Consider the following 57,671-nt stretch of genomic DNA (forward strand, 5'->3'; position numbering starts at 1 on the left):
TTCACACCTGAGAAACAATTTGTAGGTACGCCTACTCCAGTAACAGTAAAACGTGTTGATAAAAATGGTACAGAAGTAACGGCGACTTATACACCTAGCTTTACCAAAGTCACTCCAACCAGCACAAACGCTGAGTCAACAGGTCTTCAAGGACAGCCACAAAGTGGTAAGCCAACCTTCACCCCAGGTGATCAGGCTGTTCCAATTGATTTGGATGCACCAATGACCTTTGAAAACGGACAAGCTACGAAGACAGTCCAAGGAGTAGGGGAATACAAGATCAATTCTGATGGAACTATTACCTTTACTCCTGAGAAGCAATTTGTAGGCACACCAGATCCAGTAACGGTGAAACGTGTTGATAAGAATGGTACAGAAGTAACGGCGACTTATAAACCTACGGTAACTAAGGTAACACCGACAGGAACAGGAAACAAAACATCAGGCCTTCAAGGTCAGGTCCAAACAGGTAAAGTAAGCTTCACTCCAGGACATGCCTCTGTTCCATTCCCAGCAGGTTCGACTCCATTGTTCGACAATGGTACTACTGTTAAAGAAGTACCAAATGTTGGTAAATTTGAAGTGGATGCCGATGGCAATGTAACCTTCACACCAAACAAACAGTTCAAAGGCGAAACACCAGAACTTGAATTAACTCGCGTGGATGCCAACGGTACACCAGTTACAGTTAAGTACCAAGCAGTCGTTAGAGAAGTCGTTCCAACAGGAATAGATACATCGACAACAGGTAAGCAAGGTCAAGTCCAAACAGGAACTCCAACCTTTACAGAGGGCCATTCAGCAGTACCAATGGATAATGATACTCCAGCTACTTTTGATGATGGTACAAGAAGAAAAGTAGTTCCCCAAGTAGGAACCTTTGAAGTGGCATCAGACGGCACAGTGACCTTCACCCCTGAGAAACAGTTTGTAGGTACACCTGATGCAGTCACAGTCAAACGCTACGATAAAAATGGAACCCCAGTTACAGCGAAGTACACAGTGAAGGTTGAGAAAGTTACTCCAACCAGCACAAACGCTGAGTCAACAGGTCTTCAAGGACAGCCACAAAGTGGTAAGCCAAACTTCACCCCAGGCGATCAGGCTGTTCCAATTGATTTGGATACACCAATGACCTTTGAAAATGGACAAGCTACGAAGACAGTCCAAGGAGTAGGTGAATACAAGATCAATTCTGATGGAACTATTACCTTTACTCCTGAGAAACAGTTTGTAGGCACACCAGATCCAGTAACGGTGAAACGTGTTGATAAGAACGGTACAGAAGTAACAGCGACTTATAAACCTACGGTAACCAAGGTAACACCGACAGGAACAGATGCAACTTCTACAAATATTAAAGGTAAAGTTCAAACAGCTAAACCGATTTTTGAGGCTGGTAATCCACTTGTTCCGATTGATAGTTCTGTAAGACCGGTATTTGAAGACGGTACAACGGAAAAAACCATCCCAGGTGAAGGAACATATACTTTATCTGAAGATGGTACGGTAACCTTTACTCCGGATGCTAATTTTGTTGGTCAAGCTACAAGTGTAACTGTTGTTCGTAAAGATACTAATGGAACATCTGTTTCTGCAACATATACACCAACTGTTGTTGATACTTCAATTAGCCACGATCAATCATCAAGCGGTCGCAAAGGTGAAGCGCAAAATGGCAAACCAACCTTTGAAGGTTCAATTGATGAAACAGTTCCGCCGACTTTTGAAGATGGTACAACGACTAAAACTGTCCCTGGTCAAGGTACTTACACTATTGCACCTGATGGAACTGTCACTTTTACACCAGATACTAACTTTGTTGGTACTGCTACAGGTGTCATTATTAAACGTTTAGATATTTACGGCAATGAAGTTAAAGCGACTTATACACCGACTGTTCTTGGCGAAACAACGACAGAAAATGTTATCTCACAAGGAACAAGAGGTGAGCAACAAAGTGGTAAGCCAGTGTTTAATGGTGATGTAGACACTTCAGTGATTCCAACATTTGATGATGGCACAACAGAAAAAATTGTGGACGGAGAAGGGAAATATACAATTGCGATAGATGGCACCGTGACCTTTACTCCAGAAGCTCATTTTGTTGGAGAAGCTAGTGGCGTAACTGTAATCCGTAAAGATCGTAACGGCAATACCATTTCTGCGACTTATAAACCGAAAGTTGTAGATAGACTTGCGCCGGTTGTTCCTGTTGTTCCAGTTGATCCAGCAACACCAAGCAAGCCTAAAAAACCGACAAAACCACTTGATTATAATGAATCAATCAAGCCAACAATTTCGGATAAGACCAGAGAACATAAAGAGGAAATTTCATTTATCAATCCAAAAGATAAAAACGCAAAACTTCCAAATACAGGAAGCAAAAATAATGATTTACTAGGAGGACAACTCCTTGCAACCCTTGGAAGCTTACTTCTTTTATCTTTAGTTAAGAAAGATAAAAAAGAAGAATAGAAAATTTCTTTCTACAAAAAGAGTGTGTATACACTCTTTTTGTGTTTCACAAACTTTAGTCTCTTGTATCCATGTAAAATAGATGATATAATTTACTGCAGTATTATAGATAGAAAGAGAGTATGTATGAAAAAGAAATACTATATTTTGATAACCATGTTTCTAGTAATCATAGTAGGATTTGTATACAGTATATCTAAAAATGAAACACACCTGAATAGTGAAAAATATACTCAATCTACTATTCCGACTTTATTTTTTCATGGTTATGGTTCAAGTGCTAGGGCAGAAAAGCATATGACTGAAGCAGCTCGAAAAGCAGGAGTAACAAAAACAATTATTCAAGCCACAGTTAATAGGAATGGGCAGGTAGATTTGATTGGAAAAATTCCTAAAAATACTATAAATCCAATTATAAAAGTGCAATATGAAGACAATCGTAATCCAGACTATCAGCAAGATGCAGAATATGCTAAAAAGGTAGTAACAAAACTCCAGCAAATGTATGGTTTTCAAAAAATGAATATGGTAGGCCACTCTATGGGGAATATGTCAATTCTGTTTTATTTATTAGAGTATGGAAAAGATGAGACACTTCCTCAAATTCAGAAGCAAGTTCATATCGCAAATCATGTAAATGGGATTGAAGGAATGGATATGCCTGATGGGATGACAATAATGAATCTTGAAACCGGTCAACCAAATAAAATGAGCCAATCATATACAAAATTACTAGGCTTGCGTGAAATATTTCCACAAAATCAAGTAGATGTTTTAAATATATATGGAGATTACAAAAATCAGTCAGACGGCAGTGTTCTAAATAGCTCTTCCAAGACCTTGAAGTATTTATTGTTTGAAAATGCCAAATCATACCAAGAAAAGCAATTTACAGGAAAACTTGCTAAACATAGCTTGTTACACGAAAATCCTGAAGTTGATAAAGCATTGATAAATTTTCTTTGGGCAAAATAAAAAAGCAAAAAATCTGATCTACATCCTTTATAAGAAAAGCTTTGGCTTTATGTACTATTTTTATATGGCTGTTCTCTGAAGAATTTTATGGTAAAACTTAATGCAAGAAAGCAATATTGACGGTGGTTATAATTTAAACTACTTGTTCATATTGTTTAATAGATTTGCAGATACAAGCGTTTAAAAGGGCATTGAGTAATCTTATATTCAACCAGAATACGTTTTGGTGTATTTGCTAGATGATAGTCAAAAATCACAAACTTTAGATCTACTAGGTTTATCATTAAATATCGATACTAAGTCTATCAAAACAATGGCAACAGGCATTTTAAAAAAAGCTTATTTGGTAATTAAATCTTTCGATATTTTTATTGATAGCTTGATGTATAAAGTTGAATAGAGTATTTTTAGATTTATTTGCCTATAACTAAAAAACTCAGAAATTACTAATTTCTGAGTTTTTTTAAATTAAATCATTTTATTCCCACTCTATTGTTCGCTCAATAAATAAGGTTTGATATAAGCTAGAATATCGCTTTTTTGTTTATTAAGTTGACATGAAATTGTTAGAATTGATTTGTGTTGTTTGCAAATTGTTTGCAGACTTGCAAAAGAATGTGTAGAAAAAACACAATATTTTTTGTATAATAGTATCAGTAATTATTATAGGTGGTGATATAGTGAGATTAGCTGTTAGACTTGCAATAGAAACAAGAGATAGCATTGATGCTCTCAAAGAAGAAATTAAAGCAACTGGAGAATTTGACAATCTTCGTCTTACCAATGGTTTTGTCGTTAATCAAGCATACTTAGATTCTAAAAAAATTACTGCTGAACAAAACTGGGACAAAGTCTTAAAATTTGGCTCTCAAGTTGAAGAACGAAGTGCACCAAAAACTCGAACTGATTTGCAAGTAAATCAAACCACTATTGATGGTATTGCTGAATTGAAGAAGATTTTACCTCAATATACAGAAACAAGTTATGTAACTACTTCATTTGTTATTAGAATGATAGTGAGGGGTTCTCTTTTGGTACGCCGTGGAAAAATTTAGGCTTTTAGCCTATTTTTTTATTTTAAATTTATGTGTTGACAAAACACGACACTTTATTTTATAATAGCGACGTGAAGTAATCACGACACTTTAGAATAAACAAAGGAGGACTAACAATGATTAGACCAATTTTAAATGCAGAAGAAACAGTAGGTGGAGCAAAAATCCTTGTCAGCCAAAAACCCTATTTTCTTTATATAGATGAAAATGGAAAACGTAGAAAAACAGAAACAGTTGCTGGTTACTCGTATGAGTGCGTAGCTATTGAAAAACAGTTTGAACGCTTTAATGTAAAGATTGAGCACTCTAAACCTCTTTTCCAAGATTCAAAAGCCATTCCTCAGAATTGTTTAGTTGAATTTTTGAAACTAACAGGTAGTGTTTATGTTGCAGGAGATAATTACAAATATGTGGCTTGTTCTTTCAAAGCAGAAGGGATTGAGGTGGTAGATGATGAAAAATAGAAATTATAAAATGGTAAGTGCATTTACTAAGCCTCCTATTATTTTAAGGAAAAGAATTTTACAAATTATGACTTTTGGGCTGATTTTCGTTTTAATTGGGCAGTTTATAATGAAATCGGATTTTCTCATTATGACCTTGTTCTTGGCTACAATAGTTTTTCTATGCGTGGGATATGTCTTTTATAAATACAAAGCTAGTCTGGACTATAAAATCAAGCAATTTCTTGTTCATAATAGTCTATATAGTAGCGATATATCGGCAGAAGTTGGATATTTAGTTACTGATGAGCAAATTCTTATTCGCTTCAAAAAAAATGCTGACATATTCACTAATAAATCTAGTCAATTTGCAAATCACTTTCAAGCTATACTAGATTTACCTTTGCAGGACATTGTAAATAATAATACTTATTGTGAGTATATATTTGACCGTTTTCCTAATAATAGGTTAGATTTTTCTTCACGAGAAGTCCTAAATAACACTATTAAGTTAACAGAAAAAATTTCATGGGAGTTCTCCAAACCTTGTCATACTTTAATATGTGGTTCGACTAGTTCTGGCAAGACCTACCTTGTAAGTATGTTAATACTTGATTATTTAAGGATAAAAGGTAAAGGTGGAGGCTGTGATATATATGTATGTGACCCAAAATCGGCAGATTTAGCTATCATTTGTCGAAGAATTGACTTGAAGAAATATGGAAAGGTACAAAATCTTGCTGTATCAGATAATGAAATAGCACGACTACTAAGAGAAGTTAATGATGAAATGGAACGTAGGTATTCTGAATGGTTTAGTGATGACGAGCACTCTTTTGGCAAAACTTGGACAGATATTGACAATGCTAAACCTTTAGTGGTTATAATTGATGAATTTTCGGCTGTCCTATCTGTTGCTAATCCTAAAGTAGCTAAAGAAATAACTAGTTACTTTAATAACTTACTTCTAAAAGGGCGAATGGTGGGGATAGAGATAGTATTGATTATGCAACGACCAGATATATCTTCTAATTCAAATAATGGCTTAACTGGTCACCAAAGAGATCAGTTTAGTATTCGTATCGGTATGGCTGATATGACAAGTGACGGGAGAAGGATGCTTTTTGGAAATACTGATGCTGAATTTCAGAGTGTGAAAGAAATAGGTGCTGGGTATATCATGATTGATTCTAAACATAAAAAACCAGTCTATTTTGAAGCTCCTTTATTACCACAAAATAGTATGGATTATTTGAATGTTTTGGATAAGGCTATACTAGAAAATATGTCCTAATGGCACTCTAAAAAGTTGTTGATGAGCAAATGTCTTAAGCATTTGAGCGGAGCGACCATCAATAACTTTTTAGGGTCTTCAAAAATCGGAACGATTTTTGATAATTGGCTTGTTTTTAATTAAACAATAAGAGAATTTTGAAAAATCAAAAGCGAGGTTTCTAAATGAATGATAGCAAGGATTTTTCAATTCGACCTGATGATTTTGTTACTGTTACCTTTATGAATGATATTTACGAGGTACAGTATTTACAAAAATCCAATAGAGTAAATAATATCTTGAAAATTGATTCTGATCGATATGTTATAAAATCTACAGGAGAAATTAAATATTATGAACACGCTGAAACAAGAAATCAAAATGAAAACTCAATAAAGCAGACAATGAAAAAGATAAGGTATCTAATAAATGCAAATTTTTCAGGACATAAAAATGAACTTTGGGCAACTTTAACATTCAGAGATACCAAGACTTTTTCAAAAGAGTTTAGATCTTGCTATAAAATTGGGTTTGATTCAGAAAAATATTGCTAAACAGGTTGGGAATGTAAAAAAAATAAGAAAGAAAGTAGATTTTTGGACTAAAGAAGAAGCAGAAAAAGTATTTTCGACATTTGATTTGAATGATTATTATGATAGATTTGCTTTTACTCTTATCTATACTCTATTTATGACTGGTTTACGAATTGGGGAGGCACAAGCTCTAAATTGGGCAGATATAAATTTCAAAGAAAAGACTTTGAATATAAGTAAAAATATGTACTATAAGACTTCAAAAGAGTTTTATATTACCGAGCCTAAAACATTAGCTAGTAATAGACAGATTGCACTTGATGATACAACTACAAAATATTTGATGGAATGGCAGTCAATCCAAAAAAATAATATTGTCACAGATTTTGTTTTTTCATATAACGGGTTGCCGACTAATAAGAGTGCAACTAGTCATATTATAACCCGGCATTCAAAACTAGCAGGAGTACATAGGATTAAGACACACGCTTTGAGGCATTCTCATGCAAGTCTTTTAATTTCATTAGGAGAGAACGCTCTTGTGATTCGTGATAGATTGGGGCATGAAGATATAAAGACAACACTAGGAACTTATGGACACTTATATCCGAATATGAATAGAGAGGTAGCAAATAAATTGAATAATGTTCTAAATTTAGAAAAAACGGTTGTAAAAAGACGACATATAAAAAATCAATACACTAAAGATTTATAGAATTCACATTTTATGTTACAATAGGTAAGTTAAATACAAAAGGAGGAACTATGGAAAAAAAGAAATTACTGCTTATTCTATCTATAGTAAAGAAGCAAAACGAAAAAATAAAATTAACCCATTAGACGAATTTTATCCTAAACTACCAAAAGAAAAATACGATGTAATATATGCAGATCCGCCATGGGATTACGGAGGAAAAATGCAGTATGATAAAACTACAATTAAGGCTGAAAATGTAGGGTTTGAAAAAAATATATTTATCAGTGCGGCAAATTTTAAATATCCAACTGTTAAATTAAAACAATTAATGGAACTAGATGTTAAGTCAATTGCTGCTGACGATTGTATTTTGTTTATGTGGACTACTGGTCCACAAATGGCTAATTCCATAAAATTGGGAGAAGCCTGGGGATTTGAATATAAGACAGTGGCATTCGTTTGGGACAAACAAATCCACAATCCTGGACGGTATACCTTATCACAAACAGAATTTGTTCTTGCGTTTAAAAGAGGAAAGTTCCCAACCCCAAGAGGAGCAAGAAATGTACGACAGTTGGTTTCACTCAAAAGGGGGAAACATAGTGAAAAACCTGAAGAAATTATCGATGGAATTACAAGAATGTTTCCAGAACAAAAGAAGATAGAGTTATTCGCTAGAAAAAACTTTATAGGTTGGGATAACTGGGGGTTAGAAATTCCTGAATCAAAAATTGAAATTCTATCACAACATGAAATAGATAAGAAATAAAGCAGTTGTTTTGCAACTGCTTTATTCTTATAGTAGATATGGTAATAAATTATTTTCGAAAAAATCTAGTAAAGAAGCGACATTATCTGTATCTCTCCACATAAAGTAATTTTTAGTATACTCTTGAAACCAGAATGCAATTTCTCTATTTCTCTTAGGGTCACGTGTTATATCCCCAATGTATACAATCCAAAAAGGTAAAATTTCTTCAGATAAATTACTTAACTGGCGTATGGCTCTAGATAAACCTGGTGTAAAATATTTAGTGCTCCGTTCATGTGCGTTTCCTCTACCAGCGGAGCTTTTCGTTCCTTCAATCCATCCATCTTGTCTTTTAATTTCTCCAAATAAAATTTTTCCATTTTCTAAATTTCTAATGGCAAAATCCATACTGATTCCCCAAGAATATCTTGGCTTTCCATTACGTTTAATTTCTGTAACATCAATATTATAAATTTCTTCCAAAACTTCTTGAGGTAATCCATATTTAGAATAAATGTCTCCAAATTCTTTTGGATGTCTATCTACAAGAAATTTATTTGGATAAACTTCATCTAATGCTGATTGAAGAGCTAAATGAAATTTAGATTCTGCATCTAATGCTGCAGCACCACTTACAGTCTGCCAGTTGGCTCTTTTTCTTAATTCGTTTGTAGCCATTTAATTCTCCCTTTGTTTGCAAATTGTTTGCGATTATTCTTATAAAGGCTCTGAAACACTAATTTCAAAGCTTTTTTATTATAACATTTGTTATTCCCACTCAACAGTTGCAGGTGGTTTGCTAGTAATATCATAGACAATGCGATTAACATGATCAACTTCATTAACAATACGGACAGAGATTTTTTGTAAGACTTCCCAAGGAATTTTGGCAAAGTCAGCTGTCATACCATCAATGGAAGTAATAGCACGTATCGCGATTGTATAATCATAAGTTCGGCCATCTCCCATAACTCCGACCGAGCGAACGCCAGTGTTGACGGTAAAATATTGCCATATATCTCGATCAAGCCCTGCTTTAGCAATCTCCTCACGAAGGATGGCATCTGATTCACGGACTGTTTCTAATTTTTCCTCTGTGATTTCGCCCATGACACGGATTGCAAGTCCTGGACCAGGAAATGGTTGTCGCCATACAATATGATCTGGCATGCCAAGCTCAGTACCTAAAGCACGAACTTCATCTTTATAGAGAGTATTGAGTGGCTCAATTAGCTCAAATTGCATATCCTCGGGTAGACCACCGACATTGTGGTGAGATTTAATTGTTTGAGCTGTATCAGTTCCGGACTCGATAACATCAGTATAAAGTGTTCCTTGTGCTAGGAATTTTACATCTTTAAGCTTACTTGCTTCATCGTCAAAGACATAAACAAACTCATTCCCAATAATTTTACGTTTTTGCTCGGGATCTGATACTCCAGCAAGTTTATCAAGAAAACGCTTGGCTGCATCAGCCTTGACGATATTGAGACCAAACTTGCCACCTAGCATATCCATTACCTGATCAGCTTCGCCCTTACGTAAAAGCCCGTGGTCAACAAAAATACAAATCAATTGATCGCCAATCGCTTTTTGTAAAAGAACTCCAACAACAGAAGAATCCACACCTCCAGATAAGCCTAGAAGAACTCGCTTGTCTCCAACTGTTTCGCGGATTTTCTTGATTTGCATGTCAATAAAGTTGTCCATTGACCAATCGCCTTTTGCACCACAAATATTTAGAGCAAAATTGCGTAAAATTTCATATCCAAACTCGGAATGACGTACTTCAGGATGGAATTGGATACCATAAATTCTTTTTTCTGAATGTTCAATCGCAGCAAAAGGACAGTCAGCAGAAGTGCCGGTGCGGATAAAGTCTGCAGGGATTTCAGTTACTGCATCTCCATGACTCATCAAAACAAGCTGTTTCTCAGGTGTACCCTCAAAAAGAGGAGATGAAGTGCGATTCAATGTTGATTGGCCATACTCACGGTTTCCTGTATCACCAGCTGGTACAACTTTTCCTCCCAGTTTATGGGTCAACAACTGCATACCATAGCAAATTCCCAAAATAGGAATACCTAGCTCAAAAATATCAGGATCAATATCAAAAGAACCTTCTTCATAAACAGAATTTGGGCCACCTGATAGAATAATTCCGACAGGATTTATCTCACGAACTTCTGAGGCAGTGATTTTGTTGCTTTTTAATTCTGAATAAACACCAATCTCACGAATTCGACGAGAGATAAGCTGATTATACTGGCTACCGTAATCTAATACGATAATTTTTTCAACATCTTGCAATTCAGATTTAGTCATCTTGTCCCTTCCCAAAAAGAATATATTTTTACTTATTTTAACATAAATAAATGGCTTTTTCCATCGCTATGAAGTAAATGTTGACTTTTATTTAGATTGATAATACAATTATGTTAAAAAGGAAATCAAAAAGGAGATAACTATGCTCCCCGCTTATTTACAAATCCATGATCAATTAAAAAAGAAATTGATGATGAAGTTTGGCGAATCGGTCAGCGATTACCCAGCGAACGTGATTTAGCTGAATTGTTTAAAGTTAGTCGTATGACACTTCGACAAGCTATTACTCTTCTGGTAGAAGAAGGAGTATTGGAGAGACGCGTTGGAAGTGGTACATTTGTGGCAAGTACACGTGTTCAAGAGAAGATGCGCGGTACTACCAGTTTTACCGAGATTATGAAATCTCAAGGGAAAACACCATCCAGTCAGCTTATTTCTTACCGCAGGACTCTTCCAAGTAAGCAAGAAGTGGAAAAATTAGGAATTGATAAGACGGAAAATATTATCCGAATGGAACGGGTTCGCTATGCTGATAAGTTACCGGTAGTCTACGAAGTTGCCTCTATTCCAGAGAAATTCATCAAGAATTTTAATAAAGAAGAAGTGACTAGCCATTTCTTCCAAACTTTGCAAGAACATGGTTATAAAATCGGAAAATCACAACAGACAATTTACGCTCGATTAGCTAAAGAAAAAATTGCACATTATCTCGAAATCCCTCGTGGACATGCGATTTTGGGCCTAACGCAGATTTCCTATTTTGAAGATGGTACAGCTTTCGAATATGTAAAAAGCCAGTATGTTGGAGAGCGTTTTGAATTTTATCTTGAAAATAATTAATTACATAATTTATTTTATGCAAAAACACCCTTATTATTGTGGTGTTTTTATATACATTAAAAATAAAACAGGAGACGATTAAGCATCATTTCAAGATAATCTATATGATTTTTTGTTGGCTAAAGTAGAGTTTAGTAAGCTTTTTTGGTATAATAATGTCTATGGAAATCGAAAAAACGAATCGAATGAATGCTCTATTTGAGTTTTATGCTGCGCTTCTGACAGACAAGCAAATGAATTATATTGAGCTTTACTATGCGGATGATTATAGTCTAGCTGAAATTGCTGAAGAGTTTGGTGTCAGTCGTCAGGCTGTGTACGATAATATTAAACGAACAGAGAAAATTTTAGAAGATTATGAAATGAAGCTCCATATGTATTCGGACTATGTTGTAAGAAGTCAAATCCTTGAAGAGATTGCTAAGACTTATTCTAACGATGCTTTCCTTCAAGAAAAAATTTCTGTCTTATCTAGTATTGATAATAGAGACTAAAAGATTCTGACACTCGAAACTGATGGAAAATACCGTTTCCAGCTAAGATTTAAGAAAATAGGAGAAAAGTTATATGGCATTTGAAAGCTTAACAGAACGTTTGCAAAACGTCTTTAAAAATCTGCGTAAAAAAGGAAAAATTTCAGAGAGTGATGTTCAGGAAGCAACCAAAGAGATCCGCCTAGCCCTCTTAGAAGCTGATGTTGCTTTGCCAGTAGTCAAAGACTTTATCAAGAAAGTTCGTGAGCGGGCTGTCGGTCATGAGGTTATCGACACCCTCAATCCAGCGCAACAGATTATCAAGATTGTTGATGAAGAGCTGACAACTATCCTGGGCTCTGATACTGCTGAGATTATCAAGTCACCAAAGATTCCGACTATTATCATGATGGTTGGTTTGCAAGGGGCTGGTAAGACCACCTTTGCTGGGAAGCTTGCTCATAAGCTCAAGAAAGAAGAAAATGCTCGTCCGCTCATGATTGCGGCGGATATTTACCGTCCTGCAGCCATTGATCAGCTGAAAACACTTGGACAGCAAATTGATGTTCCTGTCTTTGCTTTAGGTACAGAAGTCCCAGCTGTTGAGATTGTCCGTCAAGGTCTGGGGCAGGCAAAAGCCAACCACAATGATTATGTCTTGATTGATACAGCTGGGCGTCTTCAGATTGACGAAAAGCTTATGCAGGAGCTGTCTGATGTCAAAGCGTTGGCTAACCCGAATGAAATCCTCTTGGTTGTCGATGCCATGATCGGTCAGGAAGCAGCTAACGTCGCTCGCGAATTTAACAGCCAACTGGAAATGACTGGGGTTATCCTGACCAAGATTGATGGCGATACCCGTGGTGGTGCAGCCTTATCTGTCCGTCAGATTACTGGTAAGCCTATTAAATTTACTGGTACCGGGGAAAAAATCACTGACATCGAAACCTTCCACCCAGACCGCATGTCCAGTCGGATTCTGGGTATGGGGGACATGCTGACTCTGATTGAAAAAGCCTCTCAGGAATACGATGAGAAAAAATCGCTTGAAATGGCTGAAAAGATGCGGGAAAACACCTTTGATTTCAATGATTTCATCGATCAATTAGACCAAGTGCAAGGCATGGGACCAATGGAAGATTTGATCAAAATGCTACCTGGTATGGCTAGCAATCCTGCTCTTAAAAACTTTAAAGTTGATGAAAGAGAAATTGCCCGCAAGCGAGCCATTGTTTCTTCGATGACACCTGAAGAACGTGAAAATCCTGATTTATTGACGCCGAGTCGTCGTCGTCGAATTGCTAATGGTTCAGGGAATAGCTTTGTAGATGTGAATAAATTTATCAAAGATTTTAATCAATCAAAACAATTGATGCAGGGTGTTTTGTCAGGTGATATGAGCAAGATGATGAAGCAAATGGGACTCAATCCAAACAATATGCCTAAAAACATGCCAGGAGGCGGTGCAATGCCAGATATGTCGGCCCTTCAAGATATGATGGGTCAAGGTGGCATGCCGGATATGTCAGCCTTGGGAGGAGCTGGTATGCCTGATATGAGCCAAATGTTTGGCGGTGGCCTCAAAGGTAGAATTGGAGAATTTGCTATGAAGCAATCCATGAAGCGCATGGCAAATAAAATGAAAAAAGCTAAGAAAAAACGGAAATAAGAGGAAAATAACAGACTAAGGGAATTTCTTTTCATTATTTGAACTCTCTTAGTCTTTTACTTTTCATTTACTAATTTAGAGGTAATTGCTTTTGTTACATAAATTTATTTCTGTAAAGAATAGAAAGATAATAAAACTTTGAAAATGAAAGACATTCTTCATAGGTATTACGGTGAACTTGATCTGATAAAAGAAAAATGGAATGAAGACTATGAAAGCATTTTGATTAAGCCAAAGAATAATGATCAAGCATATAAAAGATGCCGTTTGGCAAAGAGAACCCCAAAAAAAGAAGGCTACTTTACAGTCTTTTGGAAAAAAGACCAAGATAACAAGAATATCCCTTATAGTGATGAGGACTTGGGCGACGAACTGATTATTGTCGTGATAGATAGCTGTCATTGCGGTTTATTTATCATTCCCCAAGAGGTGGCTATCAGTAAAAAGATTCTCTCTACAAAGGATTCTCAAGGAAAGATGGCCATGCGATTTTATCCGCCCTGGTGTACAAATTTAAATAAAACAGCTCAGACAACACAAAAATGGCAACTGGATTATTTTCAAAAAATCAAATTAGAAGAATAAGTTTTCGCTAAAACAAGACAGAGTTTAGTTTCTCAATTCTGTCTTGTTTTTATATTATCTGTTTGTAGTAAAGTCAGATAATATAGATCCCTCTATTATCTTTCCGAAAAACTATAATTTTCTTGAAAAATATATCTAGATATGCTATACTACTCTTATAGAAAAAACGGAGAATTGTAATGAGACGTGAACTGTTATTAGAAAGAATTGATAAGCTCAAGGCTACTATGCCCTGGTACATTCTGGAATATTACCAGTCTAAGCTGGCGGTGCCTTATAGTTTTACAACCTTATATGAATATCTCAAAGAATATGATCGCTTTTTTAACTGGGTGCTCGAATCTGGTATCACAGATGCTTCGCATATTGCTGAGATTTCTCTCTCGGTCTTGGAAAACATGACCAAGAAAGACATGGAGGCCTTCATTCTGTATCTACGAGAGCGTCCGCTTCTCAATGCTAATACGACCCAAAACGGTGTTTCGCAGACAACCATTAACCGAACACTTTCAGCTTTGTCCAGCCTCTACAAATATTTAACAGAGGAAGTGGAAAACGAGCAGGGTGAGCCCTACTTCTATCGAAATGTGATGAAAAAGGTTGCTACTAAGAAGAAAAAGGAAACTCTGGCTGCTCGCGCAGAGAATATCAAGCAGAAGCTCTTTTTAGGGGACGAGACGGAAGAATTTCTCCAATATATCGATACAGAGTATCCTAAGAAACTCTCTAACCGCGCTCTGTCATCTTTTAACAAAAACAAAGAACGTGATCTGGCCATCATTGCTTTACTGCTAGCTTCTGGTGTTCGTCTGTCTGAAGCTGTAAATCTGGATCTGAAAGACATCAACCTCAAAATGATGGTTATTGAAGTGACTAGAAAAGGCGGGAAAAGAGACTCTGTCAATGTTGCTGCTTTTGCAAAGCCCTATTTAGAAGAATATCTTAGCATTCGAAGTAAGAGATATAAGGCCGAAAAGACGGATACGGCCTTCTTTTTGACGGAATACCGTGGCACTCCTAATCGAATCGATGCTTCCAGTGTCGAAAAAATGGTAGCCAAGTATTCTGAGGACTTCAAGGTGCGAGTGACGCCTCATAAGCTTCGCCACACACTTGCTACACGTTTATATGATGCAACCAAATCTCAAGTTCTCGTCAGTCATCAGCTAGGGCATGCTAGCACTCAGGTAACGGACCTCTACACCCATATTATCAATGATGAGCAAAAGAACGCCTTGGACAAACTATGATGTAACATAATTTTAAATATGTAACAAAAGAGTGAAACATCTAAAATAGATTCTCGCTCTTTCTTTTATAAAAACTCAATCCAATAATTACGATGGGGTTCAACAATCAGCGGTTTGCCCCAGAAGTGCTTGAGATGTTCTAGATTTGTTGCTGTAACTGGTCGATTTTTGGTGTTGTACTTTTCAGCGCTTTCTCTAGTTATGAAGCAATTTAGTTAATTGCTTCATAAAAACTTTTTTATGCATCTCTGTTCAGCACATGATTGAAATATCATTCTGTTTACATGAAAAACCAAACTCTTCGAGAGCTTGGTTTTCTTATATCATATTTTAACCAACGATAGCTTCAGCAATCTCTTCTCTGCTGATTCCAGCAAAGTAGCGACCAATTTCAATCGTTTCAAGAGCTTTAAGGACATCTTCTCGCTCGTATTTAACACCGCGCAGCACATCTTCTACTGCTGCTACGTCTTCAATTCCAAAGAAGTCCCCATAGATTTTAATATCTTGAATCTTAGATTCAACAACATTGGCAAAGATTTCTACCTTACCACTGGTAAACTTGGTGCCACGACGCACGTTGTATTCAGGTGATTTACCGTAGTTCCAGTCCCAAGTTCCAAACTTGCTATCTCTGATTTGCTTGATTTCTTCCAGTTCTTTCTCAGAGAAGACATATTCTGTCATCTCTGGATATTCTTTCTTCATGTAGTCCAGAAGCAGGTCGCGGAATTCTTCGACAGTAATCTTTTTTGGCAATTCATTGACAATATTTGTCACGCGTGCACGAACGGATTTAACTCCTTTTGATTCAAATTTGTCTTTAGAGACTTTAAGTGCATTTGCTAAGACAGACAAATCAACATCAAAGAGCAGGCAACCGTGGTGCATGATACGGCCGTTGATATAGGCCTGCGCATTACCACAGAACTTCTTACCGTCAATCTCCAGGTCATTGCGTCCAGTAAATTCAGCTTTTACTCCAAGCTCTGCCAAGGTATTGATAACTGGCGTAGAGAAGCTCTTGAAGTCAAAGGCGCGGTCTTCGTTTTCCTTTGAAATAATGGTGTAGTTGAGGTTATTTAGATCGTGATAAACAGCTCCTCCACCACTGATACGACGGACAACCTCAATGCCATGTTCACGAACGTAATCACGGTTAATTTCTTCGATGGTATTTTGGTGACGCCCCACGATGATAGAAGGTTTGTTTATCCAGAGCAGAAAAATTTCATCCTCGTCCAAAAGGTGCTTGAAAGCATATTCTTCTAGAGCAATATTAAAAGCTGTATCATTTGAATAGTTAACAATATATTTCATAATCTTTCTCTTTATAAGACAGAGACTGGAACAATGATTTATGTCCAGTCTAATCTCTTTTTAATTATTTTTTCTTAGGTGAGTGAACTGCCAATCCCAGTACGTCCGCAAATGCTTCGTACATGACTTCTGAGAAGGTTGGGTGACCATGGATAGTCTTGAGCATTTCTTCGACAGTGATTTCCATTTCGATGATGGTTGATGCTTCGTTGATCAATTCTGCAGCTGCAGGACCGATGATGTGAACACCAAGCACTTCACCGTACTTCTTGTCAGCAATGACTTTAACGAAGCCTTGAGCTGCATCAGAAGCGATAGCACGGCCGTTAGCAGCGAAGTTAAACTTACCAATCGCTACATCATATTTCTCACGAGCTTGCTCTTCTGTCAAACCAACTGCTGCCACTTCTGGCAGAGTGTAGATAGCCGCAGGTGTCAGGTTGAGCTTAGCAACGTGATGATTTCCTTTCAGAGCATTTTCAGCTGCGACTTCACCCATACGGAAGGCAGCGTGAGCCAGCATCTTAGTACCATTGATATCACCTGGTGCATAAATACCTGGAACAGAAGTTTCCATATACTCATTGACTTTGATACGACCACGATCCAATTCAAACTCGACCTCACCAATACCTTCTAAGTCTGGTACACGTCCGATAGAAAGCAAAGCCTTATCTGCAAGAATATCTTCTTTTCCTTCAACCTTGATACGGAGTTTGCCGTTTTCTTCGATGATTTCTTCCAACTTGGTTTCAGTAAGGATAGTCATTCCCTTGCGCTCCAAGATGAGGCGAAGGTTTTTAGAAACTTCCGCATCCATAGCTGGGACAATACGGTCCATCATTTCGATAACAGTGACTTTTGAGCCAAATGTCATGAAGGCTTGTCCAAGCTCAATACCGACAACACCACCACCGATAATTACCAGATTTTCAGGCACTTCGTTCATTTCTAAAATATCATCACTGGTCATCACAAGAGATGATTCCATACCTGGAACATTGATCTTGCTAACTTTAGAACCACCAGCAAGGATGATTTTCTTGGTTTCAAGCAATTCTGAACCATTTACCAAAACATTCTTATCTTTAGTAATGGTACCAATTCCCTTATGAACATCTACGCCATAGCTACGAAGAAGTCCAGCAACACCGCCAACAAGCGTATTTACAACCTTGTTTTTGGTTTCAAGGACCTTATCCATGTCTACTGAGAAGCTTGGATTTTCGATAATGATACCGCGGTTAGCAGCGTGACCAAGGTTTTCAATGATTTCTGCATTGTGCAGGTATGTCTTAGTAGGGATACAACCACGATTCAAGCAGGTTCCACCTAGCTCAGACTTCTCAACCAAGGCAATCTTACCGCCTAACTGAGCGGCTTTGATGGCTGAGACATAGCCAGCAGGTCCACCACCAATGACTACGATGTCATATGCATCGTCGCTCTTATCATCGTCGTTTGAAGCACTAGCTGCAGGTGCTGGGCTAGCTTCTGGTGCTGCTGCTCCAGCTGTTGGGATATTTTCGCCTTCTTCTCCCAAGTAACCGATGACTTCCGTTACTGGAACAGTTTCCCCGTCGCCTTTGAGAATAGCAATCAGGTAGCCGTCTTCTTCAGCTTCCAATTCCATGCTGACCTTATCGGTCATGATTTCTAGAAGGACTTCACCTTCTTTAACAAATTCGCCGACTTTTTTATTCCATTGGACAATTTGCCCTTCGGTCATATCTACGCCGGCTTTTGGCATAATTACTTCTAAAGCCATTTTTCTTTCCTTTTCTAATTTAATTCTTCACTTGCTGAGTTCTTCTTTGCTTTTAGAATAACAAAGAAAATCTATACCAACATTGAAATCGGATCTTCAATCAGAGCCTTCAAATCCTTCATAAACTTAGCTCCAGCCATTCCGTCAACTACACGGTGGTCAATGGTCAAGCCAAGGCTCATAATTGGACGAATAACGATTTCACCATTAACGACTACAGGTTTCTCAACTGTTGAGCTCACACCCAAAATAGCAGAGTTTGGTTGATTGATGATTGGTCCAAAAGACTGCACACCAAACATTCCCAAGTTACTAATCGTGAAGGTTGAATTTTGAAGCTCGCTCGGAGCTAACTTACCATCTAATGTACGTCCGATAACGTCCTTAAAGGCTACTACAAGCTCTGATAAGCTCATCTTCTCAGCATTGTAGACAACGGGAGTCATTAGGCCATTGTCCATACCTACCGCCATAGATAAGTTAACATAGTTGTGAGTGATAATAGTTTTACCTTCGTCTGTCAGAGTCGAATTAATGTAAGGATGCTTCATCAATGTCTTCACAACAGCAAGTGAAAGCAAATCTGTAACAGTAACTTTTTTACCAGTTGATTCCATGATTGGATCAAGTACCTTTTTGCGTAAAGCTAGCATTTCTGTCATATCAACATCGTAGTTGAGTGTGAAAGTCGGTGCTGTTAGGTAAGATTCTACCATCCGCTGAGCGATAACTTTGCGCATTGGTGTCATTGGAATACGCTCAATTTCACCATAAGGAGTGACATTATCAGGCACTTCTTCGACTTTTTCGATATGAGCAGGAGATTTGATAGTTTCGCTTTCGATATTTTCAGGAAGGAAAGCCAAAACGTCCTTCTTCATGATCTTACCATGATGACCAGTTCCTTGAATTTCCTGCCAAGCAATATTGTATTCTTGGGCAATTCGTTTTGCCAGTGGTGAAATCCGCACCACATTAGTATCTTTATAAGTTTCCACGTCTTCTTTGTGGACACGACCGTTTGCACCTGAGCCAGAAACATCATAGAGATTAATCCCTAAATCATCCGCTAACTTTCTAGCTGCAGGAGTCGCTCTTAGCTTATCATCAGCCATGACCTCTCCAATTCTATACTAAGATATTAAGGACGAAGAGGGCAATGAAAAAATAGGAGATTGACGATGTGTTCGATGAACACAAGGAAATCTATATTTTTTCACAGTCCTCCGTCCGAATTCAATTACAATGATATTAAATGGACAAAGTAAATTACTTAAAATTAAATTTCTTCGCCCTCTTTGAACGAGATTGTTGCATAAAATAAATTATGTAAAAATATATTTAAGAAAGTATTATCTATTAGATTTAATCTTATTCTTTATGATATGTTTTTCGAATAGCATCTTTTATGCTTTCCACAGTTGGAATCATTACATTTTCTAAGTTTTGTGCATAAGGCATTGGCACATCTTCTCCAGCGCAACGGCGGATTGGCGCATCTAGATAGTCAAATGCTTCAGATTCAGAAATAATTGCTGAAATTTCACCAATAAAACCACTAGTTTTATGAGCATCGTTGACTAAGACTACCTTACCAGTCTTCTTAACGGAGTTGATGATGATGTCTTTATCAAGTGGCACCAATGTACGTGGGTCAACCACTTCTACAGAAATTCCTTCTTCTGCCAATTCGTCGGCTGCCTGCAAGACACGGCGCAACATTTTGCCGTAGGTAACAACTGTTACATCAGTACCTTCTTTTTTGATTTCACCAACTCCAAGTGGAATAACATACTCAGGATCAAGTGGAACTTCGCCTTTTTGGTTAAATTCTGACTTGTATTCTAGGATAATGACTGGGTTGTTATCTCGAATAGAGGCTTTGAGAAGTCCCTTCATGTCAGCTGGAGTTCCCGGTGCCACAACCTTAAGACCTGGAATGTGGGTAAACCATGACTCCAAAGACTGTGAGTGCTGAGCTGCAGAGCCAACTCCGTTACCAGCTGCACAGCGAACAGCCATTGGCACTTGACCTTTTCCGCCAAACATATAGCGCGTTTTAGCGGCTTGGTTAACGATGGCATCCATGGCGATTACAGAAAAGTCCATGAAAGTCATGTCTACGATTGGACGCAACCCTGTCATAGCTGCACCAGCAGCTGCTCCAGAAATGGCTGCTTCTGAAATAGGGCAGTCACGTACACGCTCAGGACCAAACTCTTCCAGCATACCAACAGATGTTCCGAAATCTCCACCAAAGACTCCGACATCCTCTCCCATCAAGAGTACATTTTCATCGCGACGCATTTCCTCAGACATAGCGAGGATAATGGTATCACGAAATGACATAGTTTTAGTTTCCATTTTATATTCTTCTCCTCTCTTTAGTCTGCGTAAATATCTTCAAAGGCGGATTCAAGTGGCGGGAATGGACTTTCTTCCGCAAATTTCACAGATGCTTCTACTGCTTCCTTGACTCCATCTTGAATTGCTTCTAACTCTTCTTCGCTTGCAATCTTGTTTTCAAGTAAGTATTTGCGAAGATTTTCGATCGGATCTTTTTTCTTCCACTCTTCTACTTCTTCACGAGTGCGGTATTTACCTGGGTCAGAAGATGAGTGTCCAAGCCAACGATAAGTCACGCTCTCAATCAAGACAGGTCCCTTGCCACTGCGAACATGCTCAACAGCTTTTTTAAAGCCTTCATAGACATCTAAAACATTATTTCCATCTTCGATGAACATACCTGGGATTCCATAAGCTGCGCTACGCTCATGGATGTGCTCCACATTGGTCATTTTCTTGATGTCAGCAGAAATACCATAGCCATTATTGATACAATAGAAAATGACTGGTAATTTCCAAATTGAAGCCATGTTGACTGCTTCGTGGAAGACACCTTCATTGGTAGCTCCATCACCAAAGAAGCAGACAACGATTTTACCTGTTTTTTTCATTTGTTGGGTTAGAGCTGCTCCGACAGCAATCCCCATGCCACCGCCTACGATACCGTTAGCACCAAGGTTTCCGGCGTCCAAATCAGCAATGTGCATTGACCCACCTTTTCCTTTACAAGTTCCGGTGTATTTACCTAGGATTTCTGCCATCATTCCATTCAGGTCAATCCCTTTTGCGATAGCTTGACCGTGCCCACGGTGATTAGATGTCAACAAGTCGTCCTCATTCAAGGCCAACATTGCACCGACATTGGCTGCTTCCTCACCTACTGAAAAGTGAGTCATTCCAGGAACTTTTCCTTTTTTTACAAGTTGAGCAATTTTTAAGTCCATACGACGGATTTCTTCCATCTTACGGAACATCTCTAACAAAAGATCTTTATCTAAAGTTGCCATTTTTTTGCCTTTCTAAGCTACAAATTACTATTATATTTTAAACAATTATGAAAACCCTGTCAAAAGGAATGCTCAGAAAAATTTCACAAATAAAAACCAGTTTATTCAATGAATAAGCTGGTTTTAGCAGTTTAAATAAAAATTTCACATTTTTTTATACTAGAATAGTTTTTAGCTTTTTGAAACTGTTAAATAATAGCGGAGTCTGCTCCGACTTAGTCTGCTTGTTTGGAAAACTCTGCAATCATTTGCTCCATTTGTTCACGACTCGGTGTCGTCAGCATATAGAGATAGTCTCCTTGTAGCTCTGCAAAAGCAGCTGGCATATCTTTTTTTACCTTGAAGTTGTTCCTGTATTTCTCCAGTAGATCTGATTCAGCGTATGCATAATTAGTTGATGCACGACGTGAGGTAGCTAGACAGAATAAAGGTTTCAAGTGAGTAGATGGAAAATCCTTTCCTGCTACGATAGCTGCATAGCCTTTGTAAAGATCGATAGAATGAGCAAAATTATAGACATCAATGGTAAAACCACCTGCAGGGCGGTTATTGTACTCAATAGCCACATAATCATCCCCATAACGGAAGAACTCAATATGGAAAAAACGCTCTTTCATACCGAAGACTTTAACAATTGCTTCTCCATATGCACGGAGTTTAGGATCCATATCTTTGAGGACATAGTAAGAATTATCCATCTTATAGATCATCAAATCTAGCGGTGTATGGGCATAGTCGAAGGTAGTTGAAAAGACAATCTGACCATCCTTATCTACCAATCCATCAAAAGTACAAATCTCACCTGACTGAACAAACTTTTCAAAAAAATAAACTGTTTCTTGATCCCATTCTGATTTGAAATGTTCTACGCCTTCTTTTGTCTCTAATTTAAAAGTCGCTGCTGCTCCTACACCATTATCTGGTTTAGCTATTAAAGGTAAACCAAGTTTATTAACGGCTAAGTCAACACCTGAAAGAGTCTTAACAACCTGTCCAGGAACAACAGGAACGCCAGCTTTTTTAAAGAGCTTTTTCATTTCAGACTTAAATTTTGTTTTCTTCAAATCTTTTGGCTTAGCTCCAAAGACATTAAATTGTTCGCGAAGCTGAGCGTCCTGCTCCAACCAATATTCATTATGAGATTCAATTCGGTCAATAGGCCCATGTTTATAAAAAAGAAAGGCCACCGCTCGTTTAACTTCATCGAGATTTTCGAGATTTTCAACTCGGAAATATTCTGTCAAAGCATTTTTTAAAGGTTGGTCTAATTGGTCATATGGTTCCTGGCCAATTCCCAAAACATTAATACCTTGATTAGCTAATTCAATCGTAAATTGTTGAAAATTTTGAGGATAATAAGGGGATATAACGATATAATTCATAAATGACCTCCATTAAAGGTTGAGTTCGTTAAGGAAATACGGCATTTGCCTACGCCACCAGACCCAGTCATGAGCCACATCATGGCCCCATTCAGCAAACCAAGCAGGAATCAGTTTATAATCAAAAGCTTTTTTCAAAGTGTAAAAAGATGGCAATCCATCCGCCTCCCAAGCTCCATGCCCAGTGCAAACAATGATATCTGCTTGTCGATAACGATCAATAAACCAGCCATCATTCTGATTCCAAATATAATCTGCTGGCGAATTTTGATAAACAACCTCGTCATTCCCATAATCACCTAAAAAATATCGTGCATCATAGACACCGCTAAGAGCAATTACTTTATTAAAAACATCGGGATGTTGAAGAAAGAAATTCATAGCATGATAACCACCCATTGAACAGCCTGTCGTCATCATAGGATCAAACCAGCCAGTTTTATATTTAATAAAAGGAATGGCTTCTTGGATGACATAGTGTTCATAAGCACGATGCATCTCTGCTCTGTCATGAGTACTTTTCCAATCTGCTAACCAGCTCTCACTATCAACACTACTCAAAGTAAAAAATTGTATTTTACCAGCTTCAATAAAACCAGAACAAGCATCAATCATACCAAAATCAGCATATTCATTATGACTTCCGCCAGAAGAGGCAAAGACAAGAACTGGAAGTCCTGCATGACCATAACGATTTACATACATTTCACGGTTTAAATTGCCACTCCAGTGACTTAAGAATTCAATATGCATAATAGACTCCTTTCTTTGATGCATTAGGTCATTTTCTATAGATTATATTTACCACTCCTCGCTCAAAAAACGAAGACAATCAAGTAAATGTTCTGACCAAGCGATCTCGTTATGTTCAGCACCAGCCTGAATATTTAAAACAAGATTGTCAATATCAACACCAGCAACTAGTAATTGACGATAGTATTTAACTGATGAATCAATATAAGCTTGTTTTATATTACCTGCCATCAAGGTTTTATCTGTATCATCAGCTTCTTCAGTTCCTACATAAATATAGACACGTTGATTCAATTTAAAAGTTTGACGCTTGATGTAGCGATCAAAATCTTCTTGATGTAGCCAATTTGCAGATGAGAAAACACCAAGACAGCCAATTTGATCTTCATATTCAACCCCCATAAATTGAGTAATATTGCCACCTAAAGAGCTCCCAATCATAGCTGTGTGTTTAAAATCTGATTTGGTTCGATAATTTTCATCGATAAAGGGCTTAACGACATCCATAACGAACTCAGCATACTCACTCCCTTTACCGCCGAACGATACACCAGGAATATTCATTTCTTTATACTTCCATGCTGAGTACTCATTCATTCGATTAACTCCGTCATTATCAATTGCGACAACAATCATTTTTTCTAAATCAGGATTCCGTTTGATAATTGGAATAATCTTCCAGGAATGACCACTGAAAGATTCTTTACTATAAAGAACATTTTGCCCATCATGAAAATAAACGACAGGATACCGATGTTCAAGGTCCTCTGAGTAATTTTTCGGTAATAAAACTCGAACCCGACGTTTTGTCTGACTATATGGCACAAGTAGTTCATGAGTTTTCATTTCAAGGTAAAAGTAAGATTTGTTCATTATCTGAAAACTTTCTATTTCCATTAAATTTTATTTATTATAACACAAAAAAAGAAAAAATTCAGGTTTTTCCTGAACTTTTTTTAATTACATTTAATCAACGTACGTTTCTTCGTCTTTATTCATCCATGCATATGGAAGACCAATCAAAAGACCTCCACCTATCACATTTCCTATAAAGGTTACGCTGAAATGCCTGAAAATATTAAATACATCAAAGCCCTGTACCTGGCTTGCGACTTTATTAAAAGCAATCAAAGAGAAAGAGGCAAAGTTAGCAGCTAAGTGTTCATTTGTTAAAAATACAAACATATAAATCGCAGAGATGACAATCCACATTTTCGCTGTTGAACTCTTGATCAATAAGAAAGACAAAATAGCAATATTTACAAAGATATTAGCAGCAATGGCTTCAAACAAGACAACTGAATTACCTCGACTTAACTTATTAGCCACAACAGTGCTAACAAAACCATCAGGCTTTAAGCCAGCATAAGCTACTGTCTGATTAAAAATCCATCCAATAATTGCTGCACCAACCAAATTAAAGAATGTACAATATAGTAAAATAATGAGGGCTTTATGCCATTTAATTTTCTTTAAAAAAGTCCCTGCTGTTAGGTACATCATGTTAGATGTTGTTAATTCAGCATTTAAAAAAAGAATATAAACTAAGCCCCAAGCAAATACAAATGGAAATAATAAACGCCCTGATCCAGGAGCAATTTTATTCACAACATCTGCTGCGATAGCTCCTGCTGCGGTACTTAGTGTCAAGAAAGCTCCAGCATACATCGAGCGAACAGCATACTTTGCCTTACTACTATCGAATAATGCCTCTTTCTTTTCACAAGCAAATGATACTTTTGTGATAAATGACGATTCAGCCATATAAATCTCCCTTTTAAAATGATATCTCATTATACCATAAAATAACTTTCTTAGAAACCGTTTTCTTATCCTATCAAAAAAAGAATTAAGCTTTTTTCTTAATTCTTTTTTTGAAATTTCTCTTAACGTTGTGCCCAAGCAATGTCTTCAGCCAAGGTGTCTTGAGTAGTATACTGCTGACGATAGCTATTATAAACAAGATTACCAGTATATGTTTGCTGAAAACTGGGAGAGTCGTATTGAGTCAAATTGTATTTTTCAATGATATGGTTTAGTTTTGTGTTGTAATTTGTATCAGTCGCATAAACACCTGTCAAAGCGGCAGTTGCATCTTGATAACTACTTGTATTACTCTTCCATGTATTTGCGTAGTAACTTTGGCGTAAAATAGCTACATAATCTTGTAAAGACTCATAGTAACTTGGATATGAGCGAAATTCAGCATCAATATGATAAGCATTGCCTTGCCCATCATCTTCCCAAGTTTGCATTGTAGCTGATTGTCCAGCATATTGGCCTTTTACTCCAAAAAGATTATAATGAGGCGCTGAAGCTAAGCCGGATCGACCAGAATTACTTTCGAGAACAGCTTGGGCAATCATCACAGACGCATAAAGGTCATTGTCTTGGCCTAATTGACGAGCGGATTCCGCAATCTGCGAAATAAAAGTTTCTGTTGGATTATATGTTTGTATAGTTTGTTCTTCATTTGCTTTAACAGATTTCGTATGATTAGCAAACAAGGCACTAATCATCATGATAGACATGACCACTGTCATTCCACCTAAAAGCATACTCATTCTCTTTTTCATCAACTTTCAGTCCTCCTAAATATACAATGATTGTATCACAATAAATTATGACAAAGAAGGCGAATCGATTACAGTTTTGTGACAGTTTGACTTTTCTATATTAAAAAACAGAAGAATGACTTCTTCTGTTTATTTTTCAGCAACCTTATCTAGAATCGAATTCCATGATGCCTCCATTCCTGTTTTATCAACAGAAGAAAAGAGTATAAAGTCATCGTTTGGATCAAAGTTTAGTTTTTTCTTGATTGCTGATTCATGTTTATTCCATTTCCCACGAGGAATCTTATCTGCTTTTGTCGCAACAAGAATAACTGGAATTTCATAATATTTCAAGAATTCATACATTTGGACATCATCTGCACTGGGATCATGACGCAAATCCACCAAGCTAACAACAGCCCGCAAATTTTCGCGACTAGTTAGATATTCTTCAATCATCTTGCCCCATTTAGCTCGTTCTGTTTTTGAAACCTTGGCATAACCATATCCAGGCACATCAACGAAGCGTAATTTGTCGTCAATATTAAAAAAATTAAGTAGTTGTGTTTTTCCTGGTTTCCCAGAGGTACGCGCTAGATTTTTACGATTTAACAAGGTATTGATAAAGCTTGATTTTCCAACATTTGATCGACCAGCCAAAGCTATCTCTGGGATATCATCCTGCGGGTAATGAGACTTGTTTGCTGCACTTAGCAGAATCTCTGCATTATGTGTATTAATTTCCATATTATTTGCCTCAAGCTGTCTCTAATATTGGCTTATCAGTACCATCTACAGCTTCTTTGGTAATACGAACTAGCTTAATATCTTCTTGGCTTGGCACTTCAAACATAACATCCATCATGGTTTCTTCGATGATAGAGCGCAAACCGCGTGCTCCAGTTTTACGTTCGATAGCTTTATTTGCAATTTCTTCTAAAGCATCATCGTCAAATTCTAATTTTACATCATCATAAGATAGAAGAGCTTGATATTGTTTCACCAGAGCATTCTTTGGTTCACGTAAAATACGTACTAAATCATCTGCAGTAAGTTGCTCCAATGCAGCAAATACTGGCAAACGACCAATCAGTTCTGGAATAATGCCAAACTTTTGAATATCATCTGCTACAATGGCTTGCATATATGATTCGCCTTCGTCAATCGCTTTATTATTTTGGCCAAAACCAATAATCTTTTCGCCTAAACGTTGCTTAACAATTTCTTCGATGCCGTCAAACGCACCACCAACGATGAATAGAATGTTCTTAGTATCGACTTGGATCATTTCTTGCTGTGGATGTTTACGTCCACCTTGAGGTGGAACACTCGCAACAGTTCCTTCGATGATTTTCAAAAGTGCTTGCTGTACACCTTCTCCAGAGACATCACGAGTTATGGATACATTCTCACTTTTTTTAGCAATTTTATCAATCTCATCAACATAAATAATGCCACGTTCAGCACGTTCAATATTAAAATCAGCCGCTTGTAACAGTTTCAAAAGAATGTTCTCTACATCTTCACCGACATAACCGGCTTCAGTTAGTGCTGTCGCATCAGCTATAGCAAATGGAACATTCAGACTCTTAGCAAGAGTTTGCGCAAGAAAGGTTTTTCCAGATCCTGTAGGACCAATCATTAAAATATTAGATTTTTGTAGATCAACATCGTCTTCTTCACGACTGTCATGGAAATTGATTCGTTTATAATGATTATAAACGGCTACTGCTAAAGCTTTTTTAGCACGTTCTTGACCAATAACATAGTGGTTTAAAATATTGAGCAATTCTTGAGGTTTTGGAACTTCGGATAAGTCTGCTAAGACTTCTTCTGCTAATTCTTCCCGAATAATTTCTTGGGCTAACTCAACACACTCATTACAAATAAAAGCATTATTACCTGCTATAATCTTTTGAACTTCATCTTGGTTCTTTCCACAAAAAGAACAATATACCATCATCTCTTCATTTCGATTAGTTGGCATTTCTCACTACTCCCTTTAAAAATTTTTAATTAAAATAATGTCATATAAAAAGCATGAATGCTATTAACTAGGTTTGTAAAAGCATTGAGCCAAAATAAAATGGACAAACCATAGCGTTTTTTACGAAAAGTCTGTATCGCGCAAATAACGCAAATCGCACACAAAAAAGCCGTAAAAACGCCAAAAATACTTCTTTCCATTCTTATGAACCCTTTCTTTCTAGGATTTTTACGGTAAAATCATACTCATTTTTTTCATCTTTGGGATGAAAATGATTGCTTATTTCTCTAAATTTTTTTAAATCAAAATCCTCAGGGAAATAAGTGTCACCTACTAGGCTTGCATGAATCTCAGTCTTAATGATTTCGTCTATTTCATGCTCAAATGCCGAAAAAATTTGACCGCCACCTATGATATAGAGATTCTTATCTTGTTGATGGTACCAAGTCAATACTGATGCAAGATCATGAAAGACAAGAACTCGCTCATCATCAATTTGATAACCAGTATCACGTGTCAAAATCAGCGTTATTCTATTTGGTAATATACGTTGATTCATCCCATCAAAAGTTACTCGTCCCATTAAAATAGCATGGCCAGTTGTGATTTCTTTAAAATGTTTTAATTCTGCAGGCAGGTGCCAAGGTAAAGTTTGGTCTTTTCCAATCAGGCCGTTTTGATCCTGAGCCCAAATTGCAGCAATTTTTTTTGTCATTTCCTTATCCTTCAGATTGATATTTCTATTTTATCAAAAATTATAAAAAAAGACTTGATTGGACTACCACTTCTTTGCATTTATTTTTTCCGCATCGTATTAAAACATCCGACAATCTTTTTCGACTGTCGGATGTAAAAATTTAATGTTTCTTTTTATATTTTAAAATAAGATAAATAAATAAAAATCCTGCACTAGCTCCTATGACACTAGATAGAGCTATGTTTAAAAAATCAGGTTGTTTTTCTGTTTTTTCTACGCTTGCAGATTGCTCATCGCTTGAAAATGGGTCAATATCGCATCCTTCTCTTTTCACTTGTTTGTGATCTGTATTGGAATCACCTGTATTTGATTGGTTTGCTTTATTTTGAGGGCCTTTTCCATGACAAAGCAAATTCACTGAATAAGATTGCTGTCTCTGATTACATTTGTTTGAGGATGGATAAGTTAGTTCAGCAAAATCATCTTGCTTTACTGAAGGTTCTATTAACTGCTCTAAACTTTCGCTGTTATCTTGTAATCCATCATTTGCTCCTACAGTAAAAGGGATCATACAAATCACTGTTGCAAGGAAAGTAAAATAAATAGCTAAACAAAACAGTTTTTTAGTTTTTTGTTCTGTAAGGAATTTGAGTTTCATCACCCTACCTCCATAATTGGCAAGAAAGAAAAACATATATATCTATTGTCATTATATCACTTCTATTAAGGATTGCAATAATTTACTAGCAAAAACATAAAAACGAGGCTGGGACAAAAGTCCTAGCCTCTCAGTTGTCTTTGGATTGTCTAGCAAGACGCAGTAGTTGAGTGGGCTCTACTACGCTGATTTCATCAGCTTTTACAGCCCTACTCAACTGTGCGGAGGTGGGACGACGAAATCGAATTCTAACGAATTACCGATTTCTGTCCCACTCTCATCTAGGTTAGATAGCCAAATCAAATTTCAGTTGTGGTTTAACCGGATCATAGTTTATTAATTCAAAATCCTCAGGTTTTATATCAAAGAAATCAGTACCATCTGGTACATTGAGAACAAGATGAGGTTGACAGTCACTTGGCTCACGTCGTAATAACTCATTGGCTTGTTCAAATTGATTGTCATAGATGTGCAAATTGTTGATAAAGTAAAAGAACTTACCGACTTTCCACCCAAAATGCTTGGCAATCATCATTTGTAAGGCAACATACTGCATGGCATTAATATGGTGAGCTACTAGCATATCATTGGAACGTTGCGTTAAAGTCGCATCCAAATAGATCTCTCCATCAACACGACGTACATCAAACATGGTTTGAAAGGCGCATGGAAGCAAGCCATCTGACTCTTCAAATGCCTCATAATCCCATAGGGAAATAATATTGCGACGATTCCATGGATTTGCTTCTAATTGCTGGAGAATTTTATGGATAATATCATGTTTCTTAACAACAGCTCCGTATCGCTGACCAATAGTACCTGTGTCGCCAACTTCCCAATCATTCCAATAGTGAACATTGTACTTGTTATTGAGAAGTTCTAAGCTATTTGACTGATCCTGATAAATCCATAAAACTTCTTTAATGGCAGATTTAATAGCAATAGGACGCAAGGTTGTAATGGGGAATTCACCTTTACTCAAGTCATACTCTGCAAAAGCACCTGTAACATACTTGGAATTTGCGACGTTTCCATCTTTGTATCGTGGACGAGCATTTTCAGAAAAAACACCTTCATCCATAATTTTTCTAATATTGTCTTTAAAGATTATATCTGCTTTTGTCATGATCTCTCCTTCGTCTTCACTTTTTCTAGTATAGCAGATTTTTAATAAAAATTCTCCTACAAAATTTTTGAAGGAGAAAAATAAATAATATTATTGTAAGACAAGTGAAGCTGCACCAATGACTCCAGCATCGTTTCCTAAAGTAGCTAAAGCTAATTTAGTCGTTGTTCGAACTTGAGGGAAGGTATTTTCATCATAAACCTTTTGAACACCATCTAATAAAAATTGACCCGCGGCAGAGACACCACCACCAATAACAATAGTAGAAGGGTTTAAGACAGAAGCGATATTAGCGCAGGCAATACCCAAATAGCGTGAGAAATTCCGATAAACAATCAATGCCAGTTCATCATTTTCTTTAGCCAAGTCAAAAACAGTCTTGGCTGTTACTTCTTCGCCGTTGTCAATCAGTTTTTTCAACTCAGCATCACCAGCGTACTCATCTGCATAACGACGGGTTAAATTCACAATACCAGTCGCAGAAGCTACTGTTTCTAAGCAACCTTTCTTACCACAAGTACATGGAATCGGCTGATCAAAGTCAACAGTGATATGACCTAACTCTCCTGCCGCACCAGCTACACCGTGTAGAAGCTTACCTTCTGCAACGATTCCGCCGCCAACGCCAGTTCCTAATGTCATAAAGACCACATCAGGTTGGTTGTCTCCAGCACCCATCCATCGTTCTCCAAGAGCTGCTACGTTAGCATCATTATCAATAAAGAAAGGAATACCCGTAGCTTTTTCGATTTGTTCTTTCACTGGTTGTAGAGTCTTCCAATTTAGATTATAGGCACCGATAACTGTCCCCTTAACACGATCCACTACTCCTGGTGATCCCATACCAATTCCAAGAAAGTCCTCAGCTGATAGGTTTAAAAGAGACAAGCGGTGTTGAATAGATTCAATCATTTCCTCTACAATATGACTGCCTTCGTCCAAAATATTGGTTTTAATAGACCATTTTTCTTGAATTTCACCTTCTTGCGTTAAAATAGCAAATTTTATAGATGTTCCTCCAAGGTCAATCCCAATAATTTTCTTTGACATAATATTCTCCTCTATGTTTTATTTATCATCATTATATCAGATTTTTTCAGCAAGAAAAAGATTTGCATGGACAAAATTGAAAATCTAGTCCTTAAATATTTCCAGAAAAAATTTATAAGTCTTTTGTATAGTAATATCTTTCACCAGTATAGGGATATTCTTTCAGTGCAAACACTTCTTTATAGCCATGCTTTTTATAAAAATCTGGGGCTTGAAACTGAAAAGTATTGACAAATGAATATTTGCACTTTCTTTCTCTAGCTTCTTGTTCGGCTTTGCATAGTATTTCTGAGCCTATTCCTTGCCCTCGTAGGTCTTCGCTCACATACAAATACTCAATTTCTAGCCAATTCCCAAAAGTCTCTGCTGCCATACCAGCCAGTAGATTTCCTTGTTCGTCTTCTACATAAATGTTAAGAGACTTACTTTTGGATGGCTCCCTCTTAGATTGATTATAAGCCCTGATTAAGTTTCCAAGTTCTTGCGTTTTTTTGAATCGGTATTTTCTAATCTTAAGATCATCTGCAACTTCCTTTAAATTTCTATCTAAACACTACTTCTTTCAACCATCTAACCCACTCAGGTATTCATAGCGCTCGTATTTTTCCAGCAGTTTCTCGTTCTGCTCATCCAGTTCTTGCTGGAGTTGAGACAGTCGAGCAAAGTCAGAGCCATTCTCCTGCATGGCCGCTTCAATCTCAGAAATTCGCTCCTCCAGTGCCTCAATATCGGCCTCAATAGACTCCCACTCCTGCTTTTCAAAGTAGGTCATGCGCTTTTTCTCCTCACGCACTTTGGTCGATTTTTCCTTTTCAGTCTTTTGGGAAATAGCAGAGCTTTCTGCCAGAAAGGCTTTTTCGTCTAAATAATCCGTGTAATTGCCGAAAAACTCTCTGATACCTCCATCTTCAAAAGCCAAAATCTTGCTAGCTACCTTGTCTAGGAAATAGCGGTCGTGGCTCACTGTAATAACTGGACCGGCAAAGCCTTGCAGAAAGTTTTCCAAGACCGTCAGAGTTGCAATATCCAAATCATTGGTTGGCTCGTCAAGAAGCAAGACATTCGGCTTTTCTAAGAGCAGCTTGAGCAGATACAGCCGCTTTTTCTCTCCGCCAGAAAGCTTTTCGATTAAAGTCCCATGAGTAGAACGAGGAAAAAGAAACTGCTCCAAGAGTTCTGCAATGGAAGTCGTTCCACTGCCTATCTTGACCTCCTCGGCCACTTCTTGCAGGTAATTAATGACCCGCTTAGACTCATCCAAGCCCTCAATCTGCTGAGAGAAATAGGCCACTCGAACTGTCTCGCCGATAATGAGCTGACCAGCCTGAGGATGAAGTTTTCCAGCAATCAGATTGAGCAAGGTTGACTTGCCGACACCGTTATCTCCGACAATCCCAATGCGGTCCTTGTTCTGAATCAAAAGACTGAACTGAGAGAGAATGGGCTTCTGATCATAAGCAAAGTCTACATTTTGGAACTCGATAACTTTCTTACCAATACGGCTGGTTTCAAAGTTCATTTCTAGATTGCTGTCAGTTGTCTGACCTGCCAAATCTTTCTTTAGGTCATGGAAACGATTGATACGAGCTTGTTGCTTGGTTGCCCGAGCTTGAGGCTGCCGCCGCATCCAGGATAGCTCCTGTTTGTATAGCTGCTGTTTCTTATGAAGTAAGGCAGCATCTCGTTCATCCTGCTCTGCCTTGAGACGGACATAGTCTTGATAATTTCCTTGATATTCAACCAATCGACCACCATCTAACTCAAAAATCCGAGTTGAAATATTATCCAAGAAATAGCGGTCATGGGTGATGAAAAGAACGGTTTTCTTAGAATTTTTCAAGAAATGGGTCAGCCATTCAATGGTATCAATATCTAGGTGGTTGGTCGGCTCATCCAGTAAGAGCAAATCTGCATCACCTAAGAGAACCTGTGCCAGCTGGACTCTGCGACGAAGGCCTCCTGATAGCTGACCAACCTTTAGAGATAGATTTGTCAGACCAAGTTTGGATAGGACCGTCTTGACCTGACTTTCGATTTCCCAAGCATGGAGCGAGTCCATCTCGGCCATAACTGCTTCTAGTCTAGACTGCTGACTTTCATCATAAGCCGTCAAGAGTAGCTCGTACTCTCGAATCAACTGCATTTCCCGTAAATCACTAGACAAAACAGTATCAAGAACTGTCTGTTCCTCATCAAAATCAGGCTCTTGAGTTAGGTATGCAATCTTATAACCTGACTTAGCAGAAAAAGGGCTGACATCTCCATCAAAGCCCGACTTGCCCGACAAGACATCCAGCAACGTTGTCTTTCCTGTTCCATTGACACCAATCAGACCAATCCGGTCTAGGTCATGAATGATAAAGGAAATATCTCGAAAAACAGTCTTATCACCTACAGATTTGGTTAGCTTGTCAACGATAAAATCGCTCATTTCTTCTCCTTGATATAGGCGTAAATAGCCTCTAAGTTATTAGGCAAATGGCCATCTACAATAGCGTATTCCAACTCTTTTAGAATTTGACCAAGTTTTGGTCCTGGCTCAAAGCCGAACTCCCGCATCAGCATGCCGCCATTGACTACCATTTCTTGCTTGTCATGAATAGTTAGACTGGCATCAAGATTGTGAATGGCAGAGAAGTCCACTGTCAAACCTTGCACCTGTCGAAGCTCCTCTGCTTGTAGCAATAAGTCTATATCGTAATCATAGCAGTCACGCTTGGTCAAGTCCCGTTCTGAGCGAATTGTCACAATTTCGACTATATCTGCTACTCTCTTGGCAAATTCACGAGAGGTTTTCCAAATTCTCAAAAATCGTTGAACATCTTGTATTTTCAATACTAGCAAAAGAGCTGCCCAAGCCTGTTCAGATGCTGAAAAGCAAAAGTCTGAGTCCAATTCAAAGAGCCGTTCTAACTTAGTGCTACTTCCTTTCAAATCTGGCAAAAATTCTATTGCATTACTTTTTAAGAGTGCCTCTAAGCCCTTACGCCAAAACGGTGCTAGCAAAAGTTTGTCAAACTCGATAAAAATTCGTTCTACTGAGATTTTCTCCAGCAAGGGAGCACACCCCCTCATAGCCGCGAAAGTATCTTGTTCCAAGTCGAAATCCAAGGCAGCCTGAAAACGAAAGCCCCGCATGATACGGAGAGCATCTTCATTAAAACGCTCTGCAGCTGTCCCAACTGCTCGCAAAAGGCGATTATCCAAGTCATCTAACCCCTTAAAAAGATCGATAACCTGGCCATTTTCATCCAAAGCTAGAGCATTGATGGTGAAATCACGACGCTTGAGATCTTCTTCTAAAGAGCGCACAAAAGAAACCTTACTAGGTCTGCGGTAGTCCACATATACATCCTCGGTCCGAAAAGTTGTCACTTCATATTCATGGTTATTTTCTAGAACCAAGACAGTTCCATGCTCAATTCCCACATCAACCGTACGATCAAAAATGCGTTTGGTTTCTTCAGGATAGCTGGAGCTTGCGATATCCACATCATGGATAGGTCGTTGCAAAAGAGCATCACGAACAGAACCGCCGACAAAGTATGCTTCAAATCCGGCCGCTTTTATCTTTTCTAATACTGGTAAAGCCTCCTGAAATTCAGAAGGCAGAGTTTCTAATCTCATAGTAAATGTTCCATTCCGTAAGGATTGAATAAGGTAGGATTCATTATCCAGGTGTTTTAGGATTGAATAAAGCTACATCCTAAGATTACTCGAAAATAGGAATATAGCCTAGGGCGATACTTCCCTCACCAAGATGTGTACCGATAACACTACCAAAAGTAGCCAAAGAGATTCTTGTAGATCCAGTACTTTCAAGTAAAAGCTCACGTAAAGCTTCTGCTTTTTCTAAAGCATTCGCATGGATAACAATAATCTCATATTTTTCATTAGATGTACGTTCTTGAACGATTTCAATTAAACGCTTAGTCGCCTTTTTTTCTGTACGAATCTTTTCAAAAACCTCAATAACACCCTGCTCATTAAAATATAGAATAGGCTTAATGCTAAGTAAAGTTCCTAAAATGGCAGCACCGTTTGATAGACGGCCACCTTTTACAAGATGGTTTAGGTTATCTACCATAATAAATGCGCCAGTTGCCTTAATTTGAAGCGCAAGTCGATCTAGAATTTCATCAAAAGTTAGACCGTCTTCTGCCCATTTAAGGGCTGAACTAACCATGATTCCTAAGGGTGCACTCGTAATTTTGGAGTCTGGGAAAGCAATTTCTAAGTTTGAAAATTCTTCTTTTAAATATTGGATATTCTGGAAAAAACCAGAAATACCACTTGATAAGAAAAGCCCAATCACATGGGTATATCCTTCTTGTGATAATCTTGAAAGTGTCTCTTCCAACTCAGCGATACTAGGCTGACTCGTCTTAGGTAACTCAGAAGACAAAGCCATTTTTTTATAGAAGTCTTCAGAAGTTAGATTTTTTCCTTCAATATAGGTATTTCCATCGATAACAACAGGAATATCAAGGACGAAGAGATTCTCTTTTTGAGTATAACTTTCGTCAAAATAGGCCGATGAATCTGTAATAACAGCTAACTTCATTTAAAACTCCAAATTAATACCTGGCAAATCTAAGGCAATCTCAGTTACTTCATAAGTCAAACGGTTCAGCATTGTTAAGCTTGGTCTAGCTAGTTGCTCAACTTCTTCTTGGCTGAACTCATTTGGCTCTCCAACAAGGCGATTTTGGATATGATTTACTTGAGAAATAACGCCACTAATAACAAACGCATCAAAAACAATCATGTAATTTAAAATGACGACCAAAGAAGTCGTTTGATTTGTTTCATCACGGTTTAATAATTGAAAGTTAACATCTACTTTTGTTTCTGGAGTACCATTTGCTTTTTCCCATTCAAAGTTGCGTGCATCATAATGATATTGGCTAACGAATTCTTTTTCGCGTTGTAATTCCATTGTATTTCTCCTAAAATTTTGCGTTACTAACATTATAGCATATTTTTTAACGACTGACTACAAATCCTTACTGCGCTTCTTCATGCTTTTTTAAATAGTATCTCTTAATATATTTCTCTTAGTTCTAATACTCGTTGGAAAAGTTTGTTTCATTTTCCGATGCTTCAAAAGAAATACAAAAAGAACCTCCTAAGAGATTCTTTGAAAATTCATTCATTATTTCAATGGCTTTCTCAAATATCCAAATAGAAGTCCGCTTACCACTGCTCCTACTAAAACAAAGACTAAGTAAAGGAGCGGGTTTGTTGTGAGAGCAACTACAAAGATACCTCCATGGGGCGCCATTAATTTTATTTCTGCTAAGCCAACTAATGCACCAGCCAAAGCAGAACCGGCAATAAAGCTTGGAATAGCACGCATAGGATCCGCTGCTCCAAATGGGATAGCCCCTTCTGTTATAAAGGATAATCCCATGACAATATTTGTCAAACCAGAGTTTCTTTCTTCTTCAGTAAATTTATTTTTAAATAACAAGGTTGCAATGAAAACTGCAAGTGGAGGAACCATGCCTCCAGCCATTACACTAGCCATGACTACCGATCCGCCTGAAGCTACTGTTGCTGCAAGAGTTCCAGTACCAAAGATATAAGCTGCTTTGTTGAATGGCCCTCCCATATCGATAGCCATCATACCTCCAACTACCAATCCCATCAAGACCGCTGAAGTTCCACTCAGACCTTCAAGGAAATTATTTAAACCAGTATTGATAGCAGCCATTGGAATATTGACCAAAAGCATTAAGAATCCTGTTAAGAAAGTTCCTAGTAAAGGATAAAGCAAGATAGACTTAATCCCTTCAAGAGATTTTGGCAAACTAGCAAGAGCTTTTTTTAGAAAGTTTACCGTGTAACCAGCTAAGAATCCACCCACTAGTGCTCCAAGAAAACCTGATGATACTCCTGCTAGAGAAAGCGTAGCTTCACCGCCAGATGCAAATGGAATTTTTCCAAAAGCAGCACCCGCAGCAGCTAAACTACCAGCTACAAAACCTGGAGCTAATCCTGGCTTTTCTGCGATAGAAAAGGCAACAAATCCAGCAAGTACTGGTAGCATAAAACCAAATGCTGCGCCACCTATATTTTTCAACAATGCTGCAACTTCATGATAAGAACCAAGATTAGATAACTGGTCTTTAGGAACTCCCATAAATTGATCAAATAAGAATGCAAGGGCGATTAAAATACCACCACCAATTACGAAAGGCAACATTTGAGAAACCCCGCTCATAAGGTGCTTGTAAAAACCACCTACAGAGCTTACTTGACTTGCACTAGCTTGATGGCTAGCATGATAGATAGGAGCTTGACCTGATAATGCTTGATGGATCAATTCTTCTGTTTTACGAATACCATCTGCAACAGGACGATTGATCAATGGTTTTCCATCAAAACGGTCCATTTCAACTGCCTTATCTGCTGCAATAATAACAGCTTTAGCTTTCTTAATATCCTCTGCTGTCAGCTTATTTCCAACACCGCTAGCTCCATTGGTTTCAACTTTAATGCCGACACCCATTTCAGCTGCAAGCTTTTGCAAGGCCTCTTGAGCCATGTAGGTATGTGCAATTCCTGTCGTACAAGCTGTTACAGCAACTAGGAAATCTCCATCTTCAGTAGCAGATGCTACAGCATTCACTTCTTGTGTTTTTTCCGCTACTTGGTTAAAAAGCTCAATCACTTGATCAGGTGAAGTCACTTGACGTAATTTATCTGCAAAACCATCCTTCATTAGATATTGAGACAGTTCAGCAAGAGCAGCTAAGTGAGTATCGTTAGCCCCTTCTGGAGCAGCAATCATAAAGAATAGATCAGTCGGTTGGCCATCCAAACTTTCGTAATCTACGCCTTTATTTGACTTGGCAAAAAGGACAGTCGCTTCTTTGACAGTGGTAGTTTTGCTGTGGGGCATAGCAATTCCATCTCCTAGACCAGTAGATGTCAGGGCTTCACGAGCCAAAATCCCTTCTTTGAAAGTCTCGAAGTCTGTCACATAGCCATGATCCACTAGGCTCTGAATCATTTCTTCGATAACAGCGTTTTTCTCTGTTGCCTGCAAGTCCAACAACATGACGTCTTTTCTTAATAAGTCTTGAATTTTCATATTTTTTCTACCTTTACTTTTTCATAGATTTCTTTTATATAATCAGCTGTCGCCAAATCATCTGAGAAGGTGGTTGCTGTTCCGCAAGCTACTCCCCATTTGAAAGCTTCTACTGCATCACCAGAACGGACAAACTCTCCGGTAAAACCAGCCACCATAGAGTCACCAGCACCTACAGAATTTTTTACATGGCCTTTGATAGGTTCAGCAAAGTAAGCACCATCTTGAGTTACCAACAAAGCCCCGTCTCCAGCCATGGAAATAATCACATGCTGAGCACCCTTTTCTAAAATTTGGCGTGCATAACTCTCAATCTGATCCAAGTTTTCTAGCTTGACTCCAAAAATATCACCAAGTTCGTGATTGTTAGGTTTGACCAAAAGTGGCTCAAACTCCAAGGAATCCAAGAGAGTCTGTCCTTCAAAGTCACAGACGACTTGCGCTCCTGTCTTTCTGGTCAGACCAATCAACTCCTTGTAGACAATATTTCCTAGATTTTTCGGACTGCTACCTGCAAAAACTACTGTATCTTTCGAGGACAATGAAGTCAGAAACTCCTTTAACTCACTTAGTTTTTGATTTGAAATTTCAGGTCCAGATCCATTTATTTCTGTTTCCGAATCCGCTTTAATTTTGACATTAATGCGTGTATCTTGATCTACCTCTACAAAGCGATAAGTGATCCCTTCCGTCTCAAGTGTATCTTTTATGAATTTCCCAGTGAAGCCTCCGATAAATCCAGTTGCTGTATTTTCGATGCCTAAACGTTTGAGAACTCGGCTGACATTAATTCCTTTACCGCCAGCAAATTTATCATCACTATCCATTCGATTGACACTTCCCACTAAGACCTCGTCCAAGCGAACGATATAGTCTATAGATGGGTTTAGTGTAACTGTATAAATCATACTTCAATCACCTCCGTTTTCCCTTTCAAAACTTCAACCACTTCTGACTTGTAGCGATTTGTAATAATACTTGCTTTGGATACTGGCGCAACTTTGACAAATGATGTCTCTCCCAACTTAGAGGAATCAGCTAGAACATACGTATTTTTCGCATTCTCCAAAATTGCTCGCTTAACAGCTCCTTCTTCCATGTCTGGCGTGGTAAAAAAATTGCTATCAATAGCATTCATTCCAAGAAAAGCCTTATCAAAATTCAGTTGACCAATTTGATTCAGTGCTACACCACCAATACTAGCATCTGTTGAACGCTTCACACTACCACCGATAATAACCGTTGGAATATTTCGTTCAACTAACTTTGAAGCATGGTGGATCGAATTCGTCACAATCGTCACTTGTGAGTGTTCAATAGCTTGGATTAAAAAATCATTCGTCGTCCCTGCATCAATGAACACCACGTCGTTATCTTGTATTAAACTAGCGGCTTTCTCTGCAATTTTTTGCTTCTCGTGAATGTTTTTGATAGATTTTTCCTGGTTGCTTTCTTCCTCTTGTAAGAAGCGGATGCTCTCAGCACCACCATGAACTCGACGAAGTTTCTGTTCGTTTTCCAACTCGTCTAAATCACGTCGAACGGTTGATTCAGAAGTATTTAGAATTTGAACCAAGGTTTCTAGAGAAACAGTTCTATGATGTTTTAATTGCTCCAAAATAACTTGTTTTCGTTCTGATTTTAGCATATTTTTTCTCCTGTAACTGCTTACATCAATTATTATACTCTTAAAATTTTCAAAGTCAAGCATTTTCTGTCATTTCCTTTCAATGTTTTATAAAAAAAGAGGATGAGACACATCTCACTCCTCTATTTAGTCGATTATTGATATCTTTTTTTCTTTTCTGACGCATTTGCAATAGTTACGCCAACTATACCAGTTGCTAAACCAAGCAAGCTGAAGTACTCAGCATTCGTACCTGTTTGAGGTAGGCTCTTCTCTTTTTTAGATTGAGAAGCTTGATTCTTTGCAGACATCACTGCATCACCTTTGTAAAGGTTTTTAGCATCAGCAGGTTTTGTTGAAGTAGCTTTCACTGTTGATAAATGAGATATAGAAGAAGTATTATCTGTCGCTTTAGTCTGCAACTTTCTTTGCTTATCTTCTAGTTTCGCTGTAACCTCTCTATAAAGGCTTAGTAGCGATTCCTCTTGTTGCAATTTATTTTCTTTTTTAGAAAGATCTGCCTTCTTAGAAGATGTTGTTTGTCGTGCGGTAGATACCTTTTGAGGCGCTTTAGCTAATTGATCAACTTTTTCCTGTATATTTTTCAACCTAGTTTTTGAGTCTGCTAAGCGTTCTTGCGCACTTAAAGTATTTTGTTTTAGTGTTTGCAATTCTGCTTTTAATCTCTCTAATTTAGCAGTTTCTTCTGCTAATTTTTCTTTAGCAAGCTGAAGTGCTAATTTTTTCGGTTGAAGAGAAGTTTCAAATTGTTTGCTTGCATTATCTAACGCTGCTCGTTTAGCAACTGTATTTTCTCTTGCGGCAGCTAACTTGCTTTCAGCATTTAATACTTGGTATTGTGCGTTGGCTACTAACTGAGCTTGCTTTTGAGCCTGTAATTTGCCGTCATTCAGCTGACTAGCAAGAATACCTGCTTTTACTTCACGATTCGTTTTTTCAACTCTCAAAGCTGCCAATTCATTTTTTAGAACAGTTGCTCTCTCATTTTCAACAATTCTTGGTTGAGTGGCACTTTTTAGTAACTGTTCATAATCAGATAGGCTCAACAGAGTCTTATTTTGTAAACGTTGGGCTGTATTTCCAACATGGTGAAATCCAACAGCCGCAGTTCCATAAACAGAACTATAGGCATTTGGGATTGTGTTATAAGAGGCAGAGATAGCAGTCGCCTTATTATCCATCATTTGCAGGTAATGTCCTACTCTTGCAAAAGTTTCAGCGCCGATTTTCTGATAAATGGCATTTGCATCTAACTGTTTCTCGTCTGTCGGCAAATTATATTGAGCAGCAATTTTTTGATAGAGTGCTTTTTCGCTATGCCAAAAATCAACAGACTTTTCTGGTGAAAAGCTAATGGCCACATTTTCGTTTTTGATATACTTAAACATATGGCGACCGTTTTTTTCAAAGAAAGCTGATTGAATTTGGCTCGCTACATTAGCATATGGATCTACATATAGCTCAGGTAGACCAGCTTGAACACGATAGCGATTTATTGCACGAATCACTTCGATCGCTTTAAAATTGTTTTCAAGACTTGCTGAACTAGTGGAGTCTGTGCCTATTGTTAGTCCATCTTCTTTTTTTGCTTGTTTATACAAGGATAGAGCATTTGAAGCAGCTTCTCTCACTTCAGGTGTTTGTCCATTTTCTTGTAAGTAATTAAGAATATGCACATAGTTAGTTGTTCAAAAATCAGCAGCTTGCATCACAATTTTCTTTTGTGGCGTTGTTGCTAGTTCTGCTTCTTTCTTCTTGATTTCCTCTTTAATCTTATCTAATTCTACTTGATTAGATAAGATTGACTGTTCTAACTGTGTGGCATTGTCTGGAGCCTGAGTTCCTTTGTTTTGAATTGCGGCAAGTTTCTCTTTTTTCAAGGCAAGATCTTTTATTGCTTGTTCTTCTTCAACTTTTGCTTGAGCTAGCTCTTGCTCTTCGCGTGCAATAGGTGCTTTAGCTTCTGCTAATTCTTTTTCAGCCAAATCAACTAAGCTTTGTTGACCGATAACTTTATTTTCTTGCTCTTGAATTGCTTGTTGAGCAGATGCTTCCTTATTTTGAGCATCTGTCAGATTTACTATATTGCTACTTACTTCTGCTTTTGTTTGAATTTCTTCATTTTGAGCATCAGCAAGTGCTGTAGTATTTGCTTGTTGTTCTGCTTCTTTCAACTCTTCTTGTGCTTTTTGATTTGCTTCTTGGGCAGTGTCATATTCACTTTTAGCTTTATTCACAGCCTCTTCTTGCGATTCTTCCTGCGCCTTTGCTAGCTCAGCCTGAGTTTTTGAAATTTCTGCATTAGTTTGTCTATCTGCATCCATCTGTTGGGTGGCTTGATTCTTTTCAGCTGGTTTTGATACCTCTTCTGCTTTAATCTGATTTCCCAACATACCTGACATCAGTGTTGTTGCTGCTATTCCAGTCGCCACCATGGATTTCCCTAGCTTTTTTTCATCCTTGTATCCCTTCTTTCATAATATCATATAAATATTTTGGCACTACTCTATAAAATTATTTTATCATGCTTATGTAAAAAGCCAAGTTATTATTCATGTCTTTTTAATAGAAATTTGATTACATTTTGATGACTTGTTTGCTAAATTATTTTCTATTGAAGATATAAATACAATTATAAAATTTTATTAGAGAAATACTTTGGTTTGTAAAATCATAAATAGACTTTAGTTAATTTGCTACTATGCCTAAAAAGTTATTATATATAAAAAGGTTTGAGATCCTCTTATCGCAAACCTTTTTATATAGTTAAAATTTCTTTACAATTCCCTAACTTTTGTCATTTTTATTGACGACCTTTTAGAATCGCTTCAATAATTGCCATTCTGACAAAGACGCCGTTGGTCATTTGTTCAACGATACGTGATTTTGGTGCTTCAACCAGATGATCCGCAATTTCTACATCACGGTTAACTGGAGCCGGATGCATGAGAATCGCTGTATCTTTCATGCGGTCATACCGCTCTTGAGTCAGACCATGCAATTTGTGGTAATTTTCTTTAGAAAAGATGGACTCGTAGTCATGGCGCTCATGCTGCACGCGCAGGAACATCATGACATCCACTTCTTCAATCACTTCATCAATAGTGACAAACTTACCATAGTCCGCAAACTCTTGGCTCCGCCATTCTTCCGGACCAGCAAAGTATAGCTCGGCCCCCAAGCGCTTGAGAATCTGCATATTTGACTTAGCCACACGTGAATGGTCCAAGTCACCAGCAATCGCAACCTTGAGCCCTTCAAAGCGACCAAACTCTTGATAAATGGTCATCAAATCCAGCAAGCTTTGGCTAGGATGCTGACCAGAACCATCTCCTCCGTTAACGATGGAAGTCGTAATGGTTGGGCTTTCCACTAGCTCTTTGTAATAGTCCACTTCAGGATGGCGAATGACACAAACATCGACGCCAAGGGCAGACATAGTCAGGATGGTGTCATACAAGGTTTCTCCTTTATTGACCGAGCTTGTCTTGACATCGAAGTCCAGAAGATCACAGCCCAACTTCAACTCTGCTACTTCAAAGGCTTTGTGGGTCCGAGTAGATGACTCAAAGAAAAGGTTAGCCACGATATGCTGCTCATCATAATGGGCTTTAGCCCCATTTTTAAATTCGATTCCGCGTTTAATCAAGGCCATAACTTCTTCATTTGACAGAGTTTCCATAGAAACAAGGTTTTTAAGTGCGATTTGATTTGATGACATATGCTAATCTCCTGTTTTTAGATGTGATGATTGGAGCAAGACTCCTAGATTGGACGACAAATTTTAAAAAATGAACTTAATAATTTTTTATTTAGGCTCAGGTAGAACAAGATAAAGGACAATTCCTAAAACAGTTGATAGAGCCACTCCGGAGATTTGAAGCCCCGACAACTGCAAGGTTAGACCCCCGATACCAGATACAAGAATAACACTTGCAATCAATAAGTTCTTTTTATTATCAAAGTTAGTCTGTGCTTCAATCAGAATTTTAAGCCCACTTGAAGCAATCACACCAAATAGTGCAATGGAAATACCACCTAGTACAGGACTTGGGATAGATTGGAGTAGGGCTGATACCTTACCAACAAAGCTCATGACAATAGCTAGCACTGCTGCACCAGCGATGACATAAACGCTATAAATTTTATTAAGTGCCATGACTCCAATGTTCTCTCCATAACTGGTCACTGGTGGCGCTCCAAAAAGCCCTGCAATAACCTGAGCCAGACCATCGCCAGTCAGAGTTCTATCCAAACCAGGATCCTTGAAGAAATCTTTTCCAGTTAGGCTATTTAATACCATGACATGACCAAAATGTTCTGTCATAGTGACAAAGGCTATAGGTGCCATTGTCAAGATTGCACTAGGATAAAATTTCACATCATAGTCTAAGAAAGGCAAACTCATCGGTGGCAGGTGAAACCAAGATGCTTCTCCAACCTTAGTAAAAGAGACAATTTCCTGCCCAGTGACAGCACCTAACAGCAAGCTAAAGAGGTAACCGACAACTAAGCCTAGTAAGACTGGAATAATGCCTACAATCTTTTTCCCATAGATATTAAAGAGAATAATAGCTAAGAGTGTTACCATTCCAATGGTAAAATAGGTCAAATCATAAACTTTCTCACCATTGGCTAAAGTCTTATTCATTACATCGCTAACAGCTGTACCAGCCAGACTGAGACCTATTACCATGATAATTGGACCAACGACTACTGGCGGAAGCACTTTATCAATCCATGCATTACCAGCAAATCTGACAACCAAAGCCACGATGAAATAAACTAAGCCTCCTGTGATAGCTCCCTGGGCCACTGCACCAATGCCATCTGTCTTCATCAATAATTGCATAGCTGCAATATAAGCAAAGCTAGAACCCATATAAGCAGGTATCTTATACTTAGTAACCATTAAGTGTGCTAATGTTCCTAGACCACTTGAGAATAGGGCAACTGCTGGATCGATTCCTACTAAAATTGGAACAAGCACGGTCGCCCCAAACATAGCGAACAAATGCTGGAATGACAAACCTAAAAGAAGGCCTGGTTTTGGCATATCATGAACATCATATTTAACTTCTTGATTCATCTATCTTACTACTCCCCCATAATTAAAACACGATCTTGACCATCTATTTCGGTCATCTCAACAATAATTTTCTCAGTCTGACTAGTCGGAATATTCTTCCCAACATAGTCTGCTCGAATCGGCAACTCTCGGTGACCACGATCTACCAAAACAGCCAATCCAACTCTAGACGGGCGACCATGACTGACCAAATTATCAATCGCTGCACGAATAGTTCTACCTGTATAGAGGACATCATCGATCAGAATAACCTGACGATCTGTAATATCCACTGGGATGAATGTCGTATCCTCTTCAACCTTCATATCATCACGAAAGGCTTTTGTATCCACTTCTCCGACCGGAATATCAATTCCTTCTAACTGGGCTAAACGTTTTTGGATACGATTGGCCAAGTAAACTCCTCGAGTCTTGATTCCAGCAAGAACGACCTGACTCAAATCCTTGTTACGTTCGATGATTTCATAGGTAATCCGCGTAATGGCACGATTCATTGTGATCTCATCAACAACTTCTTTTGTTTTCATTTTTACCTCCTAAACACTAAAAAAATCTCCTTATACAAGGAGATTTCAGAAAATATAGATAGACTGTACTTAACGAAAAAGAAATACAATACGCCTATCTTTTCACTTGCTCCTTGCCTATCTCTCTGGATAGAATTAAAGGATTATTTAATTGTTAATACTATATCATAGTCGAAAATATACTGCAAGCAAAAAATGTCATTTTATAAAAAATATTTGCTAGGCTTGTTTCTTGCTTTTTGTAAAAGTGATAGACTTGATGCCATAAAAGACAAAACCAAACACTAGATAAGCCACAAAAATAATCAAACATCTCTTGATAACATAAGGCCATTCATATTTAAAAACATTCAAAAAGAAATATGGAAATGGATTATCTTTTGCATTCGGAATATTAATTTTCAAGAAAAAGCCATTAAATAGTGCGAAAGCCATGTAGACTAATGGCAATCCAGACCAAGAAATCGGATCAAACCATCGATATTGTCTCGTTTTATCAAATACCAATGTATCTATCAAAAAAGCTAAGGGAACAATGTAATGGCAAAGAAAGTTTTCTAAACGATAAAAATCAGTTGCAATTGGTGCAAGCATAACATGATAAACTACACAAGTGATCATGATAGACATGGTAACGCCACCCTTAATTCTTAAGAAAACCGGCGACTTCCAAGTCTCATCTTTTCTAGCCATCAAATAAACCATATAGCCCGTAAAGATTAGGACTAATAGATTGGACAAAACTGTATAATACATGAGCATTCCCCAACCATATTTACTGATTTCGAGAAAAACTCCTAAAAAAGCTAAAACTAATAATAGAATTCTGTAAGCAAAAATGAATGTACGGCTCATATCAACCTCAGATCTTCTTAACAAATTCGGATTTAAGCTTCATAGCGCCAAAGCCGTCAATCTTACAGTCGATATTGTGGTCGCCTTCTACAATGCGAATATTTTTCACACGTGTACCTTGCTTGAGATCCTTAGGTGCACCTTTGACTTTTAAGTCCTTGATTAGGGTAACAGTGTCACCATCAGCCAACTTATTGCCATTGGCATCGATAGCTACCACTCCTTCTTCTACCTCTTGAGCTTCAGCTGGGTTCCATTCATGAGCACATTCTGGGCAAATTAAAAGCGTCCCATCTTCATAGACATATTCTGAGTTACATTTTGGACAGTTTGGTAATGTATTCATTTTCTTCTCCCTTTTAAAAATATACTGGTATATTATACTCTATTCTTTTCCTTTTGACAAATCGCTTATGGATTGTCTACTAACTCCTGCGTCCTTTCGTAGGCAGCCTGAACAGCATCCATGACCGTTCCTCGAAAAGCATTTTCTTCCAGACTAGCTACTCCAGCAATGGTCGAACCGGCCGGACTGCAGACCTGGTCTTTGAGCTGGGCCGGATGTTGCCCACTGACCTGACTTAGCTTGGCAGCGCCTAAGAGAGTTTGATTGGCTAGCTGCAGGGATATGTCGCGACTGAGTCCTGCTCGGACACCAGCATCCGCTAAGGCCTCTATAAAGAGATATACGAAAGCTGGTCCACAGCCAGCAAGAGCTGTCGCCGCATCCAACTGCTTTTCCTCTAGTTTGAGCAAAAGACCGGCAGAAGATAGAATCTCCTGTAACAAATCTTCGTCCACTTGATTCGCCTGCTGAGACAAGGCATAGCTAATAACACCCTCACCTACAGCTACTGGTGTATTAGGCATCATCCGAATCCAACGATGGTGGCTAGAGGTCAATTTTTCTAAGAGCTCTAAGGTCAAACCTGCAGCCATTGAAACCAGCAAAATAGACTCACGTTTTTCTAGAATCTCCTGATACTCAGCCAGCAAGTCAGTAAATTGAGCTGGTTTAATCCCTAGAAAAATAACATTTGCTTGTGCAAAAACCTCAGCATTACTGGCCGACTGACCACCAAGTTCTGCAGCAATCTTTTCAGCCTTGTCACGACTGCGATTAGCCAGGAGTAATTCACTTCTAAATCTTTCATCTTGGGCAACCAGGCGAGCGAGACTGCCACCCATATTTCCCAAACCGATAAATCCAATTTTCATCTTTATTTCCTCACTTGACCAGTTCCTTGAATGACGTACTTATAGCTGGTCAACTCTTTCAGTCCCATAGGACCTCTGGCATGTAGTTTTTGAGTAGAAATCCCCATTTCGCAGCCAAGTCCAAACTGACCGCCATCTGTAAAGCGGGTTGAGGCATTGACATAAACCGCTGCGCTATCCACCTGCTCTGTGAAGTAAGCTGCCGCTGCAGACTTCTCCGTCACAATGGCATCCGAGTGATGAGTGCTGTGAGCCTCAATATGCTCCACCGCTTCTTCCAGCGAAGAAACCAGCTTGACCGCTAAGACATAATCCAAAAATTCGGTATCAAAATCTTCCGGTCTAGCTTGCGAGCCCGAGATATACTGTGCCGCTTTCTCATCCAAACGTAATTCAACAGACTTTTCTTGTACAGCATCACGATCTGTCACCAAAATCTTTTGTAAACGTGGCAAAAATGCTGCTGCAATCTCTTCATGAACCAGAAGTACCTCCATGGCATTGCAGACAGAGGGGCGACTGGTCTTGGCATTCTCGATAATCGCCAAAGCCTTGTCCTGATCAGCGTCTTTATCTACATAGATATGAACAATTCCAGTACCTGTTTCGATAACCGGCACAGTCGCATTCTCCACGACCGCCTGAATCAGTCCCGCACCTCCACGAGGAATGAGCAAATCCAGATAGCCCTTGGCCTTCATCATAGCCTGGGCGGAAGCCCGACTAGTATCAGAAACCAACTGGATACAATCCGGCGAAATCTCCGTCTGAGCCAAGCCGTTTTTCAGAGCTGTGACAATAGCTAGCGCAGTCTGATAAGCATCCTTGCCGCTTCTGAGAACGACTGCACTGCCACTCTTTAGTGCCAGAGCCGCAGCGTCAGAGGTGACATTAGGCCGGCTTTCGTAGATAATCCCAATCACGCCCATGGCCACTCGCTGTTTACTGATGACAAGACCGTTATCAAGCTCAGTCCTTTCCAAGACTTGCCCTACAGGATCCTCCAAGTCAATCAGCTGGCGAATGCCCTCTGCCATGGTAGCAATCCGCTCCTCATCCAGATAGAGGCGATCCAGCATCACATCTGAAATCTTACCTTTTGCTGCGGTCATATCCAATTCATTGGCTGCTAAAATGTCCGCACGAGAAAGCCAGAGCTGCTTTGCCATTTCTTCTAGAACATGGTTTTTCTCAACTGTTGTGGCTGTATTAATCGTCTTCTTGACTTTCTGGACCTTTTCAAAAATCGCTTGTGTTGAGGTCATCGCTTCTCCTTTCCCTGTCTTCTAAAATTCTGCAAATAAATCATTTAACTCCGGTGTCAATGAAATCCAATCATCCCGATGAATGACGACACCCTTAGGTTTATTGGACTTGAGCATATCTTTAAGAGCTGACTTGCCAAAACGCACTCGCCCTTTACCAAGAATAGCTCCGCCGCCTTCCTCGTAAACTGTCACCGTATCCTGATAGGCAAAGCTCCCTGATACAGATACAAGTCCGGACACCAACAAACTTTTTCCATTATTTCTGAGAGCGTCGGCTGCTCCTTGATCTACATAGATTTCCCCTTGACTTTTAGCATAGAAAGCCAGCCATTGCTTCTGCGTTTTTAGACCTTTTTCCTGAGCCAAAAAGAGACTGCCATCCTTGGTCTCCTCCACAGCTTCCAGCAGAGCATCAGTCTTGAGCGAGGAGCAGATATAGACCGGAACACCAGACATGGTCGCCAGAGTTGCAGCCTTAATCTTTGTCAGCATACCGCCAGTTCCATTGCTCGTTCCTGCACCGCCTGCCATATCAATCAGCTCAGAGCTAATCTTCTCAATCTTTTCAAGTCGCCGTGCATCTGGATTGGTAGACGGGTTGGCTGTGTAGAGTCCATCTACATCTGTCAAAAGCACCAGGAGATCTGCTTGAACCATGGCCGCTACTTGTGCACTCAGCGTATCATTATCCCCGACCTTGAGCTCCTCGATAGCCACTGAGTCATTTTCATTGATGATAGGAATAGCGCCGCGATTCAGCAAGACAGACAAGGCCTGATGAGCATTCTTGTAACGCCGTTTATCTGCAAAGTCATCCTGCGTCAAAAGGATCTGAGCAGAAATGATTTGCTTCAAAAGAAGATTGGTTGTATATTCCTCGAGGAGCAAGCCCTGTCCAACCGCAGCTGAAGCTTGTTTGTCTGCTATCTTGGTCGGTCGCTTTTTAAAGCCTAGAGAAGAAAAGCCTGCCGCAATAGCTCCTGATGAGACCAAGATTAACTCATGCCCCGCCTCATGGAGGAGTGCCAACTGCCGAGTAATTTCCTTTACCTTAGCACGTGACAGACTGCCATCTGCGTTTGTCAATGATGAAGTTCCCACTTTAAATACAATTCGCTTTGCTTTCATACCTTCACACTCATTTTCTTCAGTATTGAAATATTATACCAAAATTCAATACAAAAATAAAAAACGATGCAAAATTCTCTACAATCAGAGAGTGGAGCATCATTTTCTATTATTTTCTTAACTTATCTAATGTCTCTTGAAAAATAGCTGGCGCTTCAGCTGTAAATTCCAGCACTTCACCAGTTCGAGGATGGGTGAAGCCTAGTGTGTGCGCGTGCAAAAATTGGCCATGTCCTTTCAAGGTCTTACGAGGTCCATAGACCTCATCTCCAGCCACAGGATGTCCGATGTAGGCCATGTGAACGCGGATTTGGTGAGTTCGGCCTGTTTCTAGCTGAAGCTCGACCAAGGAATAGTCACCAAAACGCTCCAAGACTTGAAAACGCGTCAGAGCTGGCTTGCCTTTTGCCGTTACAGCCTGCTTCTTGCGGTCTTTTTCACTACGGCCAATCGGAGCTTCAATCACTCCGCGGTCGTTAGGCAAATTTCCATGAACAATAGCCCAATACTTCCGTAGGGATTTCTTATCCTTAAGTTCAGCAGCCAAAGCCACATGGGCTTGGTCATTTTTTGCAATCATGAGAAGCCCTGAAGTGTCCTTATCAATCCGATGGACAATTCCCGGTCTGAGAACTCCATTGATGCCAGACAGGTCTTTGATGTGGTATATAAGAGCATTGACTAGCGTGCCACTGGTATGCCCTGCAGAAGGATGGACAACCATTCCCTGAGGTTTATTGACGACTGCTACATCCTCATCCTGATAGACGATTTCTAACGGAATATCCTCAGCTACATACTCAACAACTTCTGGTTCAGGCAGTTCATAGGAGATAATGTCGCCTTCTTTGACTGTATATTTTGCTTTTTTGGCTTGACCATTTACTAAAATTTGTCCGTTCTTAATTTGCTCATTAGCAAGACTTCGAGACAGATCAGTCAAATCAGCAACTGCCTTATCTAAACGAACACCTGCTTCCTTAATTATTACTTCCATTATTTTCTTCCCTTATGATAACTAGGAGTAATACCAGCACTCCAAACGTTAAATACATATCTGCAACATTAAAAACAGCAAAATCAATAAAATCTAACTGAAACATATCAACCACAAAACCTTGACGTAGTCGATCAATAAAATTACCTAAGCCACCTGCAATAATAAGCGTCAAACCACTAATCAGCCAGAGCGATCCTTGCAAATGTCGAATCAGATACCATACAGCGCCTCCAATTACAATCAATGTAATAATTGCAAAAAGCCATTGCTGATTTTCTAATATGGAAAAGGCGGCACCAGTATTCTGAAGATAAGTTAGGCTTAAAATAGAAGGAATAAACCCTTTTACCTCACCCAGCTTGATGTTACCAACAACAGCCCATTTGACTAATTGATCTACCACGATTAACACTAAAATAGTAATTGGGAGAACTATTTTTCTTTTCATACTTTCCTCTTTTTCTCAAAATATGCTTTCATTACAGTCACAAAAGCATCCCCTGCTTGTGTTAGTTCTACTTCTTCACGTTTCACATATACCATACGATTATCTAGTGCATCTTTGACAGGAATGACAGTAATCCCATTCACACTCGCACTATCTAAAAAACCAGATCCAGTCGCATAAGCATCTGTCCTTTCTAAAATGCCATTTAAGGTGGCTCGGTCTGTCACGTTAAACATCTGAGAGCTTGCACTGGTATCCACTAGATTTTCGGAATAATAAAGATATTCATCTTTTTCTTGTGTAAAGCGAACCGTTGGCAAATCACACAAGTCCTCCATTATCAACTCTTTTTTTCGGTAAGAGGATGATTCTCTCTCAAATAGATATGCGTTTGAAAAGGAATTAACTCGATAGCTTCTAAACCAAGTTTTTCGATTTTCTGCATGATTCCCTTTGTATTTTGGTTGTTAAGATAAATAATCCCAAGTTCACTATGTCCTTGAGCCACTTCATCCAAAATCTGAACAGTTGTAGACTCAAAAATTCGGAAATTTTTATATTCAGGATATAAAATAGAAAACTCTGTGATGAGTGGTGGCAAAAAGTCATAGTGTTGACTTGCAATAGAAAATTCATCTTTTTCTTCTTCAGGATTGGCATACTGATTTTGAAAAACATCAAATCCCTTCACTAATTCTTGCGCACGCTCATAAAATTCCATTCCACGCCTTGTCAAAAAGGTCCCACTGCTGGTTCTACGAAAAATTTTGAAACCAAGCTCTTTTTCTAAATCACGAACCGAGATGGAGAGACTAGGTTGACTGACATACATTTTTTCTGCAGCTTCTCGAAAAGTTCCACTGTTAGCAATAGCGACTACATACCGTAACTGTTGAATATTCATCTCATTTTCCTTTTACAAATTATTGCTATTATATCATAAAACAAAGGTTTCTTAAAGCTATAAAGGACTTCCAATTTGGAAATCCTCATACAGTGTTTTTATTTCTCAAAAATATCTTTCAAGTATAATCCTGTTACCAAAAGAGTAGCAATTAAGGCGATTACAACTTCGCATAAGAACCAGATATGGCCAAATAGACCTAATTGAAAGACTGTCAAAGAAGATCCTAAAGCTGTTGCAGAGATAACCAAAGGGAAGGTAAAAGCAGAAAAACCTGCAGAAAAAGGACGTTTAAACAGCTGAAAGATTTGGCACAAAATAAAAAGATAAAGAATCTGCCCACTGATCAATAAGAGAAGCAATATCAGACTATTCGGATGAGAGAAAGTAGTCGTATAGGCTGCTGTCATCAAAGAAATCGGAGCACAAATCGTTGTTGTATTTGGACGTACTCTATCTTCCAAACCAATTTTATAAGTCTTGTAAAACACAAGCGGTAAAACAAAAATAGTTGCCACAAGACCGTACCAAAAAATAACTTGTCCAAGAACAAACTGCTGACTAACTGCTATAGTAAGAGGAGCAACACCGATTCCTACAAATAAAACAGTCCAAGCTGGATAGACATTATCCCATTTAAAAGGGAAAACAAAGGAGAATAGATAATAAGCCATCAATACTATCAATCCAATAAAACTTAGCCACCACAAGCCTTGAGCTATAAATAGAGCATCCTCTCCTAAAAAACTCCAGGTAGCGATGTATGTCGAGGCGACCATTCCCTGCATGAAAAAAGTTGGAAAAACCGAGGCTATAAGAGGATCTTTCAACTGTTTTTGAGCTTGTTTAAAATTTGTTACGATTCCAATCACAAGATGAATCAAGAAGAAAAGGGCCAATCCCGCTAAAAGATAGCGTAACATCTGACTGAATCGACCAATTAAATTGCCCATTGCTAATAATCCTAATACTAAACCCGACTGAACCAAAAAGGGTTCTTTTCTTTTCAAAATCATAAACAACTCTCCATGTTTACTAATCCCTAATGGGGCTTTCTACTTTCTTTTTAAATAGATAATTTCTGACTTTGGTTCAAATCCTAATCTATTATAGAGTCTTAGTGCACCAACATTTTGCGCTTCAACGACAATTTGGCAAAGTCGCCCATTGCGTTTATAAAGATCATTTAAAATTGATTGAACAAGATAGCTCCCCAAACCTTGTCCTTGATAGCCTTCTTGAACAGCCAAACCAAATAAGTAATTCGTTCCAAGGCTAATATCAACGGAGCATGACGCACGAACTTGTCCATCTTTTTTTAGAACGTATAGCAGGCAATTCTCGTCGTTAATAGACTCGCTAGCATACTTTTCAGCCAAAATGAAGGAATTATCAAATGCTTGTGCTTGAAACTCTGCAATCTCTCCTACTAAACTTAAGTCAGCAAGTAACACTTTCAAATCAGATTTCTCATTCAATGAAAACTCGCGTCCTAGTTGTTCCATCCAAATTTCATTTTCCTCAGCTTTGTAGATATACTTATCTATAAAAGCAGGATGTTGCTTCATAAAATTATTCTCAGACACATAACTTATCTCTGTTAAATGATAACGCTTAGCGATCTTAGCCAATTCATCCAATAAACTTCGGCCTATTCCTTGACAACGGTAAGCTGGTAAAACATATAGAGATACTTCTGCTTCATTTGGTTCATCAGCATAAATGGATAAAAAACCAACTACGACATCATCCTCATAAGCCAAGACAAACGAAGGCATATGTGGGTCATCATTATAGTTATTATCTAAATAAGGTACTCTATACGTTTGATCAACCTTGTTACACTCTTTTACGATTTCAAAAGCAGCATTTCTTTCCTTATCCGATAGTTGAACACGGACTTTTACTTTCATTGTTCTTCTCCTATTTGACAGTGCTACTGTTAGTATATCATATATACCCCTATTTCTTCTTCAATAAAAAAGAAAACAGGAAGAACCTGCTTTCTATTTTGACTTGATATAATTGATACCGTCTGCCTTTGGCGCCACAGCTTGCCCAAAGAATACAGCAAGCACAATAATCGTTAGGACATAAGGCGCAATTTGCAAATAAACAGCTGGTACATGTGATAAAAATGGCAACTGACTTCCAATAACAGCCAAACTTTGAGATAGTCCAAAGAATAAACTAGAAAGCATAGCTCCAATTGGATTCCATTTACCGAAAATCATCGCTGCTAAAGCAATAAATCCAGGACCAATAATGGTAGTGGCCGCAAAGTTTACAGAAATAGATTGAGCATAAATGGCACCACCAACTCCACCTAAAAATCCTGAGATCATGACACCGTAGTAACGCATGAGATAAACATTAATCCCAAGTGTATCAGCAGCTTGCGGGTGCTCTCCGACAGAGCGAAGGCGCAAACCAAACTTTGTTTTAAACATAATAAACCAAGCAACAAATGCAAAAGCAACTGCAATATAACCCATGATACTGGTGTGTTTAAAGAATATGTCACCAAGAACAGGAATATCAGATAAAATTGGAAAGTTAAACTTACCAAATGAAACTTGGATATTATCTGTTTGGCCTTTACCATAGAAAGCTTTTACCAAGAAAATAGCCAAGGCAGGTGCCATCAAATTTAAAACCGTTCCGCTGACGACATGGTCCGCACGGAAATTAATTGTGGCAAGAGCATGGATCAAGGAGAAAACGACACCTACAACACCACCAACTAAAAGTGCTATCCAGGGAGTCAAACTTCCAAAAGTACTCTCAAAAGTCAGATTAAATACAACTCCTGAAAAAGCACCCATTACCATGATTCCCTCAAGACCCACGTTTACTACACCAGCATGCTCAGAAAAAGCACCACCAATACTAGTAAAAATCAAAGGAGCTGCATAAATAAGCATAGAAGATACTAACAAACTAAGCATTGTAACAAAATTCATCTTATTTACCTCCTTTTTCTTGTTTACGTGGTTTGATAAAACGTTCGATAATATAATGCACACTTACAAAGAAGATGATGGATGCAGTCACAATACTTACCAATTCAGAAGGAATCGTTGCCGCATTCATACCTGGTGCACCAACTTGTAGCACAGCAAATAAGAAAGCTGCAAAAGGAATTCCTATCGGAGAGTTGCTAGCAAGAAGACTAACCGCCATACCATTGAAACCAACGCTTAATGAGCTACCTTGAACATAAACATTTTGGAAAGTTCCAAGTCCCTCAACAACTCCTCCGACACCGGCAAGGGCACCAGAGATAATCATTGAAAGAATAATGGTACGTTTTGCTGACATTCCAGCATACTCACTTGCATGTGAATTGATACCAACTGAACGGATTTCAAATCCCAGAGTTGTTTTCTTAAGAAGGAACCACACTAAGATAACTGCAACAATAGCAAAGAAAATTCCAATATTCATCCGAGAATTATTTGTTAACGCACGAAGCCACTCTGTCTGATAGGTAGCATTTGCACTGACCGTAATACTAGAATCGATACTTTGCATGACTGACTTGGGGAAACTATGAATAAAAGCATTCCCTACATACAAAACAATATAGTTCATCATGATCGTAACAATTACTTCTGATGTACCAAGATAGGCACGTAAAATACCAGGAATTGCTCCTATAATTCCACCAGCAACTACCCCCAGTAAGACTGTCATAATTAGCATAAATGGACGTGGCAAATCTGGGAATGACAAAGCAAACCAACCGGCTACCAGCCAGCCAGCTAAAGCTTGTCCAGGCAAACCAACGTTAAAGAAACCTGCACGACTAGCTACGGCAAAACCAAGAGCAATTAGAATCAACGGTCCCATAGCACGAGAAATTTCTCCTAGACTTCTCAATGAACCAAAAGCCGTTTTAAAGAGTTCTTCATAACCCCAAATTGCATCATAACCAAAAACCCACATGATAATCGCACCTAGCAAAATACCTAGAACGACTGAAATCAAAGGAACGGTTATCTGCTGTGTTTTCTTAGACATTCAAGTCTCCCTTCTTTAGTTCTCCGCCGGCCATCAAGATTCCTAATTCTTGTTTATTTGTGTCTGCTGGCGATACAATACCTTGAATCTTACCATCATGAATAACAGCAATTCTATCAGATACATTAAGAATTTCATCTAATTCAAAGCTGACAACAAGGACGGCTTTCCCCTTGTCACGCTCAGAAATCAAGCGTTTGTGAATATACTCAATCGCTCCGACGTCCAAACCACGTGTCGGCTGACTGACAATCAAAAGGTCTGGATCACGATCAACTTCACGAGCAATGATAGCTTTTTGCTGATTTCCTCCTGAAAGCGCTGATGCAGGCACATATTCACTTGCAGCACGAACATCAAATTCATCCATCAATTTTCGAGCGTAATTGTGAATATTATTATAATTCAAAATGCCATTCTTGCTAAGTGGCTCTTTGTAATAAGTCTGCAAAGCAATATTTTCAGAAA

Annotated in this window: 54 protein-coding genes and 4 pseudogenes (2 of these 58 running past the window's edge); 14 read left to right on the forward strand and 44 right to left on the reverse strand. The window is 38.4% G+C overall.

The annotated features are described in order from the left end of the window. From HMPREF9182_RS00585 to HMPREF9182_RS00615, 9 genes and pseudogenes are all read left to right on the forward strand, one after another. Positions 1-2,184: pseudogene (locus HMPREF9182_RS00585) on the forward strand (CshA/CshB family fibrillar adhesin-related protein) (its annotated part extends 4,112 nt beyond the left edge of the window); the annotation flags it as partial. A gap of 156 nt (positions 2,185-2,340) precedes the next feature. Next, complete coding sequence (locus HMPREF9182_RS11045; RefSeq protein ID WP_303659935.1) at positions 2,341-2,478, forward strand: hypothetical protein; 138 nt, start codon at positions 2,341-2,343, stop codon at positions 2,476-2,478. A gap of 126 nt (positions 2,479-2,604) precedes the next feature. Then, positions 2,605-3,453 (forward strand): alpha/beta hydrolase, encoded by an 849-nt coding sequence (locus HMPREF9182_RS00590; protein ID WP_009754357.1) that lies wholly within the window; start codon positions 2,605-2,607, stop codon positions 3,451-3,453. Positions 3,454-4,133: 680 nt separating this feature from the next. Further along, positions 4,134-4,508 (forward strand): hypothetical protein, encoded by a 375-nt coding sequence (locus tag HMPREF9182_RS00595; RefSeq protein WP_009443911.1) that lies wholly within the window; start codon positions 4,134-4,136, stop codon positions 4,506-4,508. 116 nt (positions 4,509-4,624) lie between these two features. Then, complete coding sequence (locus HMPREF9182_RS00600; RefSeq protein WP_009443304.1) at positions 4,625-4,972, forward strand: hypothetical protein; 348 nt, start codon at positions 4,625-4,627, stop codon at positions 4,970-4,972. Beyond that, positions 4,962-6,245: an FtsK/SpoIIIE domain-containing protein gene (locus tag HMPREF9182_RS00605; RefSeq protein WP_009754509.1), complete on the forward strand. Its 1,284-nt coding sequence runs from the start codon at positions 4,962-4,964 to the stop codon at positions 6,243-6,245. Before HMPREF9182_RS00600 ends, HMPREF9182_RS00605 begins: the two co-directional genes overlap by 11 nt. Before the next feature lie 164 nt (positions 6,246-6,409). Continuing rightward, positions 6,410-6,778, forward strand: coding sequence for a hypothetical protein (locus HMPREF9182_RS09555; RefSeq protein WP_009754704.1), 369 nt, complete (start codon positions 6,410-6,412; stop codon positions 6,776-6,778). Next, positions 6,756-7,472 (forward strand): site-specific integrase, encoded by a 717-nt coding sequence (locus tag HMPREF9182_RS00610; RefSeq protein ID WP_050792348.1) that lies wholly within the window; start codon positions 6,756-6,758, stop codon positions 7,470-7,472. Before HMPREF9182_RS09555 ends, HMPREF9182_RS00610 begins: the two co-directional genes overlap by 23 nt. 166 nt (positions 7,473-7,638) lie before the next feature. Beyond that, positions 7,639-8,223: an MT-A70 family methyltransferase gene (locus tag HMPREF9182_RS00615; RefSeq protein ID WP_255263269.1), complete on the forward strand. Its 585-nt coding sequence runs from the start codon at positions 7,639-7,641 to the stop codon at positions 8,221-8,223. 27 nt (positions 8,224-8,250) lie between these two features. Here HMPREF9182_RS00615 and HMPREF9182_RS00620 read toward each other — a convergent pair whose 3' ends face one another. Both HMPREF9182_RS00620 and guaA read right to left on the reverse strand, forming a co-directional pair. Beyond that, entirely contained in the window at positions 8,251-8,883 is a 633-nt protein-coding gene (locus HMPREF9182_RS00620) for a MunI family type II restriction endonuclease (RefSeq protein WP_009443276.1), read from the reverse strand. Positions 8,884-8,973: 90 nt separating this feature from the next. After that, positions 8,974-10,530: a glutamine-hydrolyzing GMP synthase gene (guaA, locus tag HMPREF9182_RS00625; protein ID WP_009443188.1), complete on the reverse strand. Its 1,557-nt coding sequence runs from the start codon at positions 10,528-10,530 to the stop codon at positions 8,974-8,976. Between the two features lie 142 nt (positions 10,531-10,672). Here guaA and HMPREF9182_RS00630 point away from each other — a divergent pair. The 5 genes and pseudogenes from HMPREF9182_RS00630 to xerS all read left to right on the forward strand — a co-directional run bounded on the left by HMPREF9182_RS00630 (position 10,673) and on the right by xerS (position 15,347). After that, positions 10,673-11,370 (forward strand): annotated as a pseudogene (locus tag HMPREF9182_RS00630) (GntR family transcriptional regulator). A gap of 161 nt (positions 11,371-11,531) precedes the next feature. Further along, positions 11,532-11,864, forward strand: coding sequence for a putative DNA-binding protein (locus HMPREF9182_RS00635; protein WP_009754815.1), 333 nt, complete (start codon positions 11,532-11,534; stop codon positions 11,862-11,864). Between the two features lie 73 nt (positions 11,865-11,937). Then, a complete protein-coding gene (gene ffh, locus HMPREF9182_RS00640; RefSeq protein ID WP_009754614.1) occupies positions 11,938-13,512 on the forward strand; it encodes a signal recognition particle protein in 1,575 nt (524 codons plus the stop codon). A gap of 138 nt (positions 13,513-13,650) precedes the next feature. Then, positions 13,651-14,097, forward strand: a complete 447-nt coding sequence (locus tag HMPREF9182_RS00645; protein WP_037602443.1) for a MepB family protein — start codon at positions 13,651-13,653, stop codon at positions 14,095-14,097. A gap of 179 nt (positions 14,098-14,276) precedes the next feature. After that, complete coding sequence (xerS, locus tag HMPREF9182_RS00650) at positions 14,277-15,347, forward strand: tyrosine recombinase XerS (protein WP_009754385.1); 1,071 nt, start codon at positions 14,277-14,279, stop codon at positions 15,345-15,347. Positions 15,348-15,677: 330 nt separating this feature from the next. On the opposite strand, the gene HMPREF9182_RS00655 is transcribed toward xerS, so the two are convergent. From HMPREF9182_RS00655 to HMPREF9182_RS00855, 42 genes and pseudogenes are all read right to left on the reverse strand, one after another. Next, positions 15,678-16,667, reverse strand: coding sequence for a lipoate--protein ligase (locus HMPREF9182_RS00655; protein ID WP_009443077.1), 990 nt, complete (start codon positions 16,665-16,667; stop codon positions 15,678-15,680). Between the two features lie 64 nt (positions 16,668-16,731). Then, entirely contained in the window at positions 16,732-18,435 is a 1,704-nt protein-coding gene (lpdA, locus tag HMPREF9182_RS00660; RefSeq protein WP_009754536.1) for a dihydrolipoyl dehydrogenase, read from the reverse strand. A 71-nt stretch (positions 18,436-18,506) separates the two neighbouring features. Beyond that, entirely contained in the window at positions 18,507-19,550 is a 1,044-nt protein-coding gene (locus HMPREF9182_RS00665) for a dihydrolipoamide acetyltransferase (protein ID WP_009443838.1), read from the reverse strand. Between the two features lie 256 nt (positions 19,551-19,806). Continuing rightward, a complete protein-coding gene (locus tag HMPREF9182_RS00670; protein ID WP_009754265.1) occupies positions 19,807-20,799 on the reverse strand; it encodes an alpha-ketoacid dehydrogenase subunit beta in 993 nt (330 codons plus the stop codon). A 20-nt stretch (positions 20,800-20,819) separates the two neighbouring features. Next, entirely contained in the window at positions 20,820-21,788 is a 969-nt protein-coding gene (locus HMPREF9182_RS00675) for a thiamine pyrophosphate-dependent dehydrogenase E1 component subunit alpha (RefSeq protein ID WP_009443570.1), read from the reverse strand. 215 nt (positions 21,789-22,003) lie between these two features. Beyond that, positions 22,004-23,170, reverse strand: a complete 1,167-nt coding sequence (locus HMPREF9182_RS00680; RefSeq protein WP_009754975.1) for an ATP-grasp domain-containing protein — start codon at positions 23,168-23,170, stop codon at positions 22,004-22,006. A 12-nt stretch (positions 23,171-23,182) separates the two neighbouring features. Then, a complete protein-coding gene (locus tag HMPREF9182_RS00685; RefSeq protein WP_009754482.1) occupies positions 23,183-23,923 on the reverse strand; it encodes an esterase family protein in 741 nt (246 codons plus the stop codon). A 48-nt stretch (positions 23,924-23,971) separates the two neighbouring features. Next, positions 23,972-24,796, reverse strand: a complete 825-nt coding sequence (locus tag HMPREF9182_RS00690) for an alpha/beta hydrolase (RefSeq protein WP_009755011.1) — start codon at positions 24,794-24,796, stop codon at positions 23,972-23,974. A gap of 93 nt (positions 24,797-24,889) precedes the next feature. Further along, the gene (locus HMPREF9182_RS00695; RefSeq protein ID WP_009754360.1) at positions 24,890-25,687 is read right to left on the reverse strand and encodes a formate/nitrite transporter family protein; all 798 of its coding nucleotides are present in this window, start codon (positions 25,685-25,687) and stop codon (positions 24,890-24,892) included. Between the two features lie 122 nt (positions 25,688-25,809). Next, positions 25,810-26,499 (reverse strand): glucosaminidase domain-containing protein, encoded by a 690-nt coding sequence (locus HMPREF9182_RS00700; protein ID WP_037602445.1) that lies wholly within the window; start codon positions 26,497-26,499, stop codon positions 25,810-25,812. A 129-nt stretch (positions 26,500-26,628) separates the two neighbouring features. Further along, complete coding sequence (yihA, locus tag HMPREF9182_RS00705) at positions 26,629-27,225, reverse strand: ribosome biogenesis GTP-binding protein YihA/YsxC (protein ID WP_009443571.1); 597 nt, start codon at positions 27,223-27,225, stop codon at positions 26,629-26,631. Positions 27,226-27,235: 10 nt separating this feature from the next. Then, a complete protein-coding gene (gene clpX, locus HMPREF9182_RS00710; protein ID WP_009755023.1) occupies positions 27,236-28,465 on the reverse strand; it encodes an ATP-dependent Clp protease ATP-binding subunit ClpX in 1,230 nt (409 codons plus the stop codon). A gap of 202 nt (positions 28,466-28,667) precedes the next feature. Continuing rightward, positions 28,668-29,180 carry a dihydrofolate reductase gene (locus HMPREF9182_RS00715; protein ID WP_009443405.1) on the reverse strand — a complete coding sequence of 171 codons (513 nt, stop codon included), beginning with the start codon at positions 29,178-29,180 and terminating at the stop codon, positions 28,668-28,670. A 142-nt stretch (positions 29,181-29,322) separates the two neighbouring features. Continuing rightward, a complete protein-coding gene (locus HMPREF9182_RS00720) occupies positions 29,323-29,820 on the reverse strand; it encodes a hypothetical protein (protein WP_009443055.1) in 498 nt (165 codons plus the stop codon). A 286-nt stretch (positions 29,821-30,106) separates the two neighbouring features. Next, positions 30,107-30,946: a thymidylate synthase gene (locus tag HMPREF9182_RS00725; protein ID WP_009754579.1), complete on the reverse strand. Its 840-nt coding sequence runs from the start codon at positions 30,944-30,946 to the stop codon at positions 30,107-30,109. 90 nt (positions 30,947-31,036) lie between these two features. After that, entirely contained in the window at positions 31,037-31,996 is a 960-nt protein-coding gene (locus HMPREF9182_RS00730; RefSeq protein ID WP_009444011.1) for an ROK family glucokinase, read from the reverse strand. A gap of 112 nt (positions 31,997-32,108) precedes the next feature. After that, positions 32,109-32,518, reverse strand: a pseudogene (locus HMPREF9182_RS00735) (GNAT family N-acetyltransferase). 40 nt (positions 32,519-32,558) lie between these two features. Next, entirely contained in the window at positions 32,559-34,427 is a 1,869-nt protein-coding gene (locus HMPREF9182_RS00740; protein ID WP_009754799.1) for an ABC-F family ATP-binding cassette domain-containing protein, read from the reverse strand. Beyond that, positions 34,424-35,623: a CCA tRNA nucleotidyltransferase gene (locus HMPREF9182_RS00745; RefSeq protein ID WP_009443609.1), complete on the reverse strand. Its 1,200-nt coding sequence runs from the start codon at positions 35,621-35,623 to the stop codon at positions 34,424-34,426. The genes HMPREF9182_RS00740 and HMPREF9182_RS00745 overlap by 4 nt, the downstream gene beginning before the upstream one ends. 85 nt (positions 35,624-35,708) lie before the next feature. Further along, a complete protein-coding gene (locus tag HMPREF9182_RS00750) occupies positions 35,709-36,560 on the reverse strand; it encodes a DegV family protein (RefSeq protein WP_009754618.1) in 852 nt (283 codons plus the stop codon). Next, positions 36,561-36,935: a DUF1149 family protein gene (locus tag HMPREF9182_RS00755; RefSeq protein WP_009443316.1), complete on the reverse strand. Its 375-nt coding sequence runs from the start codon at positions 36,933-36,935 to the stop codon at positions 36,561-36,563. It lies immediately after the preceding gene. A 216-nt stretch (positions 36,936-37,151) separates the two neighbouring features. Beyond that, positions 37,152-39,095 (reverse strand): PTS fructose transporter subunit IIABC, encoded by a 1,944-nt coding sequence (locus tag HMPREF9182_RS00760; RefSeq protein WP_009754310.1) that lies wholly within the window; start codon positions 39,093-39,095, stop codon positions 37,152-37,154. Next, complete coding sequence (gene pfkB / locus HMPREF9182_RS00765; RefSeq protein ID WP_009755045.1) at positions 39,092-40,003, reverse strand: 1-phosphofructokinase; 912 nt, start codon at positions 40,001-40,003, stop codon at positions 39,092-39,094. The genes HMPREF9182_RS00760 and pfkB overlap by 4 nt, the downstream gene beginning before the upstream one ends. After that, positions 40,000-40,743 (reverse strand): DeoR/GlpR family DNA-binding transcription regulator, encoded by a 744-nt coding sequence (locus HMPREF9182_RS00770; protein WP_009443854.1) that lies wholly within the window; start codon positions 40,741-40,743, stop codon positions 40,000-40,002. Before HMPREF9182_RS00770 ends, pfkB begins: the two co-directional genes overlap by 4 nt. A 134-nt stretch (positions 40,744-40,877) precedes the next feature. Continuing rightward, complete coding sequence (locus HMPREF9182_RS09560) at positions 40,878-42,419, reverse strand: CAP domain-containing protein (RefSeq protein WP_009754709.1); 1,542 nt, start codon at positions 42,417-42,419, stop codon at positions 40,878-40,880. Positions 42,420-42,431: 12 nt separating this feature from the next. Next, positions 42,432-43,175: a hypothetical protein gene (locus HMPREF9182_RS10850; protein ID WP_128080224.1), complete on the reverse strand. Its 744-nt coding sequence runs from the start codon at positions 43,173-43,175 to the stop codon at positions 42,432-42,434. A 371-nt stretch (positions 43,176-43,546) separates the two neighbouring features. Beyond that, positions 43,547-44,464, reverse strand: a complete 918-nt coding sequence (locus HMPREF9182_RS00780; RefSeq protein WP_009443217.1) for an aspartate carbamoyltransferase catalytic subunit — start codon at positions 44,462-44,464, stop codon at positions 43,547-43,549. A gap of 87 nt (positions 44,465-44,551) precedes the next feature. After that, positions 44,552-45,832: a uracil-xanthine permease family protein gene (locus HMPREF9182_RS00785; RefSeq protein ID WP_009754382.1), complete on the reverse strand. Its 1,281-nt coding sequence runs from the start codon at positions 45,830-45,832 to the stop codon at positions 44,552-44,554. Positions 45,833-45,840: 8 nt separating this feature from the next. After that, positions 45,841-46,359 (reverse strand): bifunctional pyr operon transcriptional regulator/uracil phosphoribosyltransferase PyrR, encoded by a 519-nt coding sequence (gene pyrR, locus HMPREF9182_RS00790; RefSeq protein WP_009443443.1) that lies wholly within the window; start codon positions 46,357-46,359, stop codon positions 45,841-45,843. Positions 46,360-46,578: 219 nt separating this feature from the next. After that, positions 46,579-47,214: a Pr6Pr family membrane protein gene (locus tag HMPREF9182_RS00795; protein WP_009754431.1), complete on the reverse strand. Its 636-nt coding sequence runs from the start codon at positions 47,212-47,214 to the stop codon at positions 46,579-46,581. Between the two features lie 7 nt (positions 47,215-47,221). Then, complete coding sequence (locus HMPREF9182_RS00800; RefSeq protein WP_009754829.1) at positions 47,222-47,560, reverse strand: zinc ribbon domain-containing protein YjdM; 339 nt, start codon at positions 47,558-47,560, stop codon at positions 47,222-47,224. A 65-nt stretch (positions 47,561-47,625) separates the two neighbouring features. Continuing rightward, complete coding sequence (gene proC / locus HMPREF9182_RS00805) at positions 47,626-48,432, reverse strand: pyrroline-5-carboxylate reductase (RefSeq protein ID WP_009443555.1); 807 nt, start codon at positions 48,430-48,432, stop codon at positions 47,626-47,628. Between the two features lie 2 nt (positions 48,433-48,434). After that, positions 48,435-49,697: a glutamate-5-semialdehyde dehydrogenase gene (locus HMPREF9182_RS00810; protein WP_009755036.1), complete on the reverse strand. Its 1,263-nt coding sequence runs from the start codon at positions 49,695-49,697 to the stop codon at positions 48,435-48,437. Between the two features lie 21 nt (positions 49,698-49,718). Then, positions 49,719-50,828 (reverse strand): glutamate 5-kinase, encoded by a 1,110-nt coding sequence (gene proB, locus HMPREF9182_RS00815; RefSeq protein WP_009443885.1) that lies wholly within the window; start codon positions 50,826-50,828, stop codon positions 49,719-49,721. 109 nt (positions 50,829-50,937) lie between these two features. Next, positions 50,938-51,825, reverse strand: coding sequence for an RluA family pseudouridine synthase (locus HMPREF9182_RS00820; protein ID WP_009754346.1), 888 nt, complete (start codon positions 51,823-51,825; stop codon positions 50,938-50,940). Next, positions 51,809-52,276: a signal peptidase II gene (lspA, locus tag HMPREF9182_RS00825; RefSeq protein WP_009443138.1), complete on the reverse strand. Its 468-nt coding sequence runs from the start codon at positions 52,274-52,276 to the stop codon at positions 51,809-51,811. Before lspA ends, HMPREF9182_RS00820 begins: the two co-directional genes overlap by 17 nt. Continuing rightward, positions 52,273-53,180, reverse strand: a pseudogene (locus HMPREF9182_RS00830) (LysR family transcriptional regulator). Before HMPREF9182_RS00830 ends, lspA begins: the two are co-directional and overlap by 4 nt. Positions 53,181-53,278: 98 nt before the next feature. Then, on the reverse strand, positions 53,279-54,196 hold the full coding sequence (locus tag HMPREF9182_RS00835) for a TDT family transporter (RefSeq protein WP_009754601.1): 918 nt from the start codon (positions 54,194-54,196) through the stop codon (positions 53,279-53,281). A 39-nt stretch (positions 54,197-54,235) separates the two neighbouring features. Beyond that, the gene (locus HMPREF9182_RS00840) at positions 54,236-55,093 is read right to left on the reverse strand and encodes a GNAT family N-acetyltransferase (RefSeq protein WP_009754408.1); all 858 of its coding nucleotides are present in this window, start codon (positions 55,091-55,093) and stop codon (positions 54,236-54,238) included. A 93-nt stretch (positions 55,094-55,186) separates the two neighbouring features. Next, positions 55,187-56,143: an ABC transporter permease gene (locus HMPREF9182_RS00845; RefSeq protein ID WP_009443254.1), complete on the reverse strand. Its 957-nt coding sequence runs from the start codon at positions 56,141-56,143 to the stop codon at positions 55,187-55,189. Between the two features lies 1 nt (position 56,144). Then, positions 56,145-57,203 (reverse strand): ABC transporter permease, encoded by a 1,059-nt coding sequence (locus HMPREF9182_RS00850; protein ID WP_009754598.1) that lies wholly within the window; start codon positions 57,201-57,203, stop codon positions 56,145-56,147. After that, positions 57,196-57,671: the 3' end of an ABC transporter ATP-binding protein gene (locus HMPREF9182_RS00855; RefSeq protein ID WP_009443327.1), read on the reverse strand. Its footprint extends 1,060 nt past the window's final position; the window shows 476 of its 1,536 coding nt (coding positions 1,061-1,536); its start codon lies off the right edge, out of view — the gene reads right to left on this strand; it ends in the stop codon at positions 57,196-57,198. Before HMPREF9182_RS00855 ends, HMPREF9182_RS00850 begins: the two co-directional genes overlap by 8 nt.

The sequence above is a fragment of the Streptococcus sp. oral taxon 056 str. F0418 genome, from assembly GCF_000220065.1.
In the GTDB taxonomy this organism is placed as follows: domain Bacteria; phylum Bacillota; class Bacilli; order Lactobacillales; family Streptococcaceae; genus Streptococcus.

Excerpts from the sequence above, each read along its gene's own strand:
- HMPREF9182_RS00590 (WP_009754357.1), top strand. The coding sequence starts at position 2,605 with ATGAAAAAGAAATACTATATTTTGATAACCATGTTTCTAGTAATCATA.
- HMPREF9182_RS00600 (WP_009443304.1), top strand. The coding sequence starts at position 4,625 with ATGATTAGACCAATTTTAAATGCAGAAGAAACAGTAGGTGGAGCAAAA.
- HMPREF9182_RS00605 (WP_009754509.1), top strand. The coding sequence starts at position 4,962 with ATGAAAAATAGAAATTATAAAATGGTAAGTGCATTTACTAAGCCTCCT.
- HMPREF9182_RS09555 (WP_009754704.1), top strand. The coding sequence starts at position 6,410 with ATGAATGATAGCAAGGATTTTTCAATTCGACCTGATGATTTTGTTACT.
- HMPREF9182_RS00620 (WP_009443276.1), bottom strand. The coding sequence starts at position 8,883 with ATGGCTACAAACGAATTAAGAAAAAGAGCCAACTGGCAGACTGTAAGT.
- guaA (WP_009443188.1), bottom strand. The coding sequence starts at position 10,530 with ATGACTAAATCTGAATTGCAAGATGTTGAAAAAATTATCGTATTAGAT.
- HMPREF9182_RS00635 (WP_009754815.1), top strand. The coding sequence starts at position 11,532 with ATGGAAATCGAAAAAACGAATCGAATGAATGCTCTATTTGAGTTTTAT.
- ffh (WP_009754614.1), top strand. The coding sequence starts at position 11,938 with ATGGCATTTGAAAGCTTAACAGAACGTTTGCAAAACGTCTTTAAAAAT.
- xerS (WP_009754385.1), top strand. The coding sequence starts at position 14,277 with ATGAGACGTGAACTGTTATTAGAAAGAATTGATAAGCTCAAGGCTACT.
- HMPREF9182_RS00655 (WP_009443077.1), bottom strand. The coding sequence starts at position 16,667 with ATGAAATATATTGTTAACTATTCAAATGATACAGCTTTTAATATTGCT.
- lpdA (WP_009754536.1), bottom strand. The coding sequence starts at position 18,435 with ATGGCTTTAGAAGTAATTATGCCAAAAGCCGGCGTAGATATGACCGAA.
- HMPREF9182_RS00665 (WP_009443838.1), bottom strand. The coding sequence starts at position 19,550 with ATGGCTGATGATAAGCTAAGAGCGACTCCTGCAGCTAGAAAGTTAGCG.
- HMPREF9182_RS00670 (WP_009754265.1), bottom strand. The coding sequence starts at position 20,799 with ATGGAAACTAAAACTATGTCATTTCGTGATACCATTATCCTCGCTATG.
- HMPREF9182_RS00675 (WP_009443570.1), bottom strand. The coding sequence starts at position 21,788 with ATGGCAACTTTAGATAAAGATCTTTTGTTAGAGATGTTCCGTAAGATG.
- HMPREF9182_RS00680 (WP_009754975.1), bottom strand. The coding sequence starts at position 23,170 with ATGAATTATATCGTTATATCCCCTTATTATCCTCAAAATTTTCAACAA.
- HMPREF9182_RS00685 (WP_009754482.1), bottom strand. The coding sequence starts at position 23,923 with ATGCATATTGAATTCTTAAGTCACTGGAGTGGCAATTTAAACCGTGAA.
- HMPREF9182_RS00690 (WP_009755011.1), bottom strand. The coding sequence starts at position 24,796 with ATGAACAAATCTTACTTTTACCTTGAAATGAAAACTCATGAACTACTT.
- HMPREF9182_RS00695 (WP_009754360.1), bottom strand. The coding sequence starts at position 25,687 with ATGGCTGAATCGTCATTTATCACAAAAGTATCATTTGCTTGTGAAAAG.
- HMPREF9182_RS00700 (WP_037602445.1), bottom strand. The coding sequence starts at position 26,499 with ATGAAAAAGAGAATGAGTATGCTTTTAGGTGGAATGACAGTGGTCATG.
- yihA (WP_009443571.1), bottom strand. The coding sequence starts at position 27,225 with ATGGAAATTAATACACATAATGCAGAGATTCTGCTAAGTGCAGCAAAC.
- clpX (WP_009755023.1), bottom strand. The coding sequence starts at position 28,465 with ATGCCAACTAATCGAAATGAAGAGATGATGGTATATTGTTCTTTTTGT.
- HMPREF9182_RS00715 (WP_009443405.1), bottom strand. The coding sequence starts at position 29,180 with ATGACAAAAAAAATTGCTGCAATTTGGGCTCAGGATCAAAACGGCCTG.
- HMPREF9182_RS00720 (WP_009443055.1), bottom strand. The coding sequence starts at position 29,820 with ATGAAACTCAAATTCCTTACAGAACAAAAAACTAAAAAACTGTTTTGT.
- HMPREF9182_RS00725 (WP_009754579.1), bottom strand. The coding sequence starts at position 30,946 with ATGACAAAAGCAGATATAATCTTTAAAGACAATATTAGAAAAATTATG.
- HMPREF9182_RS00730 (WP_009444011.1), bottom strand. The coding sequence starts at position 31,996 with ATGTCAAAGAAAATTATTGGGATTGACCTTGGAGGAACATCTATAAAA.
- HMPREF9182_RS00740 (WP_009754799.1), bottom strand. The coding sequence starts at position 34,427 with ATGAGCGATTTTATCGTTGACAAGCTAACCAAATCTGTAGGTGATAAG.
- HMPREF9182_RS00745 (WP_009443609.1), bottom strand. The coding sequence starts at position 35,623 with ATGAGATTAGAAACTCTGCCTTCTGAATTTCAGGAGGCTTTACCAGTA.
- HMPREF9182_RS00750 (WP_009754618.1), bottom strand. The coding sequence starts at position 36,560 with ATGAAGTTAGCTGTTATTACAGATTCATCGGCCTATTTTGACGAAAGT.
- HMPREF9182_RS00755 (WP_009443316.1), bottom strand. The coding sequence starts at position 36,935 with ATGGAATTACAACGCGAAAAAGAATTCGTTAGCCAATATCATTATGAT.
- HMPREF9182_RS00760 (WP_009754310.1), bottom strand. The coding sequence starts at position 39,095 with ATGAAAATTCAAGACTTATTAAGAAAAGACGTCATGTTGTTGGACTTG.
- pfkB (WP_009755045.1), bottom strand. The coding sequence starts at position 40,003 with ATGATTTATACAGTTACACTAAACCCATCTATAGACTATATCGTTCGC.
- HMPREF9182_RS00770 (WP_009443854.1), bottom strand. The coding sequence starts at position 40,743 with ATGCTAAAATCAGAACGAAAACAAGTTATTTTGGAGCAATTAAAACAT.
- HMPREF9182_RS00780 (WP_009443217.1), bottom strand. The coding sequence starts at position 44,464 with ATGTCATCAAATCAAATCGCACTTAAAAACCTTGTTTCTATGGAAACT.
- HMPREF9182_RS00785 (WP_009754382.1), bottom strand. The coding sequence starts at position 45,832 with ATGAATCAAGAAGTTAAATATGATGTTCATGATATGCCAAAACCAGGC.
- pyrR (WP_009443443.1), bottom strand. The coding sequence starts at position 46,359 with ATGAAAACAAAAGAAGTTGTTGATGAGATCACAATGAATCGTGCCATT.
- HMPREF9182_RS00795 (WP_009754431.1), bottom strand. The coding sequence starts at position 47,214 with ATGAGCCGTACATTCATTTTTGCTTACAGAATTCTATTATTAGTTTTA.
- HMPREF9182_RS00800 (WP_009754829.1), bottom strand. The coding sequence starts at position 47,560 with ATGAATACATTACCAAACTGTCCAAAATGTAACTCAGAATATGTCTAT.
- proC (WP_009443555.1), bottom strand. The coding sequence starts at position 48,432 with ATGAAAATTGGATTTATCGGTTTGGGAAATATGGGTGGCAGTCTCGCT.
- HMPREF9182_RS00810 (WP_009755036.1), bottom strand. The coding sequence starts at position 49,697 with ATGACCTCAACACAAGCGATTTTTGAAAAGGTCCAGAAAGTCAAGAAG.
- proB (WP_009443885.1), bottom strand. The coding sequence starts at position 50,828 with ATGAAAGCAAAGCGAATTGTATTTAAAGTGGGAACTTCATCATTGACA.
- HMPREF9182_RS00820 (WP_009754346.1), bottom strand. The coding sequence starts at position 51,825 with ATGGAAGTAATAATTAAGGAAGCAGGTGTTCGTTTAGATAAGGCAGTT.
- lspA (WP_009443138.1), bottom strand. The coding sequence starts at position 52,276 with ATGAAAAGAAAAATAGTTCTCCCAATTACTATTTTAGTGTTAATCGTG.
- HMPREF9182_RS00835 (WP_009754601.1), bottom strand. The coding sequence starts at position 54,196 with ATGATTTTGAAAAGAAAAGAACCCTTTTTGGTTCAGTCGGGTTTAGTA.
- HMPREF9182_RS00840 (WP_009754408.1), bottom strand. The coding sequence starts at position 55,093 with ATGAAAGTAAAAGTCCGTGTTCAACTATCGGATAAGGAAAGAAATGCT.
- HMPREF9182_RS00845 (WP_009443254.1), bottom strand. The coding sequence starts at position 56,143 with ATGAATTTTGTTACAATGCTTAGTTTGTTAGTATCTTCTATGCTTATT.
- HMPREF9182_RS00850 (WP_009754598.1), bottom strand. The coding sequence starts at position 57,203 with ATGTCTAAGAAAACACAGCAGATAACCGTTCCTTTGATTTCAGTCGTT.